A 57,671-nucleotide genomic window follows, 5' to 3' on the forward strand; every position below is an offset into this window, starting at 1 on the left:
GCGCCTGCTGCGCGGTGGCTTCGTCGCAGTCAGTGGCCTGTTTCACGATATTGATTTGGCGCTGCACCAGCTTTTGGTTGGTGGCTTCAACATCGACCATCAGGTTGCCATACACCTTGCCACTGCGGATCATGGCACCAGTGGTCAGCATATTGAGCACCAGCTTTTGCGCTGTACCCGCTTTCATGCGCGAGGAACCGGTGACGACTTCTGGCCCCACCACCGGGGTGAGCGCCACATCGGCGGCTTGCGACATGGGGCTGTTGGGATTGCAAGTTAATGCCGCGCTGAAAGCACCCTGCTGTTTCGCATAGGCTAACGCGCCCAATACATAGGGCGTACGGCCACTGGCAGCAATCCCCACCAGTACATCATTAGCGTTGAAATCGATGTCCTTTAAATCCTGTGCGCCCTGTTCGACGTTATCTTCCGCGTTCTCCACCGCCTGCAAAATCGCGGTGTGGCCGCCAGCAATTAAACCGACGACCTGCGAGCGCGGCGTGCCGAAAGTTGGCGGACACTCACTGGCATCGAGAATACCGAGACGGCCCGACGTGCCCGCTCCGCAATAAATGAGGCGTCCGCCTTTGCTGAAGGCTGCGGTAATCGCATCCACCACCTGTGCGATCTGCGGCACAATTGCCTCCACCGCCAGCGCCACTTTTTTGTCTTCATCATTGATGACGCGCAGCATCGCTTCGGTGGATAGCTCGTCAATGTTTTGGCTCGCCGGGTTACGGCCTTCGGTGATCATCTGGCTGAGGTCAATCTGCATCACGCACTCCTGTGAAAGAATAATTTATTCAAAAAACTATAACCCATTTTGAATTGTTAATTCCTGCCTGGCGGTCAAGTTTTTGGACTTTTTACTGAAGCAGACGAAAAAAACCCGCCGGATGGCGGGTTTAAGAAATTGAACGATGTCTGAGGTTCCGAAGTCGCCATTAAAGCGACCGTTATGCCTTAACTGGCTTTCTGCGTGCGCAGTTCCAGCTCGTAGGCTTCGGCTTGTTGGGTGTCGAACTGGTTTTCCCAGCGAGCAATGACCAGCACTGCCAGCGCATTACCGATCACGTTCAATGCGGTACGCGCCATATCCATGATGCGGTCCACACCGGCGATAAACGCCAGACCTTCCAATGGAATACCCACGCTGCCCAGCGTTGCCAGCAGCACCACGAAGGACACGCCCGGTACGCCAGCAATCCCTTTCGAGGTCACCATCAGCGTCAACACCAGAATGATTTCATCGGTCAGCGACAGATCGATTCCATAGAGCTGTGCGATAAAGATCGCCGCGATGCTCTGATACAGCGTTGAACCATCGAGATTGAATGAGTAACCGGTCGGCACCACGAAGCTGGTGATGGCTTTCGGCGCACCGTAGGCTTCCATCTTCTGCATAATGCGTGGCAGCACGGTTTCTGAACTGGAAGTGGAATAGGCCAGAATCAGCTCATCTTTCAGGATGCGCATCAGCGTGGTAATACGCAGTTTACACATGCGCGCGACCGTTCCCAGCACCACGAAGGCAAAGAACAGAATCGCCACGTACACCAGCAGCACCAGCTTGGCCAGCGGATAAAGCGAGGCAAAACCAAAGTTAGCGATAGTGACCGCAATCAGCGCGAACACGCCGACTGGCGCATAACGCATGATCATGTGCGTCACTTTAAACATGGTTTCAGACACGGAACGGAACACGGTCACCAGCGGATCACGATGTTCTGAAGGCAGCGCTGACAAGCCCATACCAAACAGCACCGAGAAGAAGATGATTGGCAGCATATCGCCCTTCACCAGCGAAGCGAAAATGTTCTGCGGGATCAGCGACAGAATGGTGGTCACCAGACCGTGAGGGGCACCCTGCACCGCTTCCGTAGTGGCTTCGTATTTAGAGATGTCCACCGTTACCAGCGTCGACATATCAATGCCACTACCGGGCTGGAATACGTTGGCCAGCGTAATGCCGACCACAATGGCAATGGTGGTGATCACTTCAAAATAGACGATGGTTTTGACACCAATACGTCCCAGCTTTTTCGCATCGCCGACGCCAGCAATGCCGACGATCAGAGATGAAATCACAATCGGCACCACAATCATCTTGATCAGATGAATAAAGATGTCGCCTGCAGGGGTAAGAATGTTAGTGATTAACCATTCACGATCGTCTGGCTGATTATGCAGCACGGTCCCGACGACAACGCCGAGAATCAGGGCAATTAAAATTTGCCAGGCAAGGGTGAGCTTAAAACCTTTCATAACGCGTTATTTTCCTCAGTAAAAACCCCTTTGCTCCGCTGCGAAGGTGCAGGAGACATGACACACAGGGAAGTGAGCAAAAGCCCGATAAAATAGAGGGTTATAGTGGACTGCATCAAACACGACTGCGTAAGCATTTTGCGCCTGCGCGATGATGTAGCCTGAGTAGATACCTGCTGAACAGGGCCGAGATAAGTACCATTTTCACTACGGTAATTGCAAGCCCTGGGGGGTTAGCTTAAATCCTGCGCAGGTTAGTAGCATAAAATGCTGACATTTACGTTTAGTCATAACTCGCTGTTATGAAAAGTGTTAATTCGATAATTTTCCGCATAGCTATTCAATATCGGGCAAAAAACCGCCTGGCGCGTTTGCTGATTATTTAACCAGCGACAACGTCTGATTCCGCGAAAAACCTCAGATTGGGTCTCATTGGTTTCGGTGATGAACAGTATGAATTCGGGCGCTTTTCAGGCATACAAAAGGTCGTGATCCAGACTACAAAACAGAAACAAAGCCCAGTCACGCACTTCAATTAACCTTTGATTGACATATGATTAACATCTTCAAGGAGGTCAGCCATGAGCCAAATACATAAGCATCCTGTACCCGCTGCCGTCGCAGCGAATGCCCTGATTAATGCCGACCAGTATGCGGCGCTGTATCAACAATCGGTTGACGATCCCGACGCCTTTTGGGGTGAGCAAGGTAAAATCCTCGACTGGATCAAGCCTTACAGCAAGGTGAAAAACACCTCCTTTGCCCCCGGCAATATTTCGATTCGCTGGTATGAAGACGGTGCGCTGAATCTCGCCGCCAACTGCCTTGACCGTCATTTGCAGACGCGGGGCAATCACCCGGCGATTATCTGGGAAGGCGATGACGCCAGCGAAAGTAAAACCATTACGTTCCGTGAACTGCATAGCGACGTGTGCCGCTTTGCCAACGTGCTGCTGAGCCTCGGCGTGAAGAAAGGCGATGTCGTCGCCATCTATATGCCGATGGTGCCGGAAGCAGCCGTGGCGATGCTGGCCTGTGCGCGTATTGGCGCAGTGCACTCCGTCATTTTCGGCGGTTTCTCACCGGAAGCGGTGGCCGGTCGCGTCGTGGATTCCAACGCTAAACTGGTGATCACCGCAGATGAAGGGGTGCGCGCCGGACGCAGCATTCCGCTGAAGAAAAACGTCGATGATGCACTGAATAACCCGAGCGTCACCAGCGTGAAAAACGTGGTGGTGTTCAAGCGCACCGGTAAAGATACCGGCTGGCGCGAAGGCCGCGATCTTTGGTGGCACGAGTTGGTAGCAAAGGCCAGCGATCAGCACGAACCGGTCGCGGTTGAAGCCGAGCATCCACTGTTTATCCTTTATACCTCCGGCTCCACCGGCAAACCAAAAGGCGTGCTGCACACCACCGGCGGTTATCTGGTGTATGCCGCCAGCACCTTCAAATATGTCTTTGATTACCATCCGGATGATGTCTACTGGTGCACCGCCGATGTGGGCTGGATCACCGGACACAGCTATCTGATTTACGGCCCACTGGCCTGCGGCGCCACCACCCTGATGTTCGAAGGCGTGCCGAACTGGCCGAAGCCGAGCCGAATGGCAGAAGTGGTCGATAAGCATAAGGTGACGCTGTTGTATACCGCGCCAACCGCCATCCGCGCCCTGATGGCCGAAGGCGACAAGGCCATTGAAGGTACCAGCCGCAGCAGCCTGCGCATCATGGGATCGGTCGGCGAGCCAATCAACCCGGAAGCCTGGGAGTGGTATTACAAAAAGATTGGCGACAGCCGCTGCCCGATTGTGGATACCTGGTGGCAGACCGAAACCGGGGGGTTCATGATTACGCCGCTGCCAGGCGCGATTGAGCTAAAAGCCGGATCGGCGACCAAGCCGTTCTTTGGCGTGCAGCCCGCATTGGTGGATAACGAAGGCAATGCGCTGGAAGGGGCGACCGAAGGCAACCTGGTGATCAACGATTCGTGGCCAGGCCAGGCGCGTACGCTGTTCGGCGATCATGACCGCTTCGAGCAAACCTACTTCTCCACCTTCAAAAACCGCTATTTCAGCGGTGACGGCGCACGCCGTGATGAAGATGGCTACTACTGGATTACCGGCCGCGTCGATGACGTATTGAACGTCTCGGGCCATCGCCTCGGCACCGCAGAGATTGAATCGGCGCTGGTGTCGCATCCGAAGATTGCGGAAGCGGCCGTTGTGGGGATTCCTCACAGCATTAAAGGCCAGGCAATCTATGCTTATATCACGCTGAACCACGGCGAAGAGCCATCGCCAGAGTTGTATACCGAAGTGCGCAACTGGGTACGTAAAGAGATCGGCCCGATTGCCACGCCGGATGTGCTGCACTGGACCGACTCGCTGCCAAAAACCCGCTCCGGCAAGATTATGCGTCGTATTCTGCGTAAAATCGCGGCGGGCGATACCAGTAATCTCGGCGATACCTCTACCCTGGCCGATCCGGGCGTGGTAGAGAAATTGCTGGAGGAGAAGCAGTCCATCACCATGCCGTAATCGGCATCGACGCGACGGAGAGTGTCAGCCTGTTCACGGCAGGCTATTCTCCGTCACCCCCACCTTACGCCGTACGCTTTTCACCATCGCATAACCTATACCCAAAATAATTTGAGCTGCAGGAAGGCGGCAAGAATGAGAATTCCAGGAGCTTACTGAAGTAAGTGACTGGGATGAACATACGCGGCCAACGCACCTGCTCCTCGAAAGATGAAGGGTATATATAACTAGAATATTCAGCAGTTTAAATCATTTAATCGTGAGATATCTGCCTGCCTTTCCTCTGGAGAAACTGTGATGAACGAAGCCCTAAATCAACAGGAAGCAGTCTGGCAACAAATCGAGAGTAACCCGCGTTTTCAGGAACTGGTGCACAAGCGCCAGGTCTTTGCGCTATTGCTCAGTATCATCATGCTGGTGTTGTACGTCGGCTTTATCTTGCTGATTGCCTTTGCCCCTGGCTGGCTCGGTACGCCGCTGCATGAAGGCACCAATGTCACACGCGGCATACCCATCGGCGTTGGCCTCATTGTGGTGTCGTTTCTGCTCACTGGCGTCTATGTCTGGCGCGCTAACGGCGAGTTTGATCGCCTGACCAAACAGATCCTGAGCGAGGTGAAATCATGAAGCGCCTGTTCTCAGCCTTGTTAGCGGTAGTGCCCGCCAGCGTGTTTGCCGCCGACGCCATTACCGGCGCGGTGCAAAAACAGGCCACCAACTACGAAGCCATCATTATGTTTGTGGTGTTTGTGGCGGCGACGCTCGGCATCACCTATTGGGCCTCCAAACGCACCCGTTCACGTAGCGATTACTACACGGCGGGCGGCAATATTACCGGCTTCCAGAACGGTCTGGCGATGGCGGGTGACTTTATGTCTGCGGCCTCGTTCCTCGGTATCTCGGCGCTGGTTTACACCTCGGGCTACGATGGGTTGATCTACTCGCTCGGCTTCCTGGTGGGCTGGCCGATGATTCTGTTCCTCATTGCGGAGCGCTTACGTAACCTCGGGCGCTATACCTTTGCCGATGTGGCGTCATATCGCCTGCAGCAAAAACCGATTCGTACCCTGTCGGCCTGTGGCTCGCTTGTCGTTGTGGCGCTGTATTTGATTGCGCAAATGGTGGGTGCGGGCAAACTCATCCAGCTACTGTTTGGCCTCGATTATCATATCGCCGTGGTACTGGTGGGGATTTTGATGGTGATGTATGTGCTGTTTGGCGGCATGTTAGCCACCACATGGGTACAGATCATCAAAGCCGTGCTGCTGCTGTTTGGGGCCAGCTTTATGGCAATTATGGTCATGAAAGCCACCGGCTTCAGCTTCAACACGCTGTTTACCGAAGCGATGGCAGTCCATCCGAAAGGTGCTGCGATCATGCAACCGGGCGGTCTGGTGAAAGATCCGATATCGGCACTGTCTCTTGGCCTTGGATTGATGTTCGGCACCGCTGGCTTACCGCATATTCTGATGCGCTTCTTTACCGTGGCGGATGCACGTGAAGCGCGTAAGAGCGTGTTCTGGGCCACCGGCTTTATGGGCTATTTCTACTTCCTCACCTTTATCATTGGTTTTGGCGCGATTCTGCTGGTCGGCGCAAATCCAGCCTTCAAAGATGCTTCTGGCGCTCTGATTGGTGGCACCAATATGGCGGCGGTGCATCTGGCGAATGCGGTCGGCGGCAGTCTGTTCCTTGGCTTTATCTCGGCGGTCGCTTTCGCCACCATTCTGGCGGTGGTTGCCGGGCTGACGCTGGCCGGGGCTTCTGCGGTATCACATGACCTGTATGCCAGCGTGATCCGTAAAGGTCAGGCGACCGAACGTGATGAGCTGCGCGTCTCGAAAATTACCGTACTGATTCTGGGTGTGGTGGCGATTGTGCTGGGTATCGCGTTTGAGAAACAGAACATCGCCTTTATGGTCGGTCTGGCGTTCTCGATTGCGGCCAGCTGTAACTTCCCGATTATTTTGCTCTCAATGTACTGGTCGAAGCTGACCACGCGCGGCGCGATGATTGGCGGCTGGCTGGGATTGATTACGGCGGTAGTGTTGATGATCCTCGGGCCGACTATCTGGGTGCAGGTGTTGGGGCATGCCACGCCGGTCTATCCGTATGAGTATCCGGCGCTGTTCTCAATGGCGGCGGCGTTTATCGGTACCTGGCTGTTCTCGATTACCGATCACTCCAGACAGGGTGCTGAAGAGCGGGCTAAATTCCGCGGTCAGTTTATTCGTTCACAAACTGGCGTAGGGATTTCGCAGGGTAAAGCGCACTAAACAAAAAATGCCGCCCAAATGGGCGGCATTCCTTACACGTAATAATGAATCCGCTGCGCCATCAGGTGCATCGGATGTCATCATCAGAAACGCAGTGACGCACCCACATACGGGCCATCGACCAGCACGTTGTCTTTGCGGTCGCCTTTGTTGTTCAGCTCGATGTACTGATAACCCACACGCAGGTTGAGCAGTGAGATCGGCGTGAAGCTCAGGCCACCAGACGCTTCTTTATAGCTGTCCAGACGATCGGAGAACGCTTCTGGCGCATAGTAGTATTCGCCGTACAGGCCCCACATGCTGTTGAAGTTATATTGCGCACCAGCACCAACGGCCACAGTGAAGCCATCACGACCATCTTCTGGGTGGGTAAACAGCGCTTTGGCGGTAGGGGCAATGCGGAAGTCGCCAAAATCGATGTTGTAGCCCGCGCCCAGACCGTAGGTGCTGCCATCGTGATCGCTACGCAGCCAGTTGCCTTTCAGGAACAGGCCAGGAGAGGTGGTGCCGAGGCCAAGGTTCAGGTTGGTGCTATGCTCACCCACGTCAACACTGCCCTCAATCGCCTGCGCGCCGCTGCTCAGCAGTGCCAGACCCAATACGCTTCCAGTAACAAGTTGCTTAAACATATGATTCCACTCCATGAAGGACAAATAAGTCGGCGCAAAGGGTAACAGCCTGGCAGCAGGAGACAACTTTATTTGGAAACCTTTACGTAAAAATCGATGACAGTGCGCAAAAAGCGACCATCAGGCCGCCCACAATAAGTGGCTCAATAGGGGTGCTAAAATCACCGTCACCACGCCTGACAGCATCATCACCAGGCTCGATACCACGCCCTCTTGCTGACCTAATTGATAAGCGCGAGCCGTGCCCGCACCGTGTGAAGCGGCACCAAAACCCGCGCCTTTTGCCACGCCCTGCTTGATGGCAATCCGCAGAAACAGCACATCGCCCACCGCCATGCCAAACACCCCGGTGATCACCACAAACAGCGCCACCAAATCCGGCTGACCGCCAATCGGCAGCGCGGCTGCGAGGGCAAACGGCGTGGTAATCGAACGCACTGCGAGGCTGCGCTGGATGGTTTCCGGCAGCATCAGCAGTCGCGCCAGCCATACCGAACTGCACACCGCCACCAGCGTGGCGGTTAACACGCCGACACTCAACGACAGCCAGTGACGCTTAATGATCTCCAGGTTTTCATACACCGGCACAGCAAACGCCAGCGTTGCCGGGCCCAGCAGCCAGATCAGCCAATGACTCTCGGCAATGTAATCTTTCCAACTGACGTGCGTCAGTAATAGCAGCGCCACCAGCACCACCGGCGTCATCACCAGCGGCATCAGCAACAGTGTTTGTTTGCGACGATAAAGGCGTTTATTGACGTAATAGACCAGCAGCGTGAGAGCCAGACACAGCAGACTAATGATGAAATCAGCCATGATGTGCCTGCTTACGCGCCGCACGCGCCAGTTCGAAGCGGTACAGACGATCCACCACCAGCGAGGTCGCCGCCAGCACTAACAAAGTACTGACCGCAATCACCACACAGATACGCCAGCCTTCACTGCGCAGCAAATCGCTATAATTGACCACCGCCACCACCGCAGGAATAAAGAACAGCAGCATTTCTGCCAGCAGCCAGTTGGCACCGGCTTTCACCCAACGCAGCGGCACCACGCGCGTCATGATCAATAGCAACAGCAGCACCATTCCCACCACATTGGCGGGCAGCGGCAAATGCAGCCAGCTCACCAGTTTGTCGCTGGCCATAAACAGGCCGATATACAGCACCAACTGCAATGGCACAAAAACACGTTGCAGGATGTCCGTTCTGCGCGGACTCAATGCAAGCGCCATTTTCTTTCTCCCCAGAATTAAACGTTGGGCTTAGTATAAATCCGCGTCAAACTGTGAAAGAAATGAATTAAAATTATTCAAACTATGCCAAAAAGGAATACTTTATGGACGTCCGCGCCCTACGCTATTTCACCGAGGTGGTACGCCAGCAAAGTTTCACCCGTGCCGCTGAGAAGCTGTTTGTCACGCAGCCTACCATCAGCAAAATGCTGCGCCAGTTAGAGGAAGAACTCGGCTGCACGCTGCTGCTGCGTGAGGGACGCAAGCTGCATCTCACCGACAGCGGTCAGGCGGTGTATCAGCGCGGGCTGGCGATTCTGCAGGAGTTTCATCAACTGGAAGCGCAGATTGGCGATATCAATGAATTGAAAACCGGTGAACTGCGGCTGGGCATCCCGCCGATGGTCGGGATGCAGATCGCCGGTTCGATCTCCGCGTTTCGCCGCCGCTATCCGGGTGTGCAATTGAAGATTGTCGAATCCGGCGGCTTAACCGTGCAGCAGGCCGTGCTGAACGGCGGACTGGATATTGCGCTCACCGCGCTGCCTGTTGATGCCGATTTGCCGCTAAATACACTGGAACTGATGCGTCATCCTTTGTGCGTGCTGCTGCCGCGCAGCGCGCAGTGGCTCAATCGCAGCAGCCTGGGTCTCAAGGAACTGGCGGCTCATCCACTGCTGATCCTGAATGAAGAGTTCTCGCTTAATCGTCAGTTGATGAAAGCATTTCAGCGTCAGGGGCTGACGCCGGAGATTGCGGTGCGCAGCGCGCAGTGGGATTTCCTGGCAGCAATGGTACAAGCCGAAATGGGACTGGCAATTTTACCCGAGCCGATTTGCCAGCGGCTGGATAAGCAATCGCTGCTGTGGCTGCCTCTGGAATCTGAGTTGCAGTGGAGCCTGGGCTTGATCTGGCGTGAAGGCAGCTATCTGTCGCGCAGTGCGCAGGCGTGGATCGAATGCTGCCGCCAACATTGGCCTGATGCGCCGCCACGTTTATCGGTGTAGCAATCCCGGAGCACATTAAAATTCCCCATAGAGGCGCAATGATTGTCAGCAAAGCTGACGGATGAGAACGCAGTCTGGTGTCGTTCAGGGGCTGGCTGCTCTGAAGCTTCAGTGCGTGTTGTTAACAAGTGCAGGATAGTGGAGGCCAGGGCGCCTCTGCTGCTGGAAGGGCTATCCGCAGCGCTGAGGTTTTTACGTTGGGCCAGGGGCCTGGCGCAGGGATGCGACTGGCAGTTCGGGTTGGCCTGGATGGCCTTACCCGAACGGTCCGTTGGCACGACGTGGAAGCCGAAGGCACCGCGTCAGCGGCGCGAGGAAGGCCCGGCAGCAGCAACGGTGCTCAGGCCCGCACGCCGCCTGCGTTACTCCTCTTTCTCGATCAGCAACGCTTCCAGCAAATCGAGATCGCGCAGCAGTTTCTGCATTGTCTCATTCGAAATCTCTTGAGTAGCACGCAGATGGTAAACCTCGGCACGTTCAGCTCGCAGCGCAGTCAGGCGGAAGCGACGCTCCAGGTTTTCGGCAAACAACGCCTGATCAACCTCGTCTTTACCCACCACGCGACGGCGCAGATTGCCGATCACGCGTAAGCTCACCTCTTTCAACAATTCCGGATCGATATTCTCTTCGGTATCGTTTTCCAGTCGCTGCTCCATCTTGTGCAAGCTCTCGATCGCCACATTGGCCATCGCCGCACGCGCATGCTGCACTTCCCGCCGGTGCCCGGACTTGTCATGGCTTTCCATACCGCGCAGCAGTATCGGCAACAGAATCACCCCGACAAATAGCGAGAACAGAATCACGCCGGTGGCGATAAACACCAGTTCATAACGCGCCGGGAACGGTTCGCCATTGCTGAGGAACAGCGGAATCGACAGCACACCGGCCAGCGTAATTGCACCGCGCACACCGGCAAAGGAAGCGATGAGCAACTCACGGAAAGAGTAGTTGGAGAACTCCAGCGGTTTCTTTTTCAGAAAGCGCAGGCTGGCACGTTGCATCATCCACAGCCAGCCAAAGCGCACAATCATCAAGGCGACATACACCAGCGCAACATCGGTGAACAACATCCACAGCTCAACGTTAGGATCGGCATTGGCCTGCGCGACGGAGGTTTCCAGAATGTCCGGCAGTTGCAGGCCCAGCATCAGGAACACCATGCCGTTAAAGACGAACTCCAGCATCTGCCACACGCTATTCGCACGTAAACGCATCGCCAGCGGTGCCTGACGGATAATGCCAGAGCGCGTGATGGTCATACCCGCCGCAACTGCCGCGAGGATACCTGACACGCCCAGATGCTCAGCAATCAGATAAGAGGCGAAAGGCAGCAGCAGCAACAGCACAGTTTGCGTCGCCGGATCGTCACCGCTCCAGCGGCTCAGCAGACGCAACGAGCGGCCATACAGCCAGCATACCGCCACGCCAGCGACCAGACCGCCGACCGCCACTTTGAGGAACTCCACGCTGGCACCACCCCAGGTAAACACCATGGTGCCCATCGCCACCGCGACCGCAAACTTCAATGAAACCAGGCCAGATGCGTCGTTCATCAGGGCTTCACCCTGCACAATCGACATGATCTTTTTCGGGATACGCCCTTCCCCGACGATGCCGGAAAGCGCCACGGCATCGGTAGGTGACAGCACCGCAGCGAGCGCGAAGGCAGGGATCAGTGGAATACCCGGCACCAGCCAGTAAATCAGATAACCAATTCCGACCACGGTAATCAGCACCAGCACCAGCGCCAGGCCCATGATCTCGCGTCCGTGGTGCAAGAATTCGTTAATCGGCGTTTTCCAGCCATCGGCAAACAGCAGCGGCGGAATGAACAGCACGAGGAACAGTTCGGGGTCAAAATCGACATGCAAGCCAAAGCTCGGCACGGCCAGCAATGCACCAGCGGCAATCTGCACCAACGGCAGGGGAATTTGGAACGGCAATATGCGCGCTGCCACGCCGGAGAGTGATACCACCAGCGTCATAATGAGAATGGTAAAGAAGATTTCCATGCTTTCCTTAGGCGAATCGTATTTATTCAAGCGATGTTGTTGCGAAGGAAAGTGTAAAACAAAACGCCGCCCGAAGGGGCAACCCTGCGTGCGGCGTGGACCAGAAAGAGACTTATCTGGAAATCAGTGGTTATAAAAGTTAAATAGCCCAGCCACCGGCATAGAAAGTCACCAGCGCAATCGCAATCACTACGGTCCCGACATTCAGTTTGCGCCACTCACCCGCAAACACCCGACCGATCACCAACGAACCAAAGCCGAGCATGATGCCGGTCACGATGTTGCAAGTCAGAACGATGAACACGGCAGTGACCAAACCCGACATCGCATCGACAAAGTCATTGAAGTCAATCTTCGCCACGTTGCTTAGCATCAGCAGGCCAACGTACATCAACGCTGGTGCCGTCGCGTAGGCCGGCACCAGATAGGCCAGCGGAGACATAAACAAAATCAACAGGAACAACAGACCGACGACAATCGCCGTCAGTCCGGTTTTGCCGCCTGCGGCTGTGCCAGCAGCTGATTCGATATACACCGCCGCAGGCGAAGCGCCGACCAAACCGGCGAACAGGCTGCTGACGGAGTCGGTGGTCAACGCGCGACCGCCGTTAATGATCTGACCGTCTTTATCCAGCAGATTCGCCTGGCCCGCCACGGCACGGATGGTACCCGTCGCATCAAACACTGCGGTCATGACGAGCGCCAGCACGCTTGGCAGTACCACTGGTTGCAGTGCACCCATAATATCAAGGCTGAACATAGCCGATTGGCCGTTGGCATCCTTCAGGCTCGGCATAGCGAACAGCCCCTGATAGGTCACCGCCGGATCAAAGATCAGACCCACCACTGAAATCGCTACGATGGTCAGCAAAATCCCGCCTGGCACACGACGTTTTTCCAGACCAAAGATGGCCGCCAGCCCGATCAGCGCCATAATCACCGGGAACGAGGTGAAGTGGCCGAGTGCCACCGGCAAGCCCGGCGCAGGGTTCTTCACAACCAGGCCAATGCCATCGGCCGCAATCAGCAGCAGGAACAGGCCAATACCGACTCCCGTGCCGTGCGCCACGCCCATCGGCAGGTTACGCAAAATCCAGGCGCGAATCCCGGTGACCGAAATCAACGTGAACAGCAAGCCCATCAGGAATACCGCGCCAAGGGCAACCGGGACGCTAATGTGCTGGCCCAGCACCAGGCTAAACGCGGTGAAGGCGGTCAGGGAAATCGCACAGCCGATCGCCATGGGCAGGTTGGCCCACAATCCCATGATGATCGAACCAAAGCTGGCGACCAGGCAGGTCGCTACAAACACGGCAGTCGGCGAGAAGCCGGCTTTACCCAGCATACCCGGAACGACAATGACGGAGTAAACCATGGCTAAAAAGGTGGTTAGCCCCGCCAAAATTTCCTGACGCACGCTGCTGCCGCGTGCCGAGATGTTAAACCAGGCGTCCAGTTTTCCACTGGCCGGGCGTGAATCGCCAGACATAGTAAATCCTCTGCGTTTTTTAAGATGTAATGAGCCCCACGGCCCGCGTTTGCGCATCATCCTGGTGAAGGTATCTCAGTGAGAAAAGAGGCAAACGTTTACGTAGCCGCGTATTCCAGGTCGTAAAAGGGGACACGGGAAAAGGCAAACGATTATCTGGCGTTTGCTATGGGGTTTTCAACTACTAATCGATTATCAGGCAGGATAAAGCGCAGACTGATGCGGATTAACAATGTGGTTACACTGCTTTAGGCGAAATTTAAGAGAGTGGAACTGGCTGGAAAGTATCGATATTTTTCCATTTATCGCCAAATTTTTCCTCACCAACGGCACCAAACGTATGTGGGTGCGGCGAGTTGAAGCGATGATCAACTTGAGGCCCAGCAAAGGCCCGCCCGAAGAGCAAAGCGTCCGCGCCATGGACGGCGCGGCCGATCTGCATGGATGCGTTATTCCTTTGCGATCGGGCGGGCCTTTGTTGGGCATGGCACCCAACCCACAGCGATCCGCGCTAACCTTAGTGCATTAATTGAACGTGATTGCCCCGCCCTGCTCAATCGCACGTTGCCACGCAGCACGCTGCTGCATCGCTTCCAGCCAACGCGCGGTGGCGGGCATCTCTTGCAACGATCCCCGCATCTGCAGCGCCAGCAGCGGGAAACTCATCTGCACATCGGCGAGGCTAAACCGAGAACCGGCGAAATAACGATGCTGACTAAGATGCTGCTCAATCACGCCACCGTGCAGCTTCAGCTGCTTATTCAGCCACGCCTTCTGAATCCCTTTGCTCAACGCCATGCCTGCCGGACGTAAAATCCATGGCACCGGCTTTTTCCCGAGTTGCCCAAACACCAGCTTCATCACCAGCAACGGCATCAGCGACCCTTCCGCGTAATGCAGCCAGTAACGCGCCTGAATCTGCTCATCCTCATCCGTGATAGCAAACAAGTGCTCGCGGTCATATTTTTGCAGCAGATATTCCAGAATCGCCCCTGACTCGGCGATCACGCGATTGCCATCGGTCATCACCGGCGACTTCCCCAGCGGATGAATTTTCTTTAATGACTCTGGCGCCAGCAGCGTGTCCTCGCGCTGATAACGCTTAATTTGATACGGCACCGACAGCTCTTCCAGCAGCCACAACACGCGATGCGAACGGGAATTTTCCAGATGGTGAACGGTAATCATGCGGTTTTCCTTGCCGGTCAAAGTCTCCCGGCAAGTATAGCGGATTAACCTTTGTGCTCGTCTTGCTCTGGATCGAGTAACACCGCCCCCGAACCTTGCTCTGCCAGACGGTCACCGGGATTGCGCAGTGGACAATCACGCATCGATAAGCAGCCACAGCCAATACACCCATCCAAATCGTTGCGCAGCCGCGTCAGGGTCTCGATACGCTTATCCAGCTCTTCACGCCAGTGCTGCGTCAGCGCATCCCACTCCTGCGTCGACATACGCTTGTTGGCCGGCACGTGCATCAAACTGTCGCTGACAGTCGCCAGCGGAATGCCGATGCGCTGCGCAATCTTGATAATCGCTACACGGCGCAGCACATCGCGGCTGTAACGCCGTTGATTGCCGCCATTGCGCGAACTAAAAATTAAACCTTTGGTTTCATAAAAGTGCAGCGCGGAAACGGCCACGCCGCTACGTTTCGCCACTTCACCCGGCGTTAACACCGGTTTTGGGTAATTGCGTTCTTTTTTCATTTAGGGCCTTTACCTCAAGTTAACTTGAGGAATTATACTCGCACACCATCAAAACTTCGAATTTCAAACCCGATAAACCTTTCAGAAGGATGAGGCTATGATGCAACAGGAAATCATTCATTCACTGACACACTGGATCGATGAAAATCTGGATAAGGCCCTGTCGATCGACGAAGTGGCAGCAAAATCCGGCTACTCAAAATGGCACCTGCAGCGTATGTTCCGTACCGTGACGAAACAAACGCTGGGTGGCTATATTCGTGAGCGCCGCCTGACTCTGGCCGCTGAAGCGTTACGCCAGACCCAGCGTCCAGTGTTCGATATCGCGATGCAATACGGTTACGATTCACAGCAAACTTTTTCGCGCGTATTCCGCCGTCAGTTTTCCCAGACGCCGACCGCCTATCGTCACACCATGCGCCGTCAGGCGATGATTCAGCGTCCGCGCCTGCTGAGTTTCGATTGCAGTGAAAACATGAACAGCTTTGCCCAGCGCACAACCGGCGAGTGCTGCCCGGTTCAGTGACATTCTGCGCGCCCTTCACGGGCGCACCTTCCCGCTTTGCCTCTGCCATCTCCCCCGCTTCGATAAAAATCTTTCTACCATACCAGGTATAAATTTTGTTCAAACTTTCAAATCGAGTGATATAATGTGACCCAAGTCACAGATTTACCCCCGCGTAAGACGGCCAGAAGGGCCTCCCTGACCCTCCTTCTTTGCCGCCAGTGATGTCCAATCGATGTCAGGGATATTACTGATTTGAAGAGGTTTTTGCAGATGGCTACGTTAACCACCAGTTTAATCGTCATGCGTTGGGAGCTGCTCAGCGCCATCATGATGTTCTTTGCCAGCACCATGAAAATTAAACTGCGTCAGAACAGTCACCACGTGATGGCACTGATGTGCGGCGGTATTGGTGTAGGCATGTCATGCTGGTTTGTCACCGGCCTGCTCGGCATTACCCTGAGCATGGAAAATCTGCACAATTTCATGGAAATCTCCAAAAACGCCTTCGTTGAAGTGATGAGTCAGACGCCTGCTGATTGGCCGATGCCTTAATCGCAGCCAATAAAAAACCCCGCTTAGCGGGGTTTTTTATTTTGCTGTGTGATACTCAAATTTTCTTCAATACGGCTGGAATAGCGACTTCCGGCACCGTCACACCCGGTATCTGCGTACCGCGGCGGTCTTGAATCCACATATCACCCATCATCTGGTTTAATCCACGGTCCAACCCGGTCACCAACCCGGCACCTGGCGTAAACGTCAGCTCGCCAAAGTAAATCCGATCACCATCGATGTACCAGTCCACACGCACATAATCAAAATCGCTCGCCAGGGTTTTACTCAGCGCCAATGCGTGCTGTAACTGCGCCATTTGTGGATTCACATCCAGCCCGGTATCGCGAATTTTGTGGTACGCCTCATTGAGGTTGTTCACATAAAAATTCATCGACAGTAACGGGTTACATCGGTTGTAAATCACCTGCAGCACATATTCAAAGCTGCCGTCACGCTTGTTGAACATGTGAAACTTGTAATCAATCGGCGCGGTTTTACCATCACCAATGTACTGCTCCACCAGGATACGCGGCTTGATGTAGCGATAGTGAATCTCACGCGCTTCATTAGCAAAGTCGGTCTTCAACCAGCGATGGCAGTCACTGATAATTTTCTGCTTCTTTAGCGCATCCGGCTCTTCCAGCAGGATTTCCACCATGTTGGAGCCGTGATTGGGCTTAATCACCGTGTTCTTCCAGCTCGGCAGCGTATGCAGCGAGTGCGGGTCGCTGGTCTCATACACCAGTGGGATCAGGTATTCGCTGCCCACTTTCTCGGCGATGTATTCGCGCACCGAATACTTATCCGACAGGCGGCCATAGATTTGGTAATCGCCAAAAACGAATTTCCGGTACAGCACCTTCTCATTAAACACTTTCGGTTGACGCAAATTAGGCAGTTTGCGGAATTTATGAAAGTAATAGATGCGGTCCTGGTAAGCCCAGGGCATCTTCTTGATGAAGTACTGGACACTTCTTCTGAGTTCATCTTTCAACTTGAGCATATCGGACCTCATTTGTAGGTTTTGTAGTTGAGTGAGGAAACTTGAATCTTCTGAATGACGCCGTTATTGAAGAAGTAATTCATTACGGTGAGGGACAGAAGTTCAGAGATGAAGACGCTCCAGGCGGCACCCATGATGCCGTAGCCCTGGATCAGCCACCACGACAGCGGCAGACTGATCATCATCAGGCAGATAATCTTCTTCAGCAGATAGTTAAATCCGCCCTCTTTCACCATGTAGCGATACGCTACGGTCCCCATTGCCGAAAAGCAGGTCGCTAACGACAGTAACGTAATGAGACTCCCTGACTGTGTGTACTCGTGACCATACAAAGCGATGATGATTTGCTCGCCATACAGCGCGATCACCGCTAACAACAACAATGAAACACCCATGACATAGCCGTTCAGCCGCGCAGTGAGCTTGATGGCGGCTGCTCCGCGCTCCCGGAAGATCTCCGAAAAGCAGGAAGTGATGATGGCAACCGGAATGAATATCCAGGACGCCGAAATGGTATTGGCGGCAGCAAACAGACCGAGATCGCGAGCGGAGGCAATACCCGCCAGAAACATCTGAGCGGCCTTAACCTGCACGGAAATGAAGATGCTGGAAATGGCCAACGGTAAACCGGCGTACAGCAGATAACGCAGGTAGGTATTGCGCTTCTCCTGCGGTGGCGCCATGTCCTGATTTTCGCGGTAAAAGTTAGACCGTTTAATGACGTACGGCACCAGCGTGACCAGCACAATCGACAGCGTCAGCCACAAGGGATTGAGATGCAGCCAGGCAATGGTGAAACTCAGGGTAAAGCCCAATAGCAGACCCACCGAGTTAGCCACCGTGTTAAGTCGGGAAGCCAGACGTGCGTTGTTATAGACGCTGAACGTATCCTGCGTCACAAATACGGAGGAGATAAATGAGGCCAGGGCAAATGCGAGGAAATTTTCCTGCATGTTGTACCACACCCAAATCAACACCGGGATGGAGGTCAACAGCAATAAGACCAACCGCAAGGTGCGCGCCACCGCCATCAACCGCAGGCCTTTCGGCGCGCTCTTGCTGATGCGTTTGAACAGGATGGTTTCGGTACCGAAAATCGCTACGGTCTGCACCATCGAAAACAACGAGGTTGAAAACGCCATCTGACCGAAGATGGTCGGACCAAATGACTTAGCCACGTAGGAGGTCACAAATATGACGCCGAACACCGAGACGATCTTCTCAGACATCATCCAGGCGGCATTAGACATTACGCTCAATTTCATCGACTGATCCTTAGTATTACTTACAGCAACTGCCTTTCGCTAAAACGTCCTTGAAATGAATTAACAAGCGCTCAGTGGGCCTGACTTAAATTAATAACTTCAAACCAAACTGGTCCGAAAAATGAGACTCCCGTCAGGATTCTTTGAATGAATTCAGGAAAATTCCGATTAAATCTGGTGCGAAACTCTGCGGATGTAAACGATTTCAGCCTAAATTCGAAGCAAAGGTTTACTGGCACACCCTGTGATTTTCATAAACAGGTTATGCCGTATTTCCAATGATTGTAGTATTTTTCTGCATTTGGGATGAAATGAATCTATATCAAAAACCCAAAGCCAGGAAGGCGTTCAATGGCATTCAGAATAAAATAAGATTTATCCCATGATGATATTTATTCCAAATAACTTAATTTAGACCTCGCAATTCTAATCGCGCACTTTAATACTGCATTAATACTCTTTTTGCAGTGCCAGATATTAATACAGTAATTCTCATCCATTAATTGATAAGAAAGGTAAGAGCATTTATGAGAAAGTCACGATATAGCGAAGAGCAAATCACAAATGCCATTAAAGCTTCTGAAACGGGAGTGAAAGTCAGGGAGATTTGTGAAGAGCTTGGCATTTCCGAGGCCACCTTCTATAGCTGGAAGAAAAAGTTTTCTGGGCTTTCTTCAGAAGAAGGTAGAAAAATCAAAGAGTTGGAGGATAAACTACAAAACCTTACCCGTGAACTGCAGTCACTGAGTTCCGACAAAGAGATGCTGCAAAGCGTGCTGAAAAACTTCTTCACTACAAATGAGAAGCGGCAAGCTGTTAACTTCCTGCAAACCACCTTCGACATTGGAACGCGTCGCAGCTGCCGCTTGCTGGATATTAGCCGCAGTGTTTACCACTATCCTTCAGGCTCCGATAATCGCTAACACCATTAAGACCGTTGTTATTTGACTTAATGCTGAGATTTGTTCTTACCAGAAGAGATGAAGATCATTTAATTCGGCGTTCGTAACATAACAATTCGCACCATTTTTTCCTGATGAATATCATCGCGGATTTGCTTCCTTTTTTGCGGTAAAATTGATTCACATCAGCAAAAGTCTCGCTATTCAAGCCTTTCATACGCAGCCCAATCTCATTACGGTGAGATTGGCGCTTCGTTTTATTACTTAATTGATATTAATGATCAGGACTGAATACAGATAAATCTGTTAAGCAATCATGAACAACGACATGTAATCGCTCGCACAGTGACTCTTATTTTTATTGGACCTATCACTTTAGGTGACGATCACGGATTGCCATCTGGCCATGGCGATACGTTGATCACTGCACCAGGATTACTCCTGATTAGAAACGTTATCACACCTAAACAATAACAGTAAAAAATGGCGACTTATGGGAAATATCGCCAGGTAATTCATCGCTGTGTTTAATCATTTTTTTATGCAGATTCAGCGGATGTTTCTCAACACCGGAGCAGCATCTTGAGAAAATCGTGGCTTGAAGCGGTGATTTTCAGTGCCAAATCGCAATAAAAATGCAGATAGAACACCTTTTTAACCCTCCCGGCGCCGGTTTTTTTACCCTTCCCGGCGGGTTATCAACCCCTTTCCACCCGCTTGAGTGACCGGAGTCCCCCCAAAATGCAACATGGGTTATGACAAAGTGGGGTAAAAACAGGCAAGGATAAGCGAGGGAAAGTTATATCGCGGTGGTGTCTGAAGATAAAAATGGCGAAGAGGAGCGCAAGAGAGAGGCGGCAAATTCCTAAAAACACTGAAGAAAGGGCTGCTGAGCCCTTCTACTCAGCAGCCAGAAATTCATGTTAAAGCGCGCTGACTTCCGGCTGCGGTTTAATACGCATGGCGTAGATCACGCCGACGATGAGACAGCCAATCCCGATCCCAGTGAGCAGCGGCGGCCAGCTCTGTCGCCAGAGAAAGGTCCACAGCAGACCAGCCAGCGTTTCGAACACAATCAGCGGCCCCATGATGACCGTTGGCACACGCTGGCTAGCCGCATTCCAGCATAGCGTGCCTAACCATGAACATATCAGCCCAATCGCCAGCATGATGAGGAGAAAACGCGTGGGCTGCGGGCCAAATGGCAGAGCGAACTCAGGCTGCTGCCAGTAAAGCTGACCGCAGACTAATAAATAGAACACCAACGCCAGCGGTAAGGTCACCAACCCTTGTGCCGTCGCCCAGCTACCGGCTTTATGCTGTGGATGCGCGCGCAGCCAGATGCCATTACGCAGCGGATACCAGGTCCAGCAGGCGACCGCTAAAATCGCCAGTAATAGCCCTGTCAGGTAGCGCGACCAGTCAAAATCCGGCCCCTGCATCTGCATCTCCGCAGCATTCACGCAGCCCAGGCCAGCAGCAATAATCAGTAGCGCCGGAAAGAGTTTACGCCAGGAAAGTCGCCCTTCAAGATGACCGTAGCAGAGGTTGGCCGTCACGGTGATGACCACCGGCAAGGTGCCAATGATCATGGTCGAGATCGGCGCACCGGTGCGCTGGATAGCACTGGCAAGGCAGGCGTAATAGAGCAGATTACCGACCAGCGACAATTTCAGCGCTTCCAGCCAATCTTTGCGTGCCAGCTGTTTCAGACGGCGGCGATCCAGCCATGCCAGCGGTAATACCACCAGCCCAAAAGCCACGTAGCGTCCGGCCGATTGTAAGGTACCCGGATAGTCAGGTATCAGCAGCGGTCCCACAAAAATGAGCCCCCACATCAATCCTGCGGCAAGTGCAAACACGATTCCTGCAAACATTCTCTTTTCCTTTATCACTTTTCCGTCGCAGTGTGGCGTAACCGGATAATAAAGGCTTGTAGCAGATTGCGGTTAACGCGAGGGGAAAACTTGCTTCTGATAACGTCCAGGGGTGATGCCATAGCGATGAGCAAAAGCGCGCGTGAGGTGCGCCTGATCGGTCAATCCAACGGCGGCCGCCACCGAAGCCGCGCTTTCCCCCATCCCCAAACGTTGCTTGGCATCGAACAGACGAAAGGCCATCAGCATCTGATGTGGCGTGACATGGAAGTGGTGTTTAAAACTGCGGAGAAAATGCCACGGCGACAACGACGCCAGGGCGGCCAGCTCATCAAGACGAATCGGCTCCGCCAGGTTTTCACGCAGATAGGTTTTTACCGCATCAAAGCGATGGGCGCCCTCTTCGGGTCGGGATTTTCCCTGATGGGCCAGCGGGCGTAATAGCTCCAGCAGTTCCAGCAACAGACTCTCGCGTTCCAGCGCGCTAGTGGCCTGCCACATCTGCGCCAGCCGCTGGGAAAACGGCTGTGCCAGACGGGCGTCTGTACGCAGCGCTTCACTAAACCACCAGTGACGATCGCCGGTAAGCCGCTCCATCTCCTGCGGATCAATATAGATCATGCGATAACGCCAGCCCTCATCACAGGCCGATTCCCCGGTGTGCAATTCATCAGGGTTCATCATCACCAGTGAATGCTGCGGTGCCGTATAGTGCGTGCCGCGGTAGCGAAAACGCTGTGCACCCGATTCAATGGTGCCGATACCAAAGGCTTCATGGGTATGCGGCTCAAAGGCGTAACGCGAGATGTGCGCCTGATACAGCTCGATACCCGGCAGTTCAGCAAAATGCTGGAACTGCGCTTGATCGCACTTATCAGGAAAGATTTCCGGAACCACCTTCACATCACACCTCCTAAAAACAGGCTAATTAGCATGCGCGGCGGCGAGCTGAAATGCAAAACAGATTTGCTTTACCTGCATGCGTAACAATCGCAATACTGTCATCCACTATATAAAGGAGGCGATGATGGCTAATCGGGTGGTAGTGGTAGTGGATATGCAAAATGGCGTGCTGGCTTCACCACGTTTTGATCGTGACGGACGTTGTCAGCGCATCAATCAACTGACGGCAGCGGCCGATCAGGTGATTTTTATCCAGCACGTTGAGCCAGGCCTCGAAGTGAACAGCGAAGGCTGGCAGATCGTGCCGGAATTGGCTCAGCCAGCCAACGCGATCTACGTTAACAAGACCGCTTGCGACAGTTTCTGGCAAACCGACCTGGCGGCTCAGCTTGATCAACATGGCATTGAGAGCTTTGTAATTTGCGGTTGTGCGACCGATTACTGTGTCGATACCACCATCAAGGTGGGTGCCAGCCTGGGCTATCACATCACCGTTGCCGCCGATGCGCATACCACTGCCGATCGGACTTACGTTTCCGCACAGCAGCAGATCAATCAGCATAATGAAGTCTGGGCGGATTTGATTATGCCGGGCAACCCGGTGTTAGTGCGTGATACTGAGGTGCTTTTGCGGGAGTGGCGGCCGCATTAGAAGCGATGGAGCCGGACGGGTTTGTCCGGCTTCATGATGGAAGACGCACAGCAGCTACATTTTTCGCTTCCATTGATAACAGTTTGTTCCTGTCGGCTGTTCAATCACTCCCTCATGCACCGCGCGCTGCAACCATTCAGTCAGCTGAATCTGATGCAGGCCCGTCCGCGAGCCCAGATCCTCGATCGTAACGGGATGGGCGGCCAGTGCCGGCAATTGCGCCTGAAAAATTTGATAAAAATCGGATGGATGCCAGATTCCTTCTGGTTCCTGAGCCACATTAACCACAGCGGTCATGTCGGGCAGCTTGTACCCTGCGCGGCTCAATAAATCCTCCGGCTGATGGGGCTGATGACGGGGAGGCGACATCCATTGCGCAACATCAATGTCATCGGGGTGAGCAGCGCACCATTGCCCCCCCTGTTTAACCAGTTCAGCGTTGCTGGCCTGTACATCGTCGGTAGGCTTAACCCACAACGGTACCCACTTCTTGCGCAGATTCTCTTCCGCACCGACCAGCGTCCCGCCCTTGTGACCCGCGTGCACCACCAGCGCACTCCTCGCCAGGCAATAAACGTATCGATTGCGCGCCATTGCATTACCCACAGTAAAGCCCGCTTCAGGATAGAACGGTGAAAGCAGCAGTAATTTACCCGCCATTAACCCCTTTCGCCATTTGGCGCTGGTCGCAGCGGTCAGCAGACTATCACTGAGGACACCCACGACGGTTCCGTTGTGTTGCAATGCGCCCAGCATAGCGGCTTCATCGATGCCTCGCGCGCCACCTGAAATCAGATTTACCCCCGCAGAGGCCACTTTTCCCGCAACCTGACGACTGAACGCTAAATCCAGCTCGCTGGCATTCCTCGATCCTACCACCGCAAGGCCGGGATGATTTAACAGAGCGATATCACCACAGCCGAACAGGACCGCTGGCGCGTTGGTGCGCAATTGTTGCTTAAGCAGCCTTGGGTAATCAGCATCAGAACGCGTTAGCACCCAAAGCCCCGCGCGCTGCCAACGTTCAATCGCTAACGCCAGGCTGTGCCCACGACTGAGTAGCGTTTCAATTCGCTCGCGTGTGATATGGGGTTCTACCCAGGTGGCTAACATGACATCAGCACCAGAGCTGAGCAGATCGGCGGGTGAAGCGGATTGCTGTTTTAACCACAGGGCAAATCGTCCCCATTCCGCATTACTTAGCGGCTTCACCTCATCCTCGCTCTGGCGCGAGAAGTCACTGGTTAATAAAAGAGTTGCTTGTGCAACAGGAGATAAATTCATGACTCTTTCACCGTTGAGGTTGCCAGCGCCAGTGGGTAGACAATGCCGCTACCCGCCTGCTGAAGCAGGGCGGCAGCCACTGCCATTGTCCAACCTGAATCGACAATATCGTCTACCAGTAACACAGCCGTGGCAGGCAGATTAGCGCAGGTGGAAAACGCGCCATCCAGATTACGACATTGATGGAAGCGATTATTCTGCAGACGTTGTCGAGGGTTATCTTTCACTTTCTGAAGTGCATCTATAAAGGGTAAGTCGAGTCGCAGTGCCAATCGGCGGGCAAAATCCGCCACCAGTTGAGGTTGGCGCAACGACGGTACGCAACAAACCCACTTTGGCGCAGGCACTGGCTGCCAGCGCTGTTCAATCAATTCAGCCAGAGCAGAAACAAGTTCATCGCTGAAATGGCCTGCGGCTTTCTCGGCGACTACGCGAGATCCCCAACCGGCATCTCCCCAGCGCGAAAGCACCCGACCTTCCTGCGCACGCAGGGCAGCAGGTAAATTACCGCGAAAACCGTATTCTTCAAATGCCTGAGCAGCCACCTGAATTTTGGGCGACAGCACCGTTTCGGCGCGCTGTAGAAAAGTCGCAGCCTGATGAGCCAACATTGCATCCACCTTCGGGTCAATCAAGGGCCGGCCGAGGCAATATGCACATTTGCCACAGGATATCGGGTCGGCATCATCCAGCGATAATCGCAGAAACGTCATCAGGCAACCGCGCTGTGAGATATAAGCCTGCACTTCCTGCCACTCTTGTTCGCGCTGCTGCGTAAGATGCACGATACGTTTGCGATCCAACTGATAGAAAACCGGCGTTCTCCGCCACTGGCTTTTTACTTTAATCACCGGGGCAGGATTTTCAACGCTCAGTAATTTCAGTACTTTTTCAATTTGCCCCTGACGCAGATTGGTTTGCTGCTCGATATCGCGAATCGACAAACCATCGCTCTCCTCCAGCACCTGCAAAATATCATGCACCTGTGCTTCTGCCGGAAAAGCTGACTGCCGGAAGAACTGATGAATATCACGATCTTCCCCCCCAGACATTAGCACGCCAACCGCATGATCGATGCCACGACCCGCGCGTCCTACCTGTTGGTAGTAAGCGACAATCGAAGCAGGCGCCTGATAGTGCAGCACAAAACTCAAATCAGGTTTGTCATATCCCATTCCCAGTGCGGTGGTCGCCACCAGGACTTTCAATTGGTTAGTCAGCAGCAAGTTCTCAAGATGTTGGCGATAGTCATTGCTGCTGTCGAAACCCGCGTCCTCAACGCTGCCATGATAGGCGCGCGCATCAATGTGCTGCGTGCGTAACCAGGCCGCTACCTGTTCGGCATCACGAACGGTAAGCGTGTAGACGATCCCGGTTCCCTCAAGAGTCGGAATGACTTGCGCCAGCCAGGCAAGACGTGACGCCTGATTCGGTAGAATGAGTGTTTGAAGCGCCAGACTCTTACGGATCAGCTCACCGCGTTGAATCACAATATCGCCCATCTGTTGCTGTATATCTGCAACAACACGATTATTGGCAGTAGCGGTGGTGCCAAGCACCGGCGTGTTTGCGGGTAATTGCCTTAGAATGCTGACGATACGGCGATAATCGGGACGGAAATCGTGCCCCCAATCGGAGATACAATGCGCTTCGTCAATCACCATGAGCGCGATGCGGTTAGCAATCGGCTGCAGTACGGTTTCGATAAATTGATCATTCGCGAGACGTTCTGGAGAGATGAGTAAACAATCAACCTGATTATCCAGCACGCGCTGTGTCACCGACTGCCAGTCACTGCTGTTCGAAGAATTGAGGGTTTCAGCCACAATGCCTAATCGACGGGCAGACTCAATTTGGTTACGCATCAGCGCCAGTAGCGGTGAAACGATAATGGTTGGGCCCATACCGCGATCGCGAAAAATTTTGGCGCTGATGAAATAGACGGAGCTTTTACCCCAACCAGTCCGCTGCACCACCAATAATTTCTGCTGTTTATTCACTAGTGCATCTATCGCTTCCCACTGCCCACGACGAAACTGGGCATGATCATTTGCCAGTGCGACTTTTAATAATGCTTCTGCCTGTTGCTGTTTCATTATCACTCCTTGATGGGAAATGCGTCCCTTCTTTTGATTGAGAAACCTGAGAGTCAGATACAAAAAAGCCCCGTAAAACGAGGCCTTAGCGTGTAATTATGCGTGCGCGTTGTCTTAGAACGGGATATCGTCGTCAAAGTCCATTGGCGGTTCGTTGTTCGCCGGTGCGCTCTGCTGCTGCGGACGCTGTTGTGCGCCGCCGCTGAACTGGTTGCCGCCCTGAGGCTGCTGCTGAGGTTGCTGTGGCTGGCCCCAGCCGTTGTTATTGCCGCCGCCCTGGCCGCCCATCGGTGCGCCACCTGCGTTCGCGCCCTGCTGACGTCCACCGAGCATCTGCATGGTGCCGCCAACGTTAACAACCACTTCGGTGGTGTATTTTTCCTGGCCGCTTTGATCCTGCCATTTACGGGTACGCAGCTGGCCTTCGATGTAAACCTGAGAGCCTTTACGCAGGTATTCACCCGCCACTTCAGCCAGTTTGCCGAACAGCACAACACGGTGCCATTCAGTAATCTCTTTGTTTTCACCGGTTTGCTTGTCGCGCCAGCTTTCCGACGTGGCCAGCGTAATGTTGGCTACCGCGCCACCATTTGGCATGTAGCGCACTTCCGGATCCTGACCCAGATTCCCGACAAGAATCACTTTGTTTACGCCACGACTGGCCATGTTGCTGTCTCCCGATGAGTTGATGCTAAAAGTCTAAGCCAAAAATTGTATCACGTCACAATGACGGTGCCCACTTCAGAGCAGGCTCGCAATTTTTATTTGGCACACAGAATAGCAAAAGCACTGGATATTTATTCAGTTTATTTTTTGTGCCATACTAACGCGTTTCTGCTGGTCGTGCTGGCAAGGCATGGCGAGTGTTGTTCAATCCGGGAAAGGTGAATGGATAAGATCGAAGTCCGCGGTGCTCGCACCCATAATTTGAAGAATATCAACCTGATCATCCCTCGCGATAAGCTGATTGTGGTCACCGGTCTGTCGGGTTCCGGTAAGTCTTCGCTGGCGTTTGATACGTTGTATGCCGAAGGTCAGCGTCGCTATGTTGAATCGCTCTCGGCCTATGCGCGCCAGTTTCTTTCATTAATGGAGAAACCGGACGTGGACCATATTGAAGGTCTCTCGCCCGCCATTTCTATTGAGCAGAAATCCACATCGCATAACCCGCGCTCGACGGTCGGCACGATTACTGAAATCCATGACTATCTGCGTCTGCTGTTTGCCCGTGTGGGTGAACCACGCTGCCCGGATCACGATGTTCCGCTGGCGGCACAGACCGTGAGCCAGATGGTGGATCAGGTGATGGCGCAGGAAGAAGGCCGTCGTCTGATGCTGCTGGCACCCGTGGTGAAAGATCGCAAAGGCGAGCACACCAAAACACTGGAAAACCTTGCGGCTCAAGGCTACATCCGCGCCCGTATTGATGGCGAAGTCTGTGATCTGTCAGATCCACCCAAGCTGGAACTGCAGAAAAAGCACACCATTGAAGTCGTCGTGGACCGCTTCCGCGTGCGCGATGACCTGGCGACGCGCTTAGCAGAATCCTTTGAAACCACGTTGGCGCTGAGTGGTGGTACCGCCATCGTCGCCGATATGGATGACAGCGAGGCCGAGGAGCTGCTGTTCTCCGCTAACTTTGCCTGCCCGATTTGTGGCTACAGCATGAGTGAGCTGGAACCGCGCCTGTTCTCGTTCAACAACCCGGCCGGTGCCTGCCCAACCTGCGATGGTCTGGGCGTGCAGCAGTATTTCGATCCCGATCGCGTGGTGCAAAACCCTGAGCTATCACTGGCTGGCGGTGCGATTCGTGGTTGGGATCGTCGCAACTTCTATTACTTCCAGATGTTGCGTTCGCTGGCAGAGCATCTGGATTTCGATGTCGAAGCGCCGTTTAACAGCCTGAGCGACAAAGCGCGCGAAGTGATTCTGTACGGTTCCGGCAAAGAGAATATCGAATTCAAATACATCAACGATCGCGGTGACACTTCGGTGCGTCGCCATCCATTTGAAGGTGTGCTGCACAACATGGAACGCCGTTATAAAGAGACGGAATCCAATGCGGTGCGTGAAGAGCTGGCGAAATTCATCAGTAATCGCTCCTGCAACAGCTGCGAAGGGACACGCCTGCGCCGTGAAGCACGCCATGTATTTGTTGAGAATACCAACCTGCCGACCATCTCTGAGATGAGCATCGGCCATGCCACCGACTTTTTCCGCAATCTGAAACTGAGCGGACAGCGCGCGCAGATCGCCGAAAAAATCCTGAAAGAGATCGGCGATCGTCTGAGCTTCCTGGTTAACGTCGGGTTGAATTATCTGTCGATGTCGCGTTCCGCAGAAACGCTCTCTGGCGGAGAAGCGCAGCGTATTCGTCTGGCAAGCCAGATCGGTGCGGGTCTGGTGGGCGTGATGTATGTGCTTGATGAGCCCTCAATTGGCCTGCATCAGCGCGATAACGAACGTCTGCTGGGCACCTTGATCCACCTGCGCGACCTCGGCAACACCGTAATTGTGGTCGAGCACGATGAAGATGCGATTCGCGCCGCTGACCACGTGATTGATATTGGTCCTGGCGCAGGCGTGCACGGTGGCCAGGTCGTGGCTGAGGGTGATGTGAATGCCATTATGGCTAACGAAGCTTCGCTGACCGGGCAATACCTGAGCGGCAAACGCGAAATTGCCATTCCGCAACAGCGCGTGAAGGGCGACCCGGCGAAAGTGCTGAAACTCACCGGCGCACGCGGTAACAACCTGAAGGATGTCACGCTGACGATTCCGGTTGGCCTGTTCACCTGTATCACCGGCGTTTCGGGTTCCGGTAAGTCTACGTTAATCAACGACACGCTGTTCCCGATTGCACAGCGGCAGTTGAACGGGGCCACCACGACGGAGGTTGCTCCCTATCGCGAGATCGCGGGTCTGGAGCATTTCGATAAAGTCATCGATATCGACCAGAGCCCCATCGGCCGCACGCCGCGCTCGAACCCGGCCACTTACACCGGTATTTTCACCCCGGTGCGTGAATTGTTTGCCGTTGTACCTGAAGCACGTTCCCGTGGCTACAATCCAGGGCGCTTCAGCTTTAACGTGCGCGGCGGACGTTGCGAAGCCTGCCAGGGTGATGGCGTAATTAAAGTCGAAATGCACTTCCTGCCGGATGTGTATGTGCCTTGCGATCAATGCAAAGGCAAACGCTATAACCGTGAAACGCTGGAGATTAAATACAAAGGCAAAGGGATTCACGAAGTGCTGGATATGACCATCGAAGAAGCACGTGAGTTCTTTGATGCCGTACCTGCGCTGGCGCGTAAATTGCAAACGCTGATCGACGTGGGGCTGTCTTATATTCGCCTCGGTCAGTCTGCAACCACGCTGTCAGGCGGTGAAGCGCAGCGTGTAAAACTGGCGCGCGAGCTGTCGAAACGTGGCACCGGGCAAACACTCTATATCCTTGATGAGCCAACCACGGGTCTGCACTTTGCTGATATTCAGCAGTTGCTGGAAGTGCTGCATCAGTTGCGCGATCAGGGCAATACCATCGTGGTGATTGAGCATAACCTCGACGTGATCAAAACGGCTGACTGGATTGTCGACTTGGGTCCGGAAGGCGGCAGCGGCGGCGGCGAAATCCTGATTTCAGGCACACCAGAAACCGTGGCAGAGTGTGAAAAATCCCACACTGCCCGCTTCCTCAAGCCGATGCTGAAGAAGAAGTAAAATTGAAGGCCCGCACTGCGGGCCTTCTCATTTCTTTCAGTGCGCAGGCGCGACTCACGCGAGTTTAACAGCCTAATATTGCAGCTATCCGAGCCTGATGTCTGGCTGTCAGATTCCGCAGCAAAATGCAGAAACAGGCAAGAATCAGACAACTTCAGGCATATACGCATCTCATCTCGCTGACTATCCTTACACAGTTCCTTTTTGGCGTAGCTCGTTACGCCTTTGTCCCTTCAGATCGCTGAACGGGATCCCGCAATACACTCACGACACACCCGATTGGAGACACCATGAATATTACGCATGCCTATGCCGCACAGGACGCGAAATCCAAGCTCGCCCCGTTCGACTATAAGCCGCGCGAGCTTCGCGCTCATGATGTGCAGATTGAAGTGTTGTACTGTGGCGTTTGCCACTCTGACCTACACCAGGCGCGCAACGAATGGAAAAACACTATTTTCCCAGTGGTGCCTGGCCATGAAATCGTTGGCCGCGTCACTGCCGTTGGCGCACACACCCACAAATACAAAGTGGGTGACCTGGTCGGTGTCGGTTGTTTAGTTGATTCCTGCCGTAGCTGTCCAAGCTGCCAGAGAGGATTGGAGCAATATTGCGAAAACGGCTTTGTGGGCACCTATAACGGTGAAGACCGTGAAACCGGCGCCATCACTTACGGCGGGTACTCCACGGCGATGGTAGTGGATGAGAACTATGTGTTGCGCGTGCCGGAAAATCTCGATCTGGCTGGTGTGGCACCACTGCTGTGTGCGGGTATCACCACCTATTCCCCACTGCGTCACTGGAACGTTGGCCCAGGTAAAAAAGTGGGCATCGTCGGTCTTGGCGGCCTCGGCCACATGGGTGTGAAAATCGCGCATGCGATGGGCGCACATGTTGTGCTGTTCACCACTTCACCGTCAAAAATTGAAGATGGTAAACGCTTAGGTGCTGATGAAGTCGTCATTTCGAAAGATGCCGATCAAATGGCGCAGCATGCCAACAGCTTTGATTTCATCTTGAATACCGTTGCGGCTCAACACGATCTCAACCCGTTCATCACCCTGTTGAAGCTGGATGGCAATATGACGTTGGTGGGCGCGCCAGAGCACGATCACCCGGCCCCACAGGTGTTTAACCTGATCTTCAAACGTCGCAGCATCGCCGGTTCACTGATCGGTGGTATTGCTGAGACCCAGGAAATGCTGGATTTCTGTGGCAAGCACGGTATCACTTCCGATATCGAACTGATCGCCATGAACCAGATTAACGAAGCCTATGAACGTATGCTGAAAAGCGACGTGAAATACCGCTTCGTGATTGATATCAACACCCTGAGAGAAGAGTCAGCGGCTTAATTAGCGCGAGTCCTCATCATGGCTGACGCCCGCCGCGCGCGTGGCGTCAGCCTGTTGCCAGGAAGCGTCGACCAGATAATAAATCTGCGAATCCTTTAGCGACCCATCCAGCCATAGCGTGCTCCAGTGCGACTTATTGAGATGCTCGCTCGGGAATACATCACTGTGCTCTTCGCGCAATAAATCAGCCAGCGCTGGCGAGGTTTTCAACGATAGCGCCGGACGCCCTTTCACCTCATGCACCATGGCAAATAGTACGCCTTCGCTTTTAATCTGCGTTGCATCCCATTCATTTTTATAACTTTGCTCCGCACCTGGTTTGCTCATGCAGTAGGTGAGGAGATCCGAAATGTTCATGCGGTATTCTCCTTGGTAGAGGCCGATTTTAGGCCCGATGACGCCTGCCATCGGCTTCATTATAGACGTCATGACACCGTTTAAGTGTGCAGCAAGTCAGCCAAAGGTAAAGGCGGTGGCACCAGATAACGCACATAAAAAAACCGCCAGCCCAGAGGCATGGCGGTTTTCTCGTGCTGCGAAGTGCGTTACATCACGGCAGCAAAGGCCTCGGCCACCTGATTAACGTTGCGGCTGTTGAGGCCAGCCACACACATACGGCCGCTGGCGATCAGATATACGCCGAACTCATCACGCAGGCGATCAACCTGCTGCGCGCTTAAACCGGTGTAACTGAACATGCCGCGCTGCTTCAGCAGGTAATCGAAGTTTTTACCCGGCAGCTTGGTGCTCAATACGTTGACCAGCGTCTGGCGCATTTCGATGATGCGCAGGCGCATGGCTTCCACCTCGGCCAGCCAGTTGTTCAGCAGCGCCTCATCGTTCAGTACGCAAGAAACCACCTGCGCGCCAAAGTTTGGTGGGCTGGAGTAGTTGCGACGGACGGTCGCTTTCAGCTGACCCAACACGCGAGCAGACTCTTCTGCGCTCTCACACACGATGGAGAGGCCACCAACACGCTCGCCATACAACGAGAAGATTTTCGAAAATGAGTTGCTGACCAGAGCCGGCAAGCCCGCAGCAGCAATCGCGCGAATCGCATAAGCATCCTGCTCCATGCCCGCACCAAAGCCCTGATAAGCGATATCGAGGAACGGAATCAGTTCCTGCGCTTTCAATACTTCGGTGGTTTCATCCCACTGCGCGTTCGTCAGATCCGCGCCAGTTGGGTTGTGGCAGCATGGGTGCAACAGCACGATAGATTGCTTCGGCAGCGTTTTCAGCTTGGCAATAAACGCATCAAACTTCACGCCGTTGGTCTCTTCGTCGTACCACGGATAAGTCTGTGCGTCGAAACCAGCACCGTTGAAAATCGCGATGTGGTTCTCCCAGGTCGGATCGCTCACCCAGACATTTGAGTGCGGGAAGTAACGCTTGAGGAAATCCGCCCCGACTTTCAGTGCACCGGAGCCACCCAGCGTCTGGATGGAAGCAATGCGACCGGCCTTTAACATCGGGTGTTCTTTGCCAAACAGCAGCGGTGCAATCGCATTACGGTATGGGCCCAGGCCTTCCATCGGCAGGTAAAGCGACGCCTGATGCGGCTGCGCCTGCAGGCGTTCTTCTGCCGCAGCCACGGCTTGCAGCTGAGGAATGATACCCGCCTCGTTGTAATAGAGGCCAATGCTCAGATTCACTTTATTGTCACGTGGGTCCTGTTTGAAGGTTTCCATCAGCGACAGAATTGGATCGCCAGCATAAGCATCAACGTTTTGAAACACGGTGCAGATCTCCATGATTGGTCATAAATAGTCGGTAAAGAGGCGTCATCAAACCATGTAGCGGCCGGGACGATGATTCATAGCGATGATGAGATTAAGGATCACCGCGCCCGCGATAGAGGCCAAAAGTATCGGCAGCGACACCACGAACAGCGATGCGAGTACCACGCAGGTATCCACCGCCATTTGCAGTTTGCCGGCACGCAGACCGATACGGTCCTGCAGCCAGAGCGCCAAAATGTTGATACCGCCGAGGCTGGCTTTGTGACGAAACAACACTATAAACCCAATCCCCATCACCACGTTACCGAACAATGTCGCATAAAACGGATTTAGCGCAGAAAAATGGATGAACATCGGATGCAAGTGCGTGAACAGTGAAACCAGCCCCACTGCGCAGAACGTTTTAACCGTGAATTCCCAGCCCATGCGGCGCACTGCCAGCCAGTAAAACGGCAGGTTAATCAGGAAAAATGCGGTACCAAAAGAGAGGTGCGTCAGATAGCTGATTAAAAACGCGATACCTGCAGTGCTGCCAGTCAGCGCGCCCGCCTGTTTCAGCATCATCACGCCAAAGGAAACCATTAAGGTGCCGAGCACTATCGCCAGCGCATCTTCAATACGTGAATGAGGAATTTTAGTGGGTTGAACAACGTTATCCATGGAGTCATCTCAGTGCAATTGATGCGGTTCAAATGCAAAAAACGCACCACATAGGCGGCGTTAAGTCGCCACCTATGGGGTGCCAGCGATTATCCAATTGATATCTAAGGCGCTTTTATTGCAGGTTTTTGTGCATCACCCCAAACTTTAACCGTTGATTCATGCACAAATCTGTTTTCTGGTGCGCGTTATTTGCATTTACTGTGCGTTAATTGCACCAGATTAGCACATCATGCACTTTTTTGGCGCGTTTTGTGCTCGGGGATAATCATCAAGCCGTTCTCTTTTAAACGGCTCAACACCACGGAGGTTTTCACATGGGCCACACTCTGATGGCCAGCCACCAGTTGACTGATCAACGCACTCAGCGAGGCTAAATCAGCCACGGCCACTTTCAGCAGATAATCAGCATCACCGGTGGTTTTGAAGGCATCAACAATCGCGTCCTCCTCTGCCACCATGCGATGGAAACTCTCTTCATAATCTGGCGTGTGATTCTTTAAACGCACTTCAATTAAGCCCACCATGCCGAGACCCACCGCATCCGGCGAGAGCCGTGCGTGATAGCCGAGGATGAGGTTTGCCTGTTCAAGATTGATGCGGCGGCGTGAACATTGAGACGCCGAAAGACCGACTAAATCACTGAGTTCCTGATTGGTAAGGCGGCCGTTAGATTGTAATAGTGTCAATATCTTAAGGTCGTAATCATCTACCTGAGTCATTCTGCTTCCACAGCGTTATAGGGTGCGCTTTGGTACAGATAACCTGATTAAAGCCGGGGTTGTCCAACACTATTTTCTGATGACGTGAAATGCATGCACAAATCGTGCATGCATCCAGCGGGAAAGGATTATTCGTCGTCGTAGGACGGGCCTGCGTAGTTATCAAAACGCGACCACTGGCCATTGAAGGTCAATCGTACTGTACCGATTGGGCCGTTACGCTGCTTACCGAGGATGATCTCCGCGATGCCTTTAAGATCGCTGTTTTCGTGATACACCTCATCGCGATAGATGAACATGATCAAGTCAGCATCCTGCTCGATCGATCCCGATTCACGCAGATCCGAGTTCACCGGACGTTTATCGGCGCGCTGCTCCAGTGAGCGGTTAAGCTGCGACAGCGCCACCACCGGCACATTGAGCTCTTTCGCCAGCGCTTTGAGCGAGCGCGAGATCTCCGCGATCTCCAGCGTACGGTTATCCGACAGCGCCGGCACGCGCATTAACTGGAGATAGTCGATCATGATCAGGCTTAAACCGCCATTCTCACGAAACACGCGGCGCGCGCGCGAACGCACTTCCGTTGGCGTCAGGCCAGAAGAATCATCGATGAACATGTTCTTCTTCTCCAGCAAGATGCCCATGGTGGCAGAGATGCGCGCCCAATCTTCATCTTCCAGCTGGCCGGTACGAATGCGCGTTTGATCCACGCGTGATAATGACGCCAGCATACGCATCATTAGCTGCTCGCTGGGCATCTCCAGACTGAATATCAGCACCGGTTTGTCTTGCAGCATCGCGGCGTTTTCACACAGGTTCATGGCGAAGGTGGTTTTACCCATCGACGGACGCGCCGCCACGATGATCAAATCTGAACCCTGCAAACCGGCGGTCTTTTTGTTCAGATCCTGATAGCCCGTATCCACTCCGGTGACACCATCGTGTGGGGTCGACACTAGCGCTTCAATACGCGAGACCGTGGCTTCCAGAATTTGCTCGATGTTCTGCGGGCCTTCCGCCTTATTGGCGCGCTGTTCAGCAATCTTGAAGACGTTGGATTCTGCGAAATCGAGCAAATCTTCACTGCTGCGCCCCTGCGGATCGTAACCGGCATCAGCAATTTGATTCGCCACCGAGATCATTTGACGCACAACGGCACGTTCACGCACGATATCCGCATAAGCGCCGATGTTCGCCGCACTTGGCGTGTTTTTCGCCAGCTCTGCCAGATAAGCAAAGCCACCGGCCATCTCCAGCTCGCCCAGTGTTTCCAGCGATTCAGACAGCGTAATGAGGTCAATCGGCTGGCCCATTTCCAGCAGACGCTGCATCTCAGAGAAGATCATGCGGTGCGAACGGTTGAAGAAATCATCCGCCACCACGCGCTCGGAGACGTTATCCCAGCGTTCGTTATCCAGCATCAACCCACCGAGCACCGACTGCTCCGCTTCAATAGAGTGCGGCGGCATTTTCACGCCTTCCAGCTGACGATCGCGGGGTTCGTTGGATTTGTTGGTGGGTTTATTTCCTGCCATAGTGAATGCATTACCGATCGTGAAAGGGACGCGCAAGTATACCGTCCCAGGATGAACAATCACAGGAGTCAGAATGGCAAAGCGTATTCAGTTCAACCAACACGGTGGCCCGGAGGTACTGCAATGGGTCGATTTTGAGCTGGCCGATCCCGCTGAACATGAGGTTCAGGTCGAAAACAAGGCGATTGGCATCAACTATATCGACACCTATGTGCGCAGCGGGCTCTATCCGGTGGCGGCTTTCCCGTCCGGGCTGGGCACAGAAGCCGCTGGCGTGGTGAAACGCGTTGGCTCAGGCGTGACGCGCTTTAAGCCCGGCGATCGCGTGGTCTATTGTCAGGCCGCGCTGGGTGCCTATAGCGAAATGCATAACGTGGCGGAAGAGCGTCTGGTGATCCTGCCGGAGAGCATCAGCTTTGAACAAGGTGCAGCCTCGTTTTTGAAAGGCTTAACCGTGCAGTATTTGCTGCGTCAGACCTACAAAGTGAAAGCCGATGAAATCTTCCTGTTCCATGCCGCAGCGGGCGGCGTGGGACTGATTGCCTGTCAGTGGGCTAAAGCGCTGGGCGCGCATCTGATTGGTACCGTGGGCTCCGCCGAAAAAGCGCAGATTGCAAAAAATGCCGGCGCCTGGGCAACCATTAACTATCGCGAAGAGAATATTGCACAGCGCGTCAGTGAATTGACTGACGGTGAAAAGGTCGCGGTTGTGTATGACTCGGTGGGGAAAGATACCTGGGAACCGTCTCTCGATAGCCTGCGTCGTCATGGCTTAATGGTGAGTTTTGGTAATGCCTCGGGCCCCGTCACCGGCGTCGATCTTGGGATTCTGAACAAGAAAGGTTCGCTGTTTGTCACACGCCCTTCGCTGTTTGGTTACATTACCAATCGTCAGGAACTGGATAACGCCAGCAACGAGTTGTTCTCGTTAATCGCCAGTCGTGCGATTCAGTTGAAGGTGCCAGAAGAGCAGAAGTTTGCCTTGAGCGATGCGGTGCGCGCGCATCAGGTTCTTGAGAGCCGCGCCACGCAAGGTTCCAGCTTGCTGATTCCCTAAAAAGTTAAGGGCTTCCCGAAGGAAGCCCTTTTTTCTTTCTTTTTATAGTTCGCGCTGGTGTAGGGTCAGCGGCGATGAATTCGTTTTGAATTACTTTACGCATCCTGACAGAAAACATAAGTAAAAAATATGTTTAATTGCAGATTCGTACTAAGCAATTACCGACTCTGTGATCGCTCCCGCATTTAGCGCCAACCACGCCGCTCTAACTTGCTGATTTTTCTTTTCAGTCTGTTCAATTTCACTTCACCGCTTGGTGTCGTAAAGGCGCGATAAAGCCACACGGCTACCACCGCCAACACCAGCCAAGGTAACAATTTGATAACAAGCGCGAATAACCCGCCGAGGAACATCACAACGGTGGCAACAACCAATGCAGCGATAACGCCCAGCAGTGAAACGCCAGTCAGCAACAGCATCAGAAAAAAGCCGATAACAAATAAAATTTCCACGAAGGCTCTCCTGTGTAAGTAACACAGAGTGCTTTACAAGATACGTGCCAATATAGTTAAACAGTTAATACACTGAAAAATAAGAGGTTATATTCAGAGGGGTATTTCAGCAGTGATGAAATTCACTAATTATTGGCGCATTTTAAACCGTATTAACGGCAGCGATGCTCCTCTGAAGGGGCAGAAAAGGCCCGCCAGAAAAGCAAAGCTTCCGCGCCAGAGATCAATACGCTGAGCGCGTTTTTCAGCCATGCGCAGCATCGGGCCGTTTCACAAAAATGGGGCGAATGTTCGCGCAGCAGATCGGCATTTTCCTTTGCGATCGGACTGCCCTTTTATGGCCGGGCACACCGGCCCACCGCGACTCACCTACAATCAGGCTTCCTGTGGAATCTTATCCGCGACCAGCGACAGTGCCGCTTCCAGCACTCGTACATCGGCACCCGGCTTATGGGCATTCTCACTTAAATAACGACGCCACTGGCGCGCGCCAGGAATGCCCTGGAACAGGCCCAGCATATGGCGTGTAACGTGTCCCAGATAGGTGCCTTTGCTCAGCTCCGCTTCGATGTACGGATACATCGCACGAACCACTGCGACCGGATCGACAGACGGCGTATCACGACCAAACAGTTCACGATCGACCTGTGCCAGAATGCCGGGATTTTGATACGCTTCGCGCCCCATCATCACGCCATCCATATGCTGCAAATGCACTTTCGCCTCTTCCAGCGTCTTGATGCCGCCGTTAATCGCCATGGTCAGCGCCGGAAAATCACGCTTCAGCTGATAGACACGCGGATAATCCAGCGGCGGAATCTCACGGTTCTCTTTCGGGCTTAAACCAGAAAGCCATGCCTTACGCGCATGGATAATAAAGGTATCGCAGTTGCCCTTATTGGCCACCGTACCAATGAAATCACACAGAAATGCGTAGCTGTCCTGCTCATCAATTCCGATACGGGTTTTCACCGTCACCGGAATACTGACCACATCGCGCATCGCTTTAATGCAATCTGCGACCAGCGCGGCGTCAGCCATCAGACAGGCACCAAAGCGCCCATTCTGCACGCGATCGGATGGGCAACCGACGTTAAGGTTAATCTCGTCGTAACCGCGCGCTTCCGCCAGCTTCGCACATTGCGCCAGAGCTGCCGGATCGCTACCGCCCAACTGCAGCGCCAGCGGATGCTCCTCTTCGCTGTAAGCCAGGTAATCGCCTTTGCCGTGAATGATGGCGCCCGTGGTCACCATTTCGGTATACAGCAGCGTATCGCCGCTCAGCTTACGGTGAAAATAACGGCAGTGGCGATCGGTCCAGTCCAGCATCGGAGCGATAGAAAAACGTTGCGAAGAGAAAGTATCGGTCATGAAACGCAGTAAATCCGGAGTTAGGTGAGTGACGAGAAACTGCGCAATGATACCACAGCAATAACGGGCGACACAGCCGCCCGTTGTTTCACTCACACCGTCGGGGCTGTTGAGGTTGATGAAGCCGGCAGAGAGGGCTCGCCCACTTTCACCGGCGCGGTTTCCCGTGTGTTGAAGGCGACCCAGGTTGAAATGACGCCCAGTAACGAGAACATCACCGCCGGTCCGATCCAGCCGACCATGCCATACACGCCTGTTGCGATGAACGGTAACAGCCCCGCCACCACGGAAGCGCCGTTGTAGCCCAATGAAATCCCCGAGGAACGGACGTTGGCCGGAAACTGTTCGGAGAACCAACTCGACTCTACGGCAAATATCGGGTCATGGCTGAAGAGCAGGGACAGGGCGACAGCGACAATCACCATCATCACTGCACCGGTATTGATCAGCATAAACATGGGGATGCCAAACAGAATGGTGAAGATGGCGCCAATCAGGAATATTGGGCGACGTCCCACCTTATCACTTAGCGCGCCATACAGCAGATGGCTGCCGAGCCCCAGCGCTGAACCAATCAGCGTGCCCCATAACACATGGCGCGTATCTGTGATTTCCGCCAGCACCACATAGGACAACATAAAACTGGTGGTGATGTAGTAGCCACCCGTCTCCGCCAGGCGTAGCCCCATAATTTTGACGATGGTACGCCAGTCGCGACGAATGACCTCCAGCGCGGGTTGTAGCACAATCTGCTTATCTGCTTTGGCTTTCTCGAATTCCGGCGATTCCGCGACTTGCATTCGAATAAAGATGCCGATGGCCACCATCACAAAAGAGATCAGGAACGGCATGCGCCAAACCCAATCACCTTCAAACAGTGCCGCAGAGAGCAGGAAAGAGCCATTCGCCAGCAGCAGGCCGAGCGGGATCCCGAGCTGCGGCACCGCGCCATAGAAACCGCGCTTTTTCACGGGCGCATGCTCAAATGCCATTAACACCGCGCCGCCCCACTCGGCACCGAATCCGATCCCCTGGATCATGCGTAATAAGATCAACAAGATCGGTGCCAGCACGCCAGCCTGCTCATAGGTTGGCAACGCACCGATCAGTACGGTGGCACCGCCCATTGCCAGTAATGACCAGAACAGTACGGTTTTTCGGCCATAGCGATCGCCGAAATGGCCGGCGAGGTAACCACCAAACGGGCGCATCAGGAAGCCGACCGCTAAGGTGGCGAATGCCGCCAGAATGCCGACGATGGGCTCTTGCGTGTGGAAAAAGATCTTACCGAACCAGGCTGCAGCGGCGGTGCCATAGATAAAGAAATCATAGCTCTCCACCGCTGAGCCAATCATTGAGGCGAAAGAGACTTTCGCCGCATTGTCGCGGGTGTTTGCAGGTACAGAAGTCGTGTTCATGTGTTACCCCGGTATTATCGTATTTTTCGGGCAGCAGTGATGGAGCGGTTAATTTGCAGGTTTGCTCCAGGTCTCAATCACTCTGCTGTCATCACGTTGCCCCAATCCGGCTTCTGCTGCCGCCAGATAACGAGCATGAGCGACCTGTAACAGCGGAACCTCAGCGTGGCAGGCGGTCGCCGCCTCTGCCACTAACCCGCTATCTTTGACAAAGATATTGATGGCGCTGGAGACCGAGACATCAGTCCCCTCCAGCATGCGCGGACCACGATCTGACAACATCCACGATCCCGCCGCGCCGCGCTCGACCAGTTTCAATACCTGAGCGGGAGCTAACCCCAGCGACTGTGCGAGATTTAGCGCCTCCGCGGCTGCCACAATATGCACCGAGCAAAGGTGCTGATTGATCACTTTGATCCCCTGCCCCTCGCCAACCTCATCACCCACGATCGACACCGATCCCATGGCTTTGAGTACCGGCTCAACAAGGGCAATGGCGGCAGGTGCGCCGGAAGCAAAAATCACTAACTCACCGGTGCTGGCGCGGGCGGTTCCGCCCGTGACCGGTGCATCCACGACCTGCGCACCGGCAGCAATCAGTGAAGAAGCCGCCTCACGCACCGCTTGCGGCCCGACAGTGGACATGATGACCCAGTGCTGACCAGCCACCTGCGGCAGCGCTTCCGCCACCAGCGCCTGCAGCTGCTGTGGCGTGGCGACCATCACCACTACCACATCCGCTTCAGGTGCTTCTGCAATGCGACTCACCGCTTCAATCCCCTGCGCCTGAGCACGCTGACGCGACGCTTCAAACACATCCACTCCGATTACCGCATGCCCTGCACGCTGAATCTGGCAAGCCATAGGAACGCCAATTGCCCCGGTGCCGACAAATATCACCTTCATGCTGTTCTCCTTTCGCGTCGTTATGCCAGCCAGACGCGAATCGCGCTGACCATCGCTTCTGTGGAAATGCCGTAGCGGTCGTGCAAAGTGGGCAGCGCGCCCGCAGCCAGGAATTGATCTGGCAAGCCGATTTGACGAAACACGGGCATGACCTGCGCATGCATTAACGTGGTCGCCACCGCCTCACCTAAACCGCCGACCACGCTATGGTTCTCAACCACTACCACTAAACGCCCGGCACGCCGGCACTGGGTGATGATGGTTTCAGTGTCCAGAGGCTTAATGGTCGGCACGTGCAATACCGCAACATCGACGTTATCGGCTGCCAGCGCTTTTGCTGTCTCCAGTGCGCGCATTGTCATAATCCCACTGGAAATCAGCAGCACATCACGGCCATCACGCAGCAATTTGGCTTTGCCCAGTTCGAATTGATAATCGTATTCGTTCAGCACCAGCGGCACCTTACCGCGCAACAGACGCATATAAACCGGCCCCTGATGATCGGCTATTGCGGCAACGGCTTGTTCCGTATCCAGCGCATCACAAGGATCAACAATGGTCATGCCCGGAATACCCCGCATCAGCGCGATATCTTCAGTGGCCTGATGGCTTGGGCCGTAGCCGGTGGTTAACCCCGGCAGCGCAGCGCAGATTTTCACATTCAGCTGCTCTTCCGCGATCACCTGATGCATAAAGTCGTAGGCACGACGCGTGGCAAACACCGCATAGGTGGTAGCAAATGGCGTCATGCCCTCCTTCGCCATGCCACCGGCTGCGCCCATCAACAGCTGCTCCGCCATGCCCATCTGGAAATGACGTTCCGGATGGGCCTGGGCGAAGATATGCAAATCGGTGTATTTTGACAGGTCGGCAGTCAACCCAACGATCGACGGCCGGGTCGCAGCAGCTTTGACCAGCGCATGACCAAAGGGCGCAGCAACCGTGGCTTGTCCTTCTGCGGCAATGGAGGCAATCATCGCCGACGTTGTCAGGCGTGGCTTTTTCTCTGTGGTGATGCTGCTCATTGCGTGGCCTCCTGAGCCTGATCGAGGATGGCGATGGCCTGTTGCCACTCGTCAGCATCCACACGAATAAAATGATTCTTTTCACGCGCTTCCAGGAATGGCACGCCTTTACCCATTAGCGTGTCCAGCAGAATGACGCGCGGCTTGGGTTCGTTTAACGCGCGTGCCCGATCAAATGCCTGCTTCACAGCAGCAATGTCATTGCCATCCACACGCTGCACATGCCAGCCAAACGCCTGCCACTTATCTGCCAGCGGTTCAAACCCCATGACCTTGCCAGAGGGGCCATCTGCCTGCTGCTGGTTGATATCCACCATGACGATCAAATTACTCAGTTGATGATGTGCCGCTCCCATCGCCGCTTCCCAGGTTGCCCCTTCATCCAGTTCGCCATCAGACATCGAGTTGTAAACAAAAGCCGGATTTCCTTTATGACGCAATGCCAATGCCATACCGACACCAATCGTCAGCCCCTGTCCGAGCGATCCACCTGAAATTTCCATGCCTGGCGTGTAGGTAGCCATGCCCGACATCGGTAAGCGACTATCATCAGATCCATACGTTTCCAACTCCTCCACAGGAATCACGCCCGCTTCAATCAGCGCCGCATATAGTGCAATCGCATAGTGGCCGTGGGACAGCAGGAAACGATCGCGGCCTTCCCATTCAGGTTCATCCGCGCGGTAATTCATCGCATGGCACCATGCAACAGCCAGCATATCAGCCAGTCCCAGAGCCTGGCCGATATAGCCTTGCCCCTGTACTTCGCCCATTTGCAACGCGTAGCGACGAATACGATAAGCGTGCTGTGACAGCCGCTGTGTAAGGCTCAATTCCGGTTCTGCAAGAGTCGTCATATCTGTTCCTGAAAGAAGAGAAAATCAGCAGAGTTGGCAAGCAGAAGAGCGATCTGTCATGGTGAAAGCTGCAGCGGATTCACGTGCCATTTTCACCTGCTTGCCGTTTAGCAGCAGATTACTCAGCCTTGACCTCTGCCGACAAAAGCAAAAAATGCATCAACTGTTGAATGGGATTCACAAATGACATTATTAAAAAAAGCCCCACTTTCGCTGTTGCGCGCGTTTGAAGCCGCAGGCCGTACAGGAGCATTTACCACCGCAGCGCAAGAGTTAGATTTGTCGCCTAGCGCCATTAGTCATGCGATTCGTAAGCTGGAGGAGACGCTCGACACGCGCCTGTTTCAGCGCAGTACGCGCGAAATCATGCTAACCAAAGAAGGGGCAATCTTGCTGGAACACATCCAGCGGGGATTTGATGAGATGCAGCGTGGGCTTTCGCTCGTCACCGCTGATGAATCGCGACCACTGCGTCTGCACACCGCGCCAAGCTTTGCCCATCAGTGGCTATTACCCCGTCTCGGAAGCTTTATTGCCGCGCATCCACATATTGATCTGCGTCTTTCAGCCAGCACCGAATATGCGCGCTTTGAGCAGGATGACTATGATTTAGATATTGTTTATGGCGAGCCGCGCCCCTCGCCTTACGAGAAAATCCCGCTGGCCGTGGAGGAGTTAACACCGCTTTGCTCACCAGAGATTGCCGCACGCATTCGCTGCCCGGAGGATCTCTATCACCAATCGTTGATTCAGTGCGATGTGCAACTCTACCAATGGAAGGGCTGGTTTGAAGCCAATCACCTGACGCCCCCGCGCCATTATGGTTTGCGCTTTGACCGCAGTTTTATGGCGATTGCCGCTGCCGTTGATGGTCTGGGGGTGGTGCTGGAATCCAAATTATTAGCAGAACGAGAGCTTGCCAGTGGGCGCTTAGTTTGTCCGCTGATTGAGACCACCCAGGAGATTCACTATATCGGCCATTACCTGGTGTTCCCACGGCATCAGCATCGCCACTTCGCGTTAGATAGCTTTAAAGATTGGCTACTTTCCCAGTTGAATCTGGCACAGCTTCGCTGATTGATTACGATCACAAATTCCGCGCCCAATAATGAAACAGGCCGCCAATGGCGACCTGTTTTTGTGAGCATGTTCACGCCATTTCAGGGTGAATGTTAGCGTGATGTGAAATGACGCAATTAGAAGTTAAATCCGAGCTGCAGCATGCCGCCCCAGGTATTATCGTCACCCACTGAACCAGCAAGATCCAGATGCACCGTGTTGTTAAACGGTGAAACGCCCAGACCTGCGGTAAACACATTGGCATCATTTGATTTCATATCCGCACGATAACCCGCGCGCAATGCTAACCAATCCAGCACGCGATACTCGGCACCCACTCCCGCATATTGGCTGCTTTCTTCCGATTTGAAACGTTTGGTTTGCGTCAAATCAACATCGCCTGCCAGGGTGAACGCGCCGTAGTTCCAGGCCAGACCTGACGTGACCAGCGGACGGATTTGATAGGTATCGCGGTAGCCTTCCACTGTTTTGGTGTCGATGTCGCGTGAGATCAGGTTCTGCCCTGTCACACCCAACGTCCAATGCTCACCAAAGTCGGTCGCGATGCCTGCATCAATGTTGAAGCCGGTATCGGAACTGCGGTATTGGCTGTTGTTGATATCACTTTTATCAAAGTTATAAATACTGGCGGTGTAGTTATACAGCCAGGTTTTTTGCAGCTTTGGTGTCACGCCCACAGAAACCGGATGGCCAGCGACATCAAATTCATGTGCAACGGAGACGCCATAATCGGTGACTAACGCCGCAAGGCCATTGCCGCTCGAACGCAGGTTATCCTGATCGCCCGGCCTTGGCGTGATGCTCCCATCCGCGACACCACGCAGATAGGTGATGTCGCTATCAACCACATTGGCGCGCACATGTGCCGTGCCGTAGGCTTTAGTAATAAAGGCAAAGGGCAGCGTATCGTTTGGAACAGTGACGGCAAAAGCGACTCCCGCAGTGCCGTTAGCTTTATTACCTTTCAAATCTTGAAGCTGATTGGCCATATCGCCTGCCGCAGCCTTCAGCTCCGGGTAACCTCTGAGATAATCAGCAAAATCGAAATCATCTATCAGTTGTTTATAACGATCAACACTGTCCGTGATGTCATCAACTTTGTTAATTAATTTGTCTTTGTCGGTAACCTGTACACCGGCTGAAGGGAATATGACGCTGACGTTATCTTCAGGTTTGGCTTTGGTCATCAATGCCGGGTTAGCCAGCACCGCTGAACTCCAGGTTGACGAAGCGACGCCGGTGCCACCCATGGCATCGTTACGCGCGTCATACCATGTACCTGCTGCCAGAGCTGAAGAAGAAAGAAATACTGCATTCAAACCAACAAGATAAGCTACTTTTTTGTGCCTGAATAATGTCTTCACCATGAGCCTGCCATCACCTTTGAAATGTCGCTGAATAACTCAGAAACGAAACAGTTTAGTTAGCCGCTATTCTGAACCCTGGCTAACGCATCATTGCTGTGAATTAAAAGGAAATAGCACTGCTGTTCGCAGAATTGGATACAACCACACCATTCTGCTGTTTAGTTATGCAGAAAAATGAACAAAGCCTAAATTGATGCCAGATATTACTTAAGACCTTTTGAACCTTAGACGCTAACCCGGTGAGTTGCAAAGCAAAAATAGCGTGATAATTACGCTATATGACTGATCTAATGTAGGGTCTGAAATGAGCGGTTTTATCAGCACAACAGGAAGGTTAAGTTAATTTATTGATTAACGAGATTTTTCCTGGACTTTAACCGGGTAAAAAGCAATCACAGCAGGGTAAAAGTTTGTGTGATAAAATAACATCGCCTGCAACCTGGAGAACACTTATGTCAAACCTCACGCCCGCACAACTGCTTACTCAGGCAGAATCCCTTTGCCTTGACCGCGGCGTGCGCCTGACCACTCAACGCGCTGAAGTGCTGCGTTTAATGGCTGAGCAGAATGGTTCGATCAGTGCTTATGATCTGCTGGATCAACTCCGCATCAGCGAGCCACAGGCTAAACCTCCGACCATTTACCGCGCGTTGGATTTTCTGTTGGAGCAGGGTTTTATTCATCGTGTTGAATCGAATAACAGCTATGTGGTTTGCCACCATTTCGACGAGCCTGCGCATACTTCGGTGATGCTGGTGTGTGATGGTTGTGCGGCAGTCAGTGAAAAACACGCACACGGCGTAGAAAAGATTATTTCGGGATTGGCCGATCAGGCCGGATTCTCACTGCGCCACACGGTTATTGAAGCCCATGGTTTGTGCGAGAACTGCGCAGAAGTCGCAGCGTGCAATCATCACGATAGCTGCGATCACGATCATGAGATTGATACGAAAAAGAGAGTGAGAAAAGGGTGAGTGGCACTTCCTTGTGCCTTGCCGACGGGTGATCGGCGGGGTAGGAGCATCTTCCTTAATTTCGGTTACCAGCGGTAATCTTTATTGTGACTTTCCCAGTCTTTCACTTCACTTTCGGCCTGGTCTTTCGCATAGCCGTAGCGTTCCTGAATTTTACCCACAAGCTGATCGCGTTTACCTTCGATGACCGTCATATCGTCATCCGTCAGCTTGCCCCACTTCTCTTTCATTTTCCCTTTAAACTGCTTCCAGTTACCGCTCGCTTCGTCTTTGTTCATCATAATCCTCCACATCATCCTGAGTGAGATGCGATGTTCTCCTAATAAATCAGGAAATCACCCACACAACGCGCTACTCAATTGCGCCGTTTGAGATAATTATAGTAGCCAGATAGGATTACGCAAAAAATACAGAATAATCTGTAGGTTACGCTTCGCTTATTCAAACAGTGAACCAGCTGTCGTGTCGCCAGTGACGTCGCCACATCCACCAGAGCGTCAAGCCGCGCAAGGCAAGAAACACCGTCACCGCCAGCCATAAGCCGTGATTACCGAGCCACGGGAGTGTCAGTAAGGCAAGCCCATAACCCACTGCCGCCATCACCATGCTGTTGCGCATTTCACGCCCACGCGTGGCGCCGATAAACATACCGTCCAGCAGATAACACCAGACACCGATCAGCGGCAGAATCACCTGCCAGCCAAGATAACGATCGGCCATCTCTCGCAGTGGCTCAAGCGAGGTGAGCAACGCCACAATTTGAGGGCCGGTTACCGCATAGATGGCGGCGAACGCCAGGGCAACGATACCGGCCTGACGGCAGGCAGCATGCCAAATCAGTAATAAGCGACTGCGATCTCGTGCTCCCACCGCTTCACCGGAGCAGGCCTCCACGGCATAGGCAAAACCATCCAGCGCATAGGCCGTAAACGTCAGGAACATCAGCAGTACGGCATTCACCGCAACAACATCTGGCCCTAAACGCGCGCCCAGCAAGGTGAGTGACGCGAAACAGATTTGCACCATAAGCGAACGCAGCATGATGTCGCGGTTGAGCCGGAACAGGCGTGCCGCATCACCACGCCAACTCTGTTTTAGCAGATTGAAAGAAATGCCACGCAACTTAAGCACACGTACCACCATCCATAACCCCACTCCCAGCGTGACGTACTCTGCCACCGCCGTTGCCGCCGCCGCACCCGCAACGCCCCAGTGAAGCTTCAGCACAAACAGGAGATCGAGCAGGATATTCACCAGGTTACCGACAATGAGCAGCACCATCGGCGCTCGCGCATATTGCACGCCGAGCAACCAGCCTAAAATCACCAGATTGGCTAAGGTCGCCGGTGCGCTAAGCCAGCGAATGTTGATAAAAATTTGTGCCTGGTGCTGCACTTCCGGGCTGCCGCCCATTAATGAGGCTGCGACCAAACTGAAGGGCGCGCGCAGTAATAAAAACAGCACGCCCGCCACCAGAGCGATCAACAGAGGTTGCGTCAACGCCCGCGCCAGGGCGGTTTTATCGTTCGCGCCAAACGCCTGCGCAGTCAAACCCGTGGTGCTCATGCGCAGGAACAGCAGCAACATAAAGATGAAACTGGTCGCCGTTGCACCTACCGCCACGCCACCGAGGTAAATGGGACTATCGAGATGGCCAATCACTGCCGTATCGACGACACCGAGCAGCGGAACGGTAATATTGGAGAGAATCATCGGCAGCGCCAGCCGCCACAATGCTTTATCTGAAGAGGAAAACAGCCGCATTCGCCCGTTCCATTGTTGCGCTGGCCAATCGGACCATTAACCGGCAATCAGCCTGAGGAGGAAAATCAGTGTATCAGACTGCGGTCAGTACAGTGACCAACCGCAGCGGGGGAATTCAACGAGAGATTAAAGCCATTCGCCGTTACGTACGATACCCACAGCCAGACCTTCAACGGTCAGAGCCTGCTCACGGGTATCGACTACAATTGGCTGGAATTCGGTGTTTTCTGGCAGCAAATGCACAATGGCACCCTGCTTTTTCCAGCGCTTGACGGTCACTTCATCATCAATACGCGCCACCACAACCTGACCATTACGGACTTCCTGAGTTTTATGCACTGCAAGCAAGTCGCCATCCATAATCCCGATGTCTTTCATCGACATACCACTCACGCGCAGCAGGAAATCAGCGGTAGGTTTAAACAGATTGGCATCAACCTGATAGTGCGCTTCGATGTGCTCTTGCGCCAGCAGCGGCTCACCGGCGGCCACGCGACCGATCAGCGGTAACCCTTCGGAGACTTCTTCTTCCATTAGCAGGCGGATGCCGCGAGATGCGCCGGATACAATCTCGATGACGCCTTTACGCGCCAGTGCTTTCAGGTGTTCTTCCGCAGCATTGGGCGAGCGAAAACCCAGTTGCGCAGCAATTTCCGCACGCGTTGGCGGCATGCCGGTCTGGTTAATGTGGTCGCGAATCAGATCATAGACCTGTTGCTGCCTGGTGGTTAACGCTTTCATCCCGCCCCCTGGTTGTTTATACAGTCGCTGTGAGTATATACAGGTATTGGCGAAATGAAAACCAAAACAGAGGGAAAAATCAGCGGTTTGAAGATTCTGGAATACCTATCGCAAATGCGACCAGAGCAGCGCGATCCAGACAAACAGAGCCAGTAAGATAGCCAGCAATACCGCCGCTGAGCCCATATCTTTTGCTCGTCCGGCTAAAGGATGGCGCTCTTGCCCAATGCGGTCCACCACCGCTTCGATGGCGCTATTCAGGATTTCAACGATGATCACCAGCACCACGGAGCCAATCATCAGCACACGGGAAATCGCATCAACATCCAGCCAGCAGGCCACCACAATCGCCACCAGTGCGGCAATGGCTTCCTGACGAAATGCGGCTTCATGTTGCCAGGCGGCGCGCAAGCCCTGCCAGGAATAACCGGCTGCATTCACTATTCTTTGAATACCGGTGACGTTATTTGCCATGCTTTGGAACCCTTGATGTGATTTGGCGTCAATATGTGGGCTGTTTGAGGTCGTGTAAGCCACAGATCTTCGTTGCACTTTCTGGTATGCTTGCCGCGCTTTGCTAACAAGAGGCTTTAAGTTGTCTATGTCAGGTTGGCGTAAACTTTATTACAAACTATTGAATTTACCACTCTCTTTTTTGGTAAAGAGTAAGGTCATTCCGACCGATCCTGTCTCAGAACACGGGATCGATCCGACGCGTCCAGTGATGTATGTTTTGCCTTATGATTCAAAGGCTGACCTGCTCACTCTCCGGGCGCAGTGCCTGAAACATGATCTGCCCGATCCGCTGGCTCCGCTGGAGATCGACGGCACGCTATTGCCGCGTCACGTGTTTATTCACGATGGCCCACGCGTATTCCCCTATTTCGTTGCCAATCCTGAGTCGGTGAAGCTATTCCACGACTACCTCGATTTGCACCGCAGTAATCCGAATCTCGACGTCCAGATGTTACCGGTTGCGGTCATGTTTGGTCGTGCGCCAGGACGTGAAATCCAGGGTGAAGATACGCCGCATCTGCGCATCCTTAATGGTGTAGAGAAATTCTTCGCCATTTTGTGGCACGGACGTGACAGCTTTGTGCGCTTCTCGCCAACCGTTTCCCTGCGCCAGATGGCGACAGAGCACGGCACCGATAAGTCGATTGCCCAGAAGCTGGCACGCGTGGCACGCATTCACTTCGCGCGTCAGCGTCTGGCTGCAGTCGGGCCACGTCTGCCCGCACGTCAGGATCTGTTCAATAAGCTGCTGCAATCCAAAGCGATTGAAAAAGCGGTTGAAGATGAAGCGCGCAGCAAAAAAATCTCGCACGAGAAAGCCCAGCAGAATGCCGTTGAGATGATGGAAGAGGTCGCAGCGAACTTCTCGTATGAGGCCATTCGCGTCACAGACCGCGTGATGGGCTGGCTGTGGAGCCGTCTTTATCAGGGCATCAACGTCAACGGTGGCGAGCGTGTGCGTCAGCTGGCGCAAGATGGCCACGAAATTGTGTATGTGCCCTGCCATCGCAGTCACATGGACTATTTACTGCTCTCTTACGTGCTCTACCATCAGGGCCTGGTGCCGCCACACATCGCGGCCGGCATCAACCTGAACTTCTGGCCAGCGGGTCCGATTTTCCGTCGCCTGGGCGCTTTCTTTATCCGTCGTACCTTCAAGGGCAACAAACTCTATTCCACGGTGTTCCGTGAATACCTGGGCGAGTTGTTCAGCCGCGGATATTCAGTCGAGTATTTCGTTGAAGGCGGGCGCTCACGCACGGGCCGACTGCTGGATCCTAAAACCGGCACGCTGTCGATGACGTTGCAAGCCATGTTGCGCGGCGGTAGCCGTCCGATTACGTTTGTTCCGATCTACATCGGCTATGAACACGTCATGGAAGTGGGTACTTACGCCAAAGAGTTACGTGGCGCGGCCAAAGAGAAAGAGAGTTTCCTGCAGATGGTGCGCGGGTTACGTAAACTGCGCAATCTTGGCCAGGGCTACGTTAACTTCGGCGAACCCCTGCCGTTGATGAACTATCTGAACAAAAACGTGCCGGAATGGCGTGATGCGATCGATCCGATTGAACCGCAGCGTCCGGCATGGATGACGCCGACCGTGAATGATATTGCGGCACGTCTGATGGTGCGCATTAACGAAGCCGGTGCAGCCAACGCCATGAACCTGTGCGTCACCGCGTTGCTGGCTTCTCGTCAGCGTTCTCTGACGCGTGAGCAGTTGATTGAGCAACTGGAATGCTATACCCAGCTGCTGCGTAACGTGCCTTATTCGCCGGAAGCGACTGTGCCGGAGATGAGTGCTGAAGCGCTGCTTGATCACGCCATGGGCATGAACAAGTTCGAGACGGAACAAGACAACATTGGCGATATCATCATTCTGCCGCGCGAGCAGGCCGTCCTGATGACCTACTACCGCAACAACATCCACCACATGCTGGTCATGCCATCGCTGATTGCCGCTATTGTGCAGCAGCATCGTGAGATCAGTGAGGCGGAGCTGCTGCGTCAGGTGAGTCTGGTTTACCCGATGCTGAAGAGTGAGCTGTTCCTGCGCTGGGATAACGCCGAGCTGCCAGGCGTGCTGAATGCCCTCTGTGCTGAGATGGCACGACAAGGCCTGATTACCGAGCATGATGGGCAGTTACGCATGAATCCAGTGCGTCACCGCTCGCTGCAATTGCTGGCTGCCGGTATCCGTGAAACGTTGCAGCGTTTTGCCATCACCTTCGCCATTCTGAGTGCCAAGCCGACGATTAACCGCGGCACGCTGGAGAAAGAGAGCCGCACGCTGGCGCAGCGTTTGTCTGTGTTGCATGGCATTAATGCGCCAGAGTTCTTCGACAAAGCGGTATTTACCGCGCTGGTGCTGTCACTGCGTGATGAAGGCTACATCAGTGATTCAGGCGATGCCGATGCGGAACGCACCCACATTATGTGGCAGATGCTGGCAGAGCTGGTGACCGGTGATGTCCGTTTGACTATTGAAAGCGCTGTAGCCCACGAATAACGTCGGGCATCAAAAACAGAAAGGCGACCCTCAACGGGTCGCCTTTTTTATGGCATTAACCACTTAAAACAGGTCAATAAATGGCTGAGTATTGAGAAGTACGCCGATAAACAGCACCAGCCCAACATAGTTATTATTCAGAAAGGCCTGGAAGCAAGGATCGCGTTCACGTTGAGCAATCAGCTTTTGTTGATACACAAAGAAGCCGCCCGCCACCAGCAGTGACCAGTAAAACGCACCGTTCAGATGCAACATCAATCCCACCAGCGCCATTAGCCCCAGCGTGGCCAACTGCAATAAGCCGATGATCAACTTATCGAAACGACCGAACAGAATCGCCGTGGATTTCACGCCAATCTTCAGGTCGTCATCACGATCAACCATCGCGTATTGCGTGTCGTAAGCCACCGTCCAGCAGATATTCGCGAAGAACACCAGCCAGCAAACAAGAGGTAAGGACTCACTAACTGCCGCCCAACCCATTGGAATCGCCCAGCCGAATGCCGCTCCCAATACCACCTGGGGTAAATGGGTGTAGCGCTTCATAAACGGATAGACCCATGCCAGTGCCAGGCCACCAAATGACAGCAAAATCGTCATACGGTTCATGGTCAGCACGAGCGCAAATGCCAGCAACCCCAGCACGACAAACAGGATTTTGGCCTCTTTCTCCGTCACCACGCCGCTCGCCAGCGGACGCGATGCGGTCCGTTTGACATGACCATCCACCTTACGGTCCGCATAATCATTGATCACGCAGCCCGCGGCACGCATCACAATGACGCCGAGCACAAATACCACCAGCACAGACAAAGGCGGCACCGCCATGCCTGATAACCACAGTGCCCACATTGTGGGCCACAGCAGCAACAGCGTGCCAATCGGTTTATCGATGCGCATCAGGCGCCGATAAGCCTGCCATTTGGTCATGGTTAAGGTTTTTTCCACAATCCTTTATCCTTGATTCAGCGCGCGGTACAACGGCGACGCTGGTAAAAACAGTTCAGTTAGCAGCAGCGGTTTGCCTGATAAACGCAGGCGCGAGCGGCGTCCCCACAGATCATCCACCTGGCCGGGATCGATAAAATCGCGGCTCAGCGTCGAGGAGGCGAAAAGATAGCGCCCCAACGGACGGGTGCCAAGATTTTGCAGCATCTGCTCCGGGCCGTTCAACGTGCTTTCTGGCACCACGGTTCGCCCAATCAGCCAGGGTTCGCCATCGCCACACAGCACAATTTCACGTAACCAAAAGCGCTCATCGGCGGGCAGGAATTCCGCTTCTGGCGCCATCTCGTCAGCGGTAATAAAGCTTTCGCGGATCAGTTCCACCGTCACCTGCTGGCAATGCTGCTCGAAACGACGCGTCATGGAGTCTTCCTCCAGCAACCAGTCAAGCAGAGGGGGGGAAAGCAAGGGGGAAGTGGCTGGCAGCCAATGCAGTGCGAGTAACTGGCGCAGCGCGTGATGCGACATCAGGACATCTCCGGAGAAAAAGTTGCCCTAGTTTAACGCAGAGAATCGGGCGTGGCACTGCTGGTTGTGCCACACCCGACAGAAGGGGGATTATTCGCGCTTTAAGCGATTGCTATTGGCTAACCACAGCGTGACCACCAGAATTAAAATCGCCGCTGAATAATAAAGCGTGTCGAACGGGTTTTTGTGGTCAACGATTATTAGACGAATGATTGCGGTGATGCCGATATAGATGAAATAACGCAGCGGAAAGTGATAGCCGGACTGGAAGTACTTCACGATCAGCGCGATAAATTCAAAATAAAGAAAATAGATCACAATGCCTTCGATCAGCAGGTAGGACGACGCCTGCTCACCGGTGCTGAACAGCACATTGGCTAAATGGATTGTCTCTTTGCCAAGGAAGACCACCAGGATGACAGCCAGCGTCACCAAACCCATATTCAGAACCCATTGTAAAACTGAAGCAATAAGCTGCCCCATCGCTGATTTTGTTGTCATTTTTATGCGCCTCAAAGTACGGAAACTTTCTGAGGCTATCATGCTGTAGTGTGATCAAAATCACAATATGCTACACATCAACATCCACACAGAGCGCGTCATAACGCCAGTACTCACAGTCACAGTCGATCACCCGTTTATGTTGATCGCGGTTGATACGTGTAATCAGTAATCCGGGAGTGCCGCTGGCGACATTAAGTGCCGGTGCAGCGCGCGCCGGTAACGGACCAGGAAGAATGGTAAAGCGTGCGCCGCCGTAACGAATGCCATAACGCTGATCGTAGAGGTCGGTGAGCGAGCGGGTCAGATCTTCTTCCAGCAGGCCAGGAAAAAAGGCCGGGTTGAGGTAATGTTCGACATACAACACCGCGCGGCCATCGATACGTCGCAGGCGGCGAATGCGAAATACACTATCGCCTTCTAATAGCTGTAAATGTCGCGCAATCACCAGCTGTGCCGGGACCTCCCGCGCCTCAATCACTTCAGTAAGGGCGATACGGCCTTGTTCGGCCGCCATGGCATGAAAGTGGCTGTGATGGGCCGGGTTATACACCAGCCTTGGCGGTGCGAGAAACCAGCCTCGACGCAATTCACGGTAAATAATGCCCTGCGCTTCCAGCAAGCCCAGCGCCTCACGCAGGGTAATGCGCGTGGTGGAATAGAATTCACTCAAACTGCGTTCTGCCGGTAAACGCCCGCTGGCAAATTCACCGTTTTCAATGCGTTCACTCAGCGCCGTAGCAATCACATCCACCGTTTTTGACGACATTCTTTAGCCTCATTTTGGGGCAATTCTGCACTATGACAGTTCGATGACTACAATATGACAGGCATATCCCACGCTTTCGCGCGCTGTATCCGCATGTGGAGCTGCGCGTCACACCACATTTCACCACCATGGTCATAAAACCTTCATCTGATCGGGCTACATTGGCTCGGTTCTTGCTGGACTAGACCAAGACGTCCCACAACTTACACCCGGAGCAATCGAGATGAAAGCGTTTATCTCCTCTGTAGTAGCCAGTGCCGTACTGCTTGCGCTGCCCGCCGCGCACGCCGCCGATAACGACCTTGCCGCGCTGGAAAAAGCCGCGCGTGCTGAGGGCCAGGTCAACAGCGTCGGTATGCCAGACAGCTGGGCGAACTGGAAAGACACATGGAATTACATCAACAGCAAATATGGCCTGAAGCACAGCGATACCGATATGTCATCGGCGCAGGAGCTGGCTAAATTTGATGCAGAGAAAGAGAACGCCAGCGCCGATATCGGTGATGTGGGCGCCGCTTTCGGTCCGGTCGCGGTGACCAAAGGTCTGGCACAACCCTACAAACCGACGCATTGGGATCAGATTCCGAGCTGGGCAAAAGATAGCGAAGGCAACTGGATGCTGGCTTACACCGGCACCATCGCCTTCCTGATCGACAAACAGCAGGTGAAAGATGCGCCACACAGCTGGGCCGATCTGAAGAAAGGTAAGTATGTGGTCACTATCGGTGATGTCGGCGTGGCTGCTCAGGCTGCGAACGGCGTTCTGGCCGCGAACTACGCACTGGGTGGTGATGAGAAGAACCTGAAGCCAGCGTTGAACTTCTTTGGCGAACTGGCCAAAGAGGGCCGTCTGGGCGTGACCGATCCGGTGATTGCCAACATCGAGAAAGGCGAAATTCAGGTTGCCGTGGTATGGGACTTCAACGGTCTGAATTACCGCGATCAGATCGACAAAAACCGCTATGAAGTGGTGATCCCGTCTGATGGCTCCGTGATTTCAGGCTATACCACCATTATCAACAAATACGCTAAGCACCCGAACGCCGCCAAACTGACGCGCGAATACATCCTGTCTGATGAAGGTCAGACCAACCTGGCGAAAGGTTATGCGCGTCCAATTCGTGCTGAACATTTGACCCTGCCAGCTGACGTACAGGCCAAACTGCTGCCGCAGTCTGAGTACAAAAATGCCCGCCCAATCAAAGACCAGGCCGCATGGGATAAGACGTCAAAAATGCTGCCGCGCCTGTGGCAAGAGAACGTGATTATCAATATGAAGCAGTAATTTGCACACACCCTGGCGGCGCGATGTCGCGCATCGATCTGCAGCGACAACGCTGCGCATCGATACGCAATACGTTGCGCCGCTATGCACAGTGCCCGCAATTTGAATGATGTAAGGAACGGGAATGAAGACAATCCTGGTGGTACTGGATGGCCTGAGCAATCAGGTGGCACAGCATGCGATGGGCTATCTGTTTGCCGAATGCAAGCAGGGTAATGGCCAATACTACACGCTCACCTGCGAGCTGCCTTCGCTATCGCGTCCGCTATACGAGTGCATTCTGACCGGTATTCCGCCGGTAGAGAGCGGCATTATACATAACGGCGTCAATCGCCTGAGCAATCAGCGTAGCATCTTCCATTACGCCCGCGCCGCCGGTTTAACCACGGCCGCTGCCGCCTATCACTGGGTCAGTGAGCTGTATAACCAATCCCCGTTCAACAATGCGCGTGATCGCCACACCGTCGCCCCCGATTTGCCGATCCAATACGGCCACTTTTACTGGGACGACAGTTATCCGGATTCCCACTTGTTTGAAGATGCTGAGAGCCTGCGTCTGAACCACGATCCGGACTTTTTACTGATCCACCCGATGAATATTGACGATGCCGGGCATAAACACAGCCTGTCATCGCCGCAATACCGCAACCGCGCACGAATGGCCGATGGCTATTTGTCACAGTGGATGCCCGGCTGGCTCGCCGCGGGCTATCAGGTGATCGTCACCGCCGACCACGGCATGAACGATGACCGTTCGCACGGCGGTATTTTACCGGAAGAGACGCAAGTGCCGCTGTTTGTGTTTGGTGCAGGCTTCTCACGTCAGCCCGATCTCGAACCGCAGCAGATCGAACTGTGCGGTATTGTCTGCACGCTGCTCGGCATTGAACACGACAAACCCGTGTGTCACGGTTTGCTGGCGGGGCCGCGTTAATGAAGGGCAAAACCCTCGCCACACTGTTACTGCTGCCGTTCGCCTTTTTCTGGGTCGCCTTCCAGCTCGCGCCGCTGTTGTGGATTGCCATTAACAGCTTCTGGAGCGACATGAACGAGCGCTGGGGTATCGATAACTATACCGATATCCTCACTTCGCCGTTTTATCTGCAGGCATTTCGCCTGTCGCTGGATATCTCCATCTGGTCGAGCATTTACGGCCTGCTGATTTCGCTGTTTGCCGGCTATTCCCTGCATCAGTTGGGCAGCGGTCGTTTTCAGCGCTTCCTGATGTCCTTCACCAACATGACCAGTAACTTCGCCGGCGTGCCGCTGGCGTTTGCCTTCGTGATTCTGCTGGGCATGAATGGCTGTCTGACGCTGCTGCTGCGCCACTTCGGCATGCTGGAAGGATTCAAACTGTTCTCGCGTGACGGCATGGTGCTGGTTTACACCTGGTTCCAGATCCCACTTGGCATTCTGCTGCTCTATCCGGCGTTTGATGGCTTACGCAAAGATTGGGAAGAGTCAGCCGCGCTGCTCGGTGCCAGTCGCTGGCGTTACTGGTGGCATATTGGTTTGCCCATTTTGTTCCCGGCGCTGTTAGGGACTTTCGTCATCCTGCTGGCCAATGCCCTGGGCGCTTACGCCACCATTTATGCACTGACCACCGGTAACTTTAACGTGGTGCCAGTGCGAATTGCTGCGCTGGTGTCGGGCGATATCTCGCTCGATC

General features: G+C 53.8%; 54 protein-coding genes (2 of these 54 cut by a window edge). 17 read left to right on the forward strand and 37 right to left on the reverse strand.

Going from position 1 to position 57,671, the window contains the following annotated elements; genetic code table 11:
• Both murQ and gltP read right to left on the reverse strand, forming a co-directional pair.
• Nucleotides 1-775, reverse strand: partial view of an N-acetylmuramic acid 6-phosphate etherase gene (gene murQ, locus LH22_RS00505; RefSeq protein ID WP_038643599.1) — the 5' portion only. 137 nt of this gene lie to the left of the window's left edge; 775 of the gene's 912 nt are visible here — the first part of the coding sequence; the start codon lies at nt 773-775; its stop codon lies beyond the left edge, outside the window.
• 188 nt (nt 776-963) lie between these two features.
• Complete coding sequence (gene gltP / locus LH22_RS00510; protein ID WP_038643600.1) at nt 964-2,265, reverse strand: glutamate/aspartate:proton symporter GltP; 1,302 nt, start codon at nt 2,263-2,265, stop codon at nt 964-966.
• A gap of 581 nt (nt 2,266-2,846) precedes the next feature.
• Here gltP and acs point away from each other — a divergent pair.
• The 3 genes from acs (at nt 2,847) to LH22_RS00525 (ending at nt 7,078) form a co-directional block, all read left to right on the forward strand.
• On the forward strand, nt 2,847-4,802 hold the full coding sequence (acs, locus tag LH22_RS00515) for an acetate--CoA ligase (RefSeq protein WP_038643602.1): 1,956 nt from the start codon (nt 2,847-2,849) through the stop codon (nt 4,800-4,802).
• Between the two features lie 297 nt (nt 4,803-5,099).
• Nucleotides 5,100-5,429 (forward strand): DUF485 domain-containing protein, encoded by a 330-nt coding sequence (locus LH22_RS00520; RefSeq protein ID WP_038643603.1) that lies wholly within the window; start codon nt 5,100-5,102, stop codon nt 5,427-5,429.
• The gene (locus LH22_RS00525; RefSeq protein ID WP_034826878.1) at nt 5,426-7,078 is read left to right on the forward strand and encodes a cation acetate symporter; all 1,653 of its coding nucleotides are present in this window, start codon (nt 5,426-5,428) and stop codon (nt 7,076-7,078) included. Before LH22_RS00520 ends, LH22_RS00525 begins: the two co-directional genes overlap by 4 nt.
• A gap of 83 nt (nt 7,079-7,161) precedes the next feature.
• Here the strand turns inward: LH22_RS00525 and LH22_RS00530 are convergent, their stop codons facing one another.
• The 3 genes from LH22_RS00530 to LH22_RS00540 all read right to left on the reverse strand — a co-directional run bounded on the left by LH22_RS00530 (nt 7,162) and on the right by LH22_RS00540 (nt 8,941).
• A complete protein-coding gene (locus tag LH22_RS00530; RefSeq protein ID WP_034826879.1) occupies nt 7,162-7,707 on the reverse strand; it encodes a YfaZ family outer membrane protein in 546 nt (181 codons plus the stop codon).
• 120 nt (nt 7,708-7,827) lie between these two features.
• The gene (locus LH22_RS00535; protein WP_034826881.1) at nt 7,828-8,523 is read right to left on the reverse strand and encodes an LrgB family protein; all 696 of its coding nucleotides are present in this window, start codon (nt 8,521-8,523) and stop codon (nt 7,828-7,830) included.
• On the reverse strand, nt 8,516-8,941 hold the full coding sequence (locus tag LH22_RS00540) for a CidA/LrgA family protein (RefSeq protein ID WP_034826883.1): 426 nt from the start codon (nt 8,939-8,941) through the stop codon (nt 8,516-8,518). The genes LH22_RS00535 and LH22_RS00540 overlap by 8 nt, the downstream gene beginning before the upstream one ends.
• 104 nt (nt 8,942-9,045) lie before the next feature.
• On the opposite strand from LH22_RS00540, the gene LH22_RS00545 reads away from it, so the two are divergent.
• Nucleotides 9,046-9,948: a LysR family transcriptional regulator gene (locus LH22_RS00545; protein WP_038643605.1), complete on the forward strand. Its 903-nt coding sequence runs from the start codon at nt 9,046-9,048 to the stop codon at nt 9,946-9,948.
• 362 nt (nt 9,949-10,310) lie between these two features.
• Here the strand turns inward: LH22_RS00545 and LH22_RS00550 are convergent, their stop codons facing one another.
• From LH22_RS00550 to soxR, 5 genes are all read right to left on the reverse strand, one after another.
• Nucleotides 10,311-11,960 (reverse strand): Na+/H+ antiporter, encoded by a 1,650-nt coding sequence (locus LH22_RS00550; protein WP_038643606.1) that lies wholly within the window; start codon nt 11,958-11,960, stop codon nt 10,311-10,313.
• Between the two features lie 139 nt (nt 11,961-12,099).
• Nucleotides 12,100-13,449 carry an NCS2 family permease gene (locus LH22_RS00555; RefSeq protein ID WP_038643608.1) on the reverse strand — a complete coding sequence of 450 codons (1,350 nt, stop codon included), beginning with the start codon at nt 13,447-13,449 and terminating at the stop codon, nt 12,100-12,102.
• A gap of 259 nt (nt 13,450-13,708) precedes the next feature.
• On the reverse strand, nt 13,709-13,891 hold the full coding sequence (locus LH22_RS00560) for a hypothetical protein (protein WP_038643609.1): 183 nt from the start codon (nt 13,889-13,891) through the stop codon (nt 13,709-13,711).
• Nucleotides 13,892-13,974: 83 nt separating this feature from the next.
• A complete protein-coding gene (locus LH22_RS00565; protein ID WP_038643611.1) occupies nt 13,975-14,637 on the reverse strand; it encodes a glutathione S-transferase family protein in 663 nt (220 codons plus the stop codon).
• 44 nt (nt 14,638-14,681) lie between these two features.
• Nucleotides 14,682-15,158 (reverse strand): redox-sensitive transcriptional activator SoxR, encoded by a 477-nt coding sequence (soxR, locus tag LH22_RS00570; protein ID WP_038643612.1) that lies wholly within the window; start codon nt 15,156-15,158, stop codon nt 14,682-14,684.
• Between the two features lie 97 nt (nt 15,159-15,255).
• Between soxR and soxS the strand changes: the two genes are divergently transcribed.
• Entirely contained in the window at nt 15,256-15,684 is a 429-nt protein-coding gene (gene soxS, locus LH22_RS00575; RefSeq protein WP_034826899.1) for a superoxide response transcriptional regulator SoxS, read from the forward strand.
• Nucleotides 15,685-15,936: 252 nt separating this feature from the next.
• A complete protein-coding gene (locus tag LH22_RS00580; protein ID WP_034826901.1) occupies nt 15,937-16,218 on the forward strand; it encodes a YjcB family protein in 282 nt (93 codons plus the stop codon).
• A 55-nt stretch (nt 16,219-16,273) separates the two neighbouring features.
• Here the strand turns inward: LH22_RS00580 and LH22_RS00585 are convergent, their stop codons facing one another.
• Together LH22_RS00585 and LH22_RS00590 are read right to left on the reverse strand one after the other, a co-directional pair.
• Nucleotides 16,274-17,224 (reverse strand): ATP-grasp fold amidoligase family protein, encoded by a 951-nt coding sequence (locus LH22_RS00585; RefSeq protein WP_034826903.1) that lies wholly within the window; start codon nt 17,222-17,224, stop codon nt 16,274-16,276.
• An 8-nt stretch (nt 17,225-17,232) separates the two neighbouring features.
• Nucleotides 17,233-18,489 carry a polysaccharide biosynthesis C-terminal domain-containing protein gene (locus tag LH22_RS00590; RefSeq protein WP_038643614.1) on the reverse strand — a complete coding sequence of 419 codons (1,257 nt, stop codon included), beginning with the start codon at nt 18,487-18,489 and terminating at the stop codon, nt 17,233-17,235.
• Nucleotides 18,490-19,016: 527 nt separating this feature from the next.
• On the opposite strand from LH22_RS00590, the gene LH22_RS00595 reads away from it, so the two are divergent.
• Nucleotides 19,017-19,412 carry a transposase gene (locus tag LH22_RS00595; protein ID WP_038643615.1) on the forward strand — a complete coding sequence of 132 codons (396 nt, stop codon included), beginning with the start codon at nt 19,017-19,019 and terminating at the stop codon, nt 19,410-19,412.
• Between the two features lie 902 nt (nt 19,413-20,314).
• Here the strand turns inward: LH22_RS00595 and LH22_RS00600 are convergent.
• Entirely contained in the window at nt 20,315-21,268 is a 954-nt protein-coding gene (locus LH22_RS00600) for a DMT family transporter (protein ID WP_038643617.1), read from the reverse strand.
• Nucleotides 21,269-21,340: 72 nt separating this feature from the next.
• The gene (locus LH22_RS00605) at nt 21,341-22,171 is read right to left on the reverse strand and encodes an AraC family transcriptional regulator (RefSeq protein WP_038643618.1); all 831 of its coding nucleotides are present in this window, start codon (nt 22,169-22,171) and stop codon (nt 21,341-21,343) included.
• Between the two features lie 124 nt (nt 22,172-22,295).
• Between LH22_RS00605 and LH22_RS00610 the strand changes: the two genes are divergently transcribed.
• Nucleotides 22,296-22,823 carry an isochorismatase family protein gene (locus LH22_RS00610; protein ID WP_038643620.1) on the forward strand — a complete coding sequence of 176 codons (528 nt, stop codon included), beginning with the start codon at nt 22,296-22,298 and terminating at the stop codon, nt 22,821-22,823.
• Nucleotides 22,824-22,877: 54 nt separating this feature from the next.
• Here LH22_RS00610 and LH22_RS00615 read toward each other — a convergent pair whose 3' ends face one another.
• The 3 genes from LH22_RS00615 to ssb1 form a co-directional block, all read right to left on the reverse strand.
• Entirely contained in the window at nt 22,878-24,107 is a 1,230-nt protein-coding gene (locus tag LH22_RS00615; protein ID WP_038643621.1) for a DNA-processing protein DprA, read from the reverse strand.
• A complete protein-coding gene (locus LH22_RS00620; RefSeq protein ID WP_038643623.1) occupies nt 24,104-26,203 on the reverse strand; it encodes a RecQ family ATP-dependent DNA helicase in 2,100 nt (699 codons plus the stop codon). Before LH22_RS00620 ends, LH22_RS00615 begins: the two co-directional genes overlap by 4 nt.
• A 114-nt stretch (nt 26,204-26,317) precedes the next feature.
• Nucleotides 26,318-26,869, reverse strand: a complete 552-nt coding sequence (ssb1, locus tag LH22_RS00625) for a single-stranded DNA-binding protein SSB1 (RefSeq protein WP_034826920.1) — start codon at nt 26,867-26,869, stop codon at nt 26,318-26,320.
• Between the two features lie 222 nt (nt 26,870-27,091).
• Between ssb1 and uvrA the strand changes: the two genes are divergently transcribed.
• Together uvrA and LH22_RS00635 are read left to right on the forward strand one after the other, a co-directional pair.
• Entirely contained in the window at nt 27,092-29,923 is a 2,832-nt protein-coding gene (uvrA, locus tag LH22_RS00630) for an excinuclease ABC subunit UvrA (protein ID WP_038643624.1), read from the forward strand.
• 290 nt (nt 29,924-30,213) lie between these two features.
• A complete protein-coding gene (locus LH22_RS00635) occupies nt 30,214-31,278 on the forward strand; it encodes an NAD(P)-dependent alcohol dehydrogenase (RefSeq protein ID WP_038643626.1) in 1,065 nt (354 codons plus the stop codon).
• On the opposite strand, the gene LH22_RS00640 is transcribed toward LH22_RS00635, so the two are convergent.
• The 5 genes from LH22_RS00640 to dnaB all read right to left on the reverse strand — a co-directional run bounded on the left by LH22_RS00640 (nt 31,279) and on the right by dnaB (nt 35,937).
• Nucleotides 31,279-31,635, reverse strand: coding sequence for an MmcQ/YjbR family DNA-binding protein (locus tag LH22_RS00640; protein ID WP_038643628.1), 357 nt, complete (start codon nt 31,633-31,635; stop codon nt 31,279-31,281).
• A 188-nt stretch (nt 31,636-31,823) separates the two neighbouring features.
• Entirely contained in the window at nt 31,824-33,017 is a 1,194-nt protein-coding gene (locus LH22_RS00645) for an amino acid aminotransferase (protein ID WP_155288004.1), read from the reverse strand.
• Nucleotides 33,018-33,065: 48 nt separating this feature from the next.
• Entirely contained in the window at nt 33,066-33,680 is a 615-nt protein-coding gene (locus LH22_RS00650) for a YitT family protein (protein ID WP_038643629.1), read from the reverse strand.
• 230 nt (nt 33,681-33,910) lie between these two features.
• On the reverse strand, nt 33,911-34,402 hold the full coding sequence (locus tag LH22_RS00655) for an Lrp/AsnC family transcriptional regulator (protein WP_034826932.1): 492 nt from the start codon (nt 34,400-34,402) through the stop codon (nt 33,911-33,913).
• Between the two features lie 128 nt (nt 34,403-34,530).
• Nucleotides 34,531-35,937, reverse strand: a complete 1,407-nt coding sequence (gene dnaB, locus LH22_RS00660) for a replicative DNA helicase (RefSeq protein WP_034826934.1) — start codon at nt 35,935-35,937, stop codon at nt 34,531-34,533.
• A gap of 73 nt (nt 35,938-36,010) precedes the next feature.
• Between dnaB and LH22_RS00665 the strand changes: the two genes are divergently transcribed.
• Nucleotides 36,011-36,994: a quinone oxidoreductase gene (locus tag LH22_RS00665; protein ID WP_038643631.1), complete on the forward strand. Its 984-nt coding sequence runs from the start codon at nt 36,011-36,013 to the stop codon at nt 36,992-36,994.
• A 185-nt stretch (nt 36,995-37,179) separates the two neighbouring features.
• On the opposite strand, the gene pspG is transcribed toward LH22_RS00665, so the two are convergent.
• The 6 genes from pspG to LH22_RS00695 all read right to left on the reverse strand — a co-directional run bounded on the left by pspG (nt 37,180) and on the right by LH22_RS00695 (nt 43,023).
• Nucleotides 37,180-37,446: an envelope stress response protein PspG gene (gene pspG, locus LH22_RS00670; protein ID WP_034826939.1), complete on the reverse strand. Its 267-nt coding sequence runs from the start codon at nt 37,444-37,446 to the stop codon at nt 37,180-37,182.
• A gap of 375 nt (nt 37,447-37,821) precedes the next feature.
• Entirely contained in the window at nt 37,822-38,817 is a 996-nt protein-coding gene (dusA, locus tag LH22_RS00675) for a tRNA dihydrouridine(20/20a) synthase DusA (RefSeq protein ID WP_038643632.1), read from the reverse strand.
• A gap of 92 nt (nt 38,818-38,909) precedes the next feature.
• On the reverse strand, nt 38,910-40,235 hold the full coding sequence (locus tag LH22_RS00680; RefSeq protein ID WP_038643634.1) for an MFS transporter: 1,326 nt from the start codon (nt 40,233-40,235) through the stop codon (nt 38,910-38,912).
• 48 nt (nt 40,236-40,283) lie between these two features.
• The gene (locus LH22_RS00685; protein ID WP_038643635.1) at nt 40,284-41,141 is read right to left on the reverse strand and encodes an NAD(P)-dependent oxidoreductase; all 858 of its coding nucleotides are present in this window, start codon (nt 41,139-41,141) and stop codon (nt 40,284-40,286) included.
• 20 nt (nt 41,142-41,161) lie between these two features.
• The gene (locus LH22_RS00690; RefSeq protein ID WP_038643636.1) at nt 41,162-42,166 is read right to left on the reverse strand and encodes a transketolase family protein; all 1,005 of its coding nucleotides are present in this window, start codon (nt 42,164-42,166) and stop codon (nt 41,162-41,164) included.
• A complete protein-coding gene (locus tag LH22_RS00695; RefSeq protein WP_045815786.1) occupies nt 42,163-43,023 on the reverse strand; it encodes a transketolase in 861 nt (286 codons plus the stop codon). Before LH22_RS00695 ends, LH22_RS00690 begins: the two co-directional genes overlap by 4 nt.
• Nucleotides 43,024-43,206: 183 nt before the next feature.
• On the opposite strand from LH22_RS00695, the gene LH22_RS00700 reads away from it, so the two are divergent.
• On the forward strand, nt 43,207-44,100 hold the full coding sequence (locus LH22_RS00700) for a LysR substrate-binding domain-containing protein (RefSeq protein ID WP_038643637.1): 894 nt from the start codon (nt 43,207-43,209) through the stop codon (nt 44,098-44,100).
• 119 nt (nt 44,101-44,219) lie between these two features.
• Here the strand turns inward: LH22_RS00700 and traF are convergent, their stop codons facing one another.
• Nucleotides 44,220-45,470, reverse strand: coding sequence for a conjugal transfer protein TraF (gene traF, locus LH22_RS00705; RefSeq protein ID WP_038643638.1), 1,251 nt, complete (start codon nt 45,468-45,470; stop codon nt 44,220-44,222).
• Between the two features lie 452 nt (nt 45,471-45,922).
• Between traF and zur the strand changes: the two genes are divergently transcribed.
• Entirely contained in the window at nt 45,923-46,444 is a 522-nt protein-coding gene (gene zur, locus LH22_RS00710; RefSeq protein ID WP_034826958.1) for a zinc uptake transcriptional repressor Zur, read from the forward strand.
• 65 nt (nt 46,445-46,509) lie between these two features.
• On the opposite strand, the gene LH22_RS00715 is transcribed toward zur, so the two are convergent.
• From LH22_RS00715 to LH22_RS00730, 4 genes are all read right to left on the reverse strand, one after another.
• Nucleotides 46,510-46,722: a CsbD family protein gene (locus LH22_RS00715; RefSeq protein WP_034826959.1), complete on the reverse strand. Its 213-nt coding sequence runs from the start codon at nt 46,720-46,722 to the stop codon at nt 46,510-46,512.
• Between the two features lie 163 nt (nt 46,723-46,885).
• Nucleotides 46,886-48,208: an MATE family efflux transporter DinF gene (gene dinF, locus LH22_RS00720; RefSeq protein WP_038643639.1), complete on the reverse strand. Its 1,323-nt coding sequence runs from the start codon at nt 48,206-48,208 to the stop codon at nt 46,886-46,888.
• 126 nt (nt 48,209-48,334) lie between these two features.
• The gene (gene lexA, locus LH22_RS00725; RefSeq protein ID WP_034826962.1) at nt 48,335-48,949 is read right to left on the reverse strand and encodes a transcriptional repressor LexA; all 615 of its coding nucleotides are present in this window, start codon (nt 48,947-48,949) and stop codon (nt 48,335-48,337) included.
• 105 nt (nt 48,950-49,054) lie between these two features.
• Nucleotides 49,055-49,423: a diacylglycerol kinase gene (locus LH22_RS00730; RefSeq protein ID WP_038643641.1), complete on the reverse strand. Its 369-nt coding sequence runs from the start codon at nt 49,421-49,423 to the stop codon at nt 49,055-49,057.
• A gap of 127 nt (nt 49,424-49,550) precedes the next feature.
• Between LH22_RS00730 and plsB the strand changes: the two genes are divergently transcribed.
• Entirely contained in the window at nt 49,551-51,974 is a 2,424-nt protein-coding gene (gene plsB / locus LH22_RS00735) for a glycerol-3-phosphate 1-O-acyltransferase PlsB (RefSeq protein ID WP_038643642.1), read from the forward strand.
• Between the two features lie 63 nt (nt 51,975-52,037).
• Here the strand turns inward: plsB and ubiA are convergent, their stop codons facing one another.
• The 4 genes from ubiA to LH22_RS00755 all read right to left on the reverse strand — a co-directional run bounded on the left by ubiA (nt 52,038) and on the right by LH22_RS00755 (nt 54,717).
• Nucleotides 52,038-52,904: a 4-hydroxybenzoate octaprenyltransferase gene (ubiA, locus tag LH22_RS00740; protein ID WP_197079598.1), complete on the reverse strand. Its 867-nt coding sequence runs from the start codon at nt 52,902-52,904 to the stop codon at nt 52,038-52,040.
• A gap of 24 nt (nt 52,905-52,928) precedes the next feature.
• On the reverse strand, nt 52,929-53,447 hold the full coding sequence (ubiC, locus tag LH22_RS00745; RefSeq protein WP_038643645.1) for a chorismate lyase: 519 nt from the start codon (nt 53,445-53,447) through the stop codon (nt 52,929-52,931).
• A 90-nt stretch (nt 53,448-53,537) separates the two neighbouring features.
• Nucleotides 53,538-53,948, reverse strand: coding sequence for a phosphate-starvation-inducible protein PsiE (gene psiE / locus LH22_RS00750; RefSeq protein ID WP_038643647.1), 411 nt, complete (start codon nt 53,946-53,948; stop codon nt 53,538-53,540).
• A 70-nt stretch (nt 53,949-54,018) separates the two neighbouring features.
• Nucleotides 54,019-54,717 (reverse strand): UTRA domain-containing protein, encoded by a 699-nt coding sequence (locus tag LH22_RS00755; RefSeq protein ID WP_038643648.1) that lies wholly within the window; start codon nt 54,715-54,717, stop codon nt 54,019-54,021.
• Between the two features lie 223 nt (nt 54,718-54,940).
• Here LH22_RS00755 and LH22_RS00760 point away from each other — a divergent pair, with 223 nt between their 5' ends.
• From LH22_RS00760 to LH22_RS00770, 3 genes are all read left to right on the forward strand, one after another.
• Nucleotides 54,941-56,002 carry an ABC transporter substrate-binding protein gene (locus tag LH22_RS00760; protein ID WP_038643650.1) on the forward strand — a complete coding sequence of 354 codons (1,062 nt, stop codon included), beginning with the start codon at nt 54,941-54,943 and terminating at the stop codon, nt 56,000-56,002.
• 124 nt (nt 56,003-56,126) lie between these two features.
• Complete coding sequence (locus LH22_RS00765; protein ID WP_038643652.1) at nt 56,127-56,936, forward strand: alkaline phosphatase family protein; 810 nt, start codon at nt 56,127-56,129, stop codon at nt 56,934-56,936.
• Nucleotides 56,936-57,671, forward strand: the 5' portion of a protein-coding gene (locus LH22_RS00770; RefSeq protein WP_038643654.1) for an ABC transporter permease. Its footprint extends 113 nt past the window's final position; 736 of the gene's 849 nt are visible here — the first part of the coding sequence; its start codon is at nt 56,936-56,938; its stop codon lies off the right edge, out of view. Before LH22_RS00765 ends, LH22_RS00770 begins: the two co-directional genes overlap by 1 nt.

The organism is Pantoea rwandensis (assembly GCF_000759475.1).
Classification (GTDB): Bacteria; Pseudomonadota; Gammaproteobacteria; order Enterobacterales; family Enterobacteriaceae; genus Pantoea; species Pantoea rwandensis_B.

Coding starts and splice junctions, on each gene's coding strand:
- gltP (WP_038643600.1), bottom strand. CDS start 2,265: ATGAAAGGTTTTAAGCTCACCCTTGCCTGGCAAATTTTAATTGCCCTG.
- acs (WP_038643602.1), top strand. CDS start 2,847: ATGAGCCAAATACATAAGCATCCTGTACCCGCTGCCGTCGCAGCGAAT.
- LH22_RS00520 (WP_038643603.1), top strand. CDS start 5,100: ATGAACGAAGCCCTAAATCAACAGGAAGCAGTCTGGCAACAAATCGAG.
- LH22_RS00525 (WP_034826878.1), top strand. CDS start 5,426: ATGAAGCGCCTGTTCTCAGCCTTGTTAGCGGTAGTGCCCGCCAGCGTG.
- LH22_RS00530 (WP_034826879.1), bottom strand. CDS start 7,707: ATGTTTAAGCAACTTGTTACTGGAAGCGTATTGGGTCTGGCACTGCTG.
- LH22_RS00535 (WP_034826881.1), bottom strand. CDS start 8,523: ATGGCTGATTTCATCATTAGTCTGCTGTGTCTGGCTCTCACGCTGCTG.
- LH22_RS00540 (WP_034826883.1), bottom strand. CDS start 8,941: ATGGCGCTTGCATTGAGTCCGCGCAGAACGGACATCCTGCAACGTGTT.
- LH22_RS00545 (WP_038643605.1), top strand. CDS start 9,046: ATGGACGTCCGCGCCCTACGCTATTTCACCGAGGTGGTACGCCAGCAA.
- LH22_RS00550 (WP_038643606.1), bottom strand. CDS start 11,960: ATGGAAATCTTCTTTACCATTCTCATTATGACGCTGGTGGTATCACTC.
- LH22_RS00555 (WP_038643608.1), bottom strand. CDS start 13,449: ATGTCTGGCGATTCACGCCCGGCCAGTGGAAAACTGGACGCCTGGTTT.
- LH22_RS00560 (WP_038643609.1), bottom strand. CDS start 13,891: ATGCAGATCGGCCGCGCCGTCCATGGCGCGGACGCTTTGCTCTTCGGG.
- LH22_RS00565 (WP_038643611.1), bottom strand. CDS start 14,637: ATGATTACCGTTCACCATCTGGAAAATTCCCGTTCGCATCGCGTGTTG.
- soxR (WP_038643612.1), bottom strand. CDS start 15,158: ATGAAAAAAGAACGCAATTACCCAAAACCGGTGTTAACGCCGGGTGAA.
- soxS (WP_034826899.1), top strand. CDS start 15,256: ATGATGCAACAGGAAATCATTCATTCACTGACACACTGGATCGATGAA.
- LH22_RS00580 (WP_034826901.1), top strand. CDS start 15,937: ATGGCTACGTTAACCACCAGTTTAATCGTCATGCGTTGGGAGCTGCTC.
- LH22_RS00585 (WP_034826903.1), bottom strand. CDS start 17,224: ATGCTCAAGTTGAAAGATGAACTCAGAAGAAGTGTCCAGTACTTCATC.
- LH22_RS00590 (WP_038643614.1), bottom strand. CDS start 18,489: ATGAAATTGAGCGTAATGTCTAATGCCGCCTGGATGATGTCTGAGAAG.
- LH22_RS00595 (WP_038643615.1), top strand. CDS start 19,017: ATGAGAAAGTCACGATATAGCGAAGAGCAAATCACAAATGCCATTAAA.
- LH22_RS00600 (WP_038643617.1), bottom strand. CDS start 21,268: ATGTTTGCAGGAATCGTGTTTGCACTTGCCGCAGGATTGATGTGGGGG.
- LH22_RS00610 (WP_038643620.1), top strand. CDS start 22,296: ATGGCTAATCGGGTGGTAGTGGTAGTGGATATGCAAAATGGCGTGCTG.
- LH22_RS00615 (WP_038643621.1), bottom strand. CDS start 24,107: ATGAATTTATCTCCTGTTGCACAAGCAACTCTTTTATTAACCAGTGAC.
- LH22_RS00620 (WP_038643623.1), bottom strand. CDS start 26,203: ATGAAACAGCAACAGGCAGAAGCATTATTAAAAGTCGCACTGGCAAAT.
- ssb1 (WP_034826920.1), bottom strand. CDS start 26,869: ATGGCCAGTCGTGGCGTAAACAAAGTGATTCTTGTCGGGAATCTGGGT.
- uvrA (WP_038643624.1), top strand. CDS start 27,092: ATGGATAAGATCGAAGTCCGCGGTGCTCGCACCCATAATTTGAAGAAT.
- LH22_RS00635 (WP_038643626.1), top strand. CDS start 30,214: ATGAATATTACGCATGCCTATGCCGCACAGGACGCGAAATCCAAGCTC.
- LH22_RS00640 (WP_038643628.1), bottom strand. CDS start 31,635: ATGAACATTTCGGATCTCCTCACCTACTGCATGAGCAAACCAGGTGCG.
- LH22_RS00650 (WP_038643629.1), bottom strand. CDS start 33,680: ATGGATAACGTTGTTCAACCCACTAAAATTCCTCATTCACGTATTGAA.
- LH22_RS00655 (WP_034826932.1), bottom strand. CDS start 34,402: ATGACTCAGGTAGATGATTACGACCTTAAGATATTGACACTATTACAA.
- dnaB (WP_034826934.1), bottom strand. CDS start 35,937: ATGGCAGGAAATAAACCCACCAACAAATCCAACGAACCCCGCGATCGT.
- LH22_RS00665 (WP_038643631.1), top strand. CDS start 36,011: ATGGCAAAGCGTATTCAGTTCAACCAACACGGTGGCCCGGAGGTACTG.
- dusA (WP_038643632.1), bottom strand. CDS start 38,817: ATGACCGATACTTTCTCTTCGCAACGTTTTTCTATCGCTCCGATGCTG.
- LH22_RS00680 (WP_038643634.1), bottom strand. CDS start 40,235: ATGAACACGACTTCTGTACCTGCAAACACCCGCGACAATGCGGCGAAA.
- LH22_RS00685 (WP_038643635.1), bottom strand. CDS start 41,141: ATGAAGGTGATATTTGTCGGCACCGGGGCAATTGGCGTTCCTATGGCT.
- LH22_RS00690 (WP_038643636.1), bottom strand. CDS start 42,166: ATGAGCAGCATCACCACAGAGAAAAAGCCACGCCTGACAACGTCGGCG.
- LH22_RS00695 (WP_045815786.1), bottom strand. CDS start 43,023: ATGACGACTCTTGCAGAACCGGAATTGAGCCTTACACAGCGGCTGTCA.
- LH22_RS00700 (WP_038643637.1), top strand. CDS start 43,207: ATGACATTATTAAAAAAAGCCCCACTTTCGCTGTTGCGCGCGTTTGAA.
- traF (WP_038643638.1), bottom strand. CDS start 45,470: ATGGTGAAGACATTATTCAGGCACAAAAAAGTAGCTTATCTTGTTGGT.
- zur (WP_034826958.1), top strand. CDS start 45,923: ATGTCAAACCTCACGCCCGCACAACTGCTTACTCAGGCAGAATCCCTT.
- LH22_RS00715 (WP_034826959.1), bottom strand. CDS start 46,722: ATGAACAAAGACGAAGCGAGCGGTAACTGGAAGCAGTTTAAAGGGAAA.
- dinF (WP_038643639.1), bottom strand. CDS start 48,208: ATGCGGCTGTTTTCCTCTTCAGATAAAGCATTGTGGCGGCTGGCGCTG.
- lexA (WP_034826962.1), bottom strand. CDS start 48,949: ATGAAAGCGTTAACCACCAGGCAGCAACAGGTCTATGATCTGATTCGC.
- LH22_RS00730 (WP_038643641.1), bottom strand. CDS start 49,423: ATGGCAAATAACGTCACCGGTATTCAAAGAATAGTGAATGCAGCCGGT.
- plsB (WP_038643642.1), top strand. CDS start 49,551: ATGTCAGGTTGGCGTAAACTTTATTACAAACTATTGAATTTACCACTC.
- ubiA (WP_197079598.1), bottom strand. CDS start 52,904: ATGACCAAATGGCAGGCTTATCGGCGCCTGATGCGCATCGATAAACCG.
- ubiC (WP_038643645.1), bottom strand. CDS start 53,447: ATGTCGCATCACGCGCTGCGCCAGTTACTCGCACTGCATTGGCTGCCA.
- psiE (WP_038643647.1), bottom strand. CDS start 53,948: ATGACAACAAAATCAGCGATGGGGCAGCTTATTGCTTCAGTTTTACAA.
- LH22_RS00755 (WP_038643648.1), bottom strand. CDS start 54,717: ATGTCGTCAAAAACGGTGGATGTGATTGCTACGGCGCTGAGTGAACGC.
- LH22_RS00760 (WP_038643650.1), top strand. CDS start 54,941: ATGAAAGCGTTTATCTCCTCTGTAGTAGCCAGTGCCGTACTGCTTGCG.
- LH22_RS00765 (WP_038643652.1), top strand. CDS start 56,127: ATGAAGACAATCCTGGTGGTACTGGATGGCCTGAGCAATCAGGTGGCA.